Source organism: Lysobacter fragariae (assembly GCF_054779775.1).
In genome coordinates this window covers 167,208-222,388 of the sequence record NZ_BAAGXP010000012.1, presented here as the reverse complement: position 1 = coordinate 222,388, position 55,181 = coordinate 167,208, and the positions used below count along the sequence as shown (strand labels likewise).

Annotated in this window: 57 protein-coding genes (1 of these 57 only partly in view); 36 read left to right on the top strand and 21 right to left on the bottom strand. The window is 65.5% G+C overall.

What is annotated here, in order from left to right; all coding sequences use genetic code 11:
• Positions 1-340, top strand: partial view of an FKBP-type peptidyl-prolyl cis-trans isomerase gene (locus tag ACYVD7_RS13065; protein WP_460764242.1) — the 3' portion only. Its footprint begins 140 nt before the window's first position; only the last 340 of its 480 coding nucleotides appear in the window; its start codon lies beyond the left edge, outside the window; the stop codon is at positions 338-340.
• A gap of 236 nt (positions 341-576) precedes the next feature.
• Here the strand turns inward: ACYVD7_RS13065 and ACYVD7_RS13060 are convergent, their stop codons facing one another.
• Positions 577-2,172 (bottom strand): M4 family metallopeptidase, encoded by a 1,596-nt coding sequence (locus ACYVD7_RS13060; protein WP_460764240.1) that lies wholly within the window; start codon positions 2,170-2,172, stop codon positions 577-579.
• A gap of 307 nt (positions 2,173-2,479) precedes the next feature.
• On the opposite strand from ACYVD7_RS13060, the gene ACYVD7_RS13055 reads away from it, so the two are divergent.
• Both ACYVD7_RS13055 and hutG read left to right on the top strand, forming a co-directional pair.
• Entirely contained in the window at positions 2,480-3,739 is a 1,260-nt protein-coding gene (locus ACYVD7_RS13055; protein ID WP_460763987.1) for an NAD(P)/FAD-dependent oxidoreductase, read from the top strand.
• A gap of 29 nt (positions 3,740-3,768) precedes the next feature.
• Positions 3,769-4,554, top strand: a complete 786-nt coding sequence (gene hutG / locus ACYVD7_RS13050; RefSeq protein WP_460763984.1) for an N-formylglutamate deformylase — start codon at positions 3,769-3,771, stop codon at positions 4,552-4,554.
• A 170-nt stretch (positions 4,555-4,724) separates the two neighbouring features.
• Here the strand turns inward: hutG and parE are convergent, their stop codons facing one another.
• Positions 4,725-6,632: a DNA topoisomerase IV subunit B gene (gene parE, locus ACYVD7_RS13045; protein WP_460763980.1), complete on the bottom strand. Its 1,908-nt coding sequence runs from the start codon at positions 6,630-6,632 to the stop codon at positions 4,725-4,727.
• Between the two features lie 288 nt (positions 6,633-6,920).
• On the opposite strand from parE, the gene ACYVD7_RS13040 reads away from it, so the two are divergent.
• The 11 genes from ACYVD7_RS13040 to ACYVD7_RS12990 all read left to right on the top strand — a co-directional run bounded on the left by ACYVD7_RS13040 (position 6,921) and on the right by ACYVD7_RS12990 (position 15,342).
• Complete coding sequence (locus ACYVD7_RS13040; RefSeq protein WP_460763977.1) at positions 6,921-7,532, top strand: hypothetical protein; 612 nt, start codon at positions 6,921-6,923, stop codon at positions 7,530-7,532.
• A 154-nt stretch (positions 7,533-7,686) separates the two neighbouring features.
• Positions 7,687-7,944, top strand: a complete 258-nt coding sequence (locus ACYVD7_RS13035; RefSeq protein WP_460763974.1) for a hypothetical protein — start codon at positions 7,687-7,689, stop codon at positions 7,942-7,944.
• A 246-nt stretch (positions 7,945-8,190) separates the two neighbouring features.
• Positions 8,191-9,864: a CTP synthase gene (locus ACYVD7_RS13030; RefSeq protein WP_460764238.1), complete on the top strand. Its 1,674-nt coding sequence runs from the start codon at positions 8,191-8,193 to the stop codon at positions 9,862-9,864.
• Positions 9,861-10,694: a 3-deoxy-8-phosphooctulonate synthase gene (gene kdsA / locus ACYVD7_RS13025; RefSeq protein WP_460763971.1), complete on the top strand. Its 834-nt coding sequence runs from the start codon at positions 9,861-9,863 to the stop codon at positions 10,692-10,694. Before ACYVD7_RS13030 ends, kdsA begins: the two co-directional genes overlap by 4 nt.
• 82 nt (positions 10,695-10,776) lie before the next feature.
• Positions 10,777-12,063 (top strand): phosphopyruvate hydratase, encoded by a 1,287-nt coding sequence (gene eno, locus ACYVD7_RS13020; protein ID WP_460763969.1) that lies wholly within the window; start codon positions 10,777-10,779, stop codon positions 12,061-12,063.
• A 13-nt stretch (positions 12,064-12,076) separates the two neighbouring features.
• A complete protein-coding gene (ftsB, locus tag ACYVD7_RS13015; protein WP_460763966.1) occupies positions 12,077-12,445 on the top strand; it encodes a cell division protein FtsB in 369 nt (122 codons plus the stop codon).
• Positions 12,442-13,140, top strand: a complete 699-nt coding sequence (gene ispD / locus ACYVD7_RS13010) for a 2-C-methyl-D-erythritol 4-phosphate cytidylyltransferase (RefSeq protein WP_460763964.1) — start codon at positions 12,442-12,444, stop codon at positions 13,138-13,140. Before ftsB ends, ispD begins: the two co-directional genes overlap by 4 nt.
• Before the next feature lie 10 nt (positions 13,141-13,150).
• Complete coding sequence (gene ispF, locus ACYVD7_RS13005; protein WP_460763961.1) at positions 13,151-13,630, top strand: 2-C-methyl-D-erythritol 2,4-cyclodiphosphate synthase; 480 nt, start codon at positions 13,151-13,153, stop codon at positions 13,628-13,630.
• An 81-nt stretch (positions 13,631-13,711) separates the two neighbouring features.
• Positions 13,712-14,752, top strand: coding sequence for a tRNA pseudouridine(13) synthase TruD (gene truD / locus ACYVD7_RS13000; RefSeq protein WP_460763958.1), 1,041 nt, complete (start codon positions 13,712-13,714; stop codon positions 14,750-14,752).
• A 132-nt stretch (positions 14,753-14,884) separates the two neighbouring features.
• Positions 14,885-15,109 (top strand): hypothetical protein, encoded by a 225-nt coding sequence (locus ACYVD7_RS12995; RefSeq protein ID WP_460763955.1) that lies wholly within the window; start codon positions 14,885-14,887, stop codon positions 15,107-15,109.
• Positions 15,106-15,342, top strand: a complete 237-nt coding sequence (locus ACYVD7_RS12990; RefSeq protein ID WP_460763952.1) for a hypothetical protein — start codon at positions 15,106-15,108, stop codon at positions 15,340-15,342. The genes ACYVD7_RS12995 and ACYVD7_RS12990 overlap by 4 nt, the downstream gene beginning before the upstream one ends.
• Before the next feature lie 7 nt (positions 15,343-15,349).
• On the opposite strand, the gene ACYVD7_RS12985 is transcribed toward ACYVD7_RS12990, so the two are convergent.
• Positions 15,350-15,922: a Smr/MutS family protein gene (locus ACYVD7_RS12985; protein ID WP_460763950.1), complete on the bottom strand. Its 573-nt coding sequence runs from the start codon at positions 15,920-15,922 to the stop codon at positions 15,350-15,352.
• Positions 15,923-16,137: 215 nt separating this feature from the next.
• On the opposite strand from ACYVD7_RS12985, the gene surE reads away from it, so the two are divergent.
• Genes surE through ACYVD7_RS12965 form a run of 4 tightly spaced genes read left to right on the top strand, consistent with a single transcriptional unit; the run spans position 16,138 to position 19,050 of the window.
• The gene (gene surE, locus ACYVD7_RS12980) at positions 16,138-16,917 is read left to right on the top strand and encodes a 5'/3'-nucleotidase SurE (protein WP_460763948.1); all 780 of its coding nucleotides are present in this window, start codon (positions 16,138-16,140) and stop codon (positions 16,915-16,917) included.
• Positions 16,914-17,591 carry a protein-L-isoaspartate(D-aspartate) O-methyltransferase gene (locus ACYVD7_RS12975; protein WP_460763945.1) on the top strand — a complete coding sequence of 226 codons (678 nt, stop codon included), beginning with the start codon at positions 16,914-16,916 and terminating at the stop codon, positions 17,589-17,591. Before surE ends, ACYVD7_RS12975 begins: the two co-directional genes overlap by 4 nt.
• Complete coding sequence (locus tag ACYVD7_RS12970) at positions 17,588-18,205, top strand: YqaA family protein (protein WP_460763943.1); 618 nt, start codon at positions 17,588-17,590, stop codon at positions 18,203-18,205. Before ACYVD7_RS12975 ends, ACYVD7_RS12970 begins: the two co-directional genes overlap by 4 nt.
• On the top strand, positions 18,202-19,050 hold the full coding sequence (locus ACYVD7_RS12965) for a peptidoglycan DD-metalloendopeptidase family protein (RefSeq protein WP_460763940.1): 849 nt from the start codon (positions 18,202-18,204) through the stop codon (positions 19,048-19,050). Before ACYVD7_RS12970 ends, ACYVD7_RS12965 begins: the two co-directional genes overlap by 4 nt.
• A 30-nt stretch (positions 19,051-19,080) precedes the next feature.
• On the opposite strand, the gene ACYVD7_RS12960 is transcribed toward ACYVD7_RS12965, so the two are convergent.
• From ACYVD7_RS12960 to yhbY, 3 genes are all read right to left on the bottom strand, one after another.
• Positions 19,081-19,656 carry a D-Ala-D-Ala carboxypeptidase family metallohydrolase gene (locus ACYVD7_RS12960; RefSeq protein WP_460763938.1) on the bottom strand — a complete coding sequence of 192 codons (576 nt, stop codon included), beginning with the start codon at positions 19,654-19,656 and terminating at the stop codon, positions 19,081-19,083.
• A 65-nt stretch (positions 19,657-19,721) separates the two neighbouring features.
• The gene (locus ACYVD7_RS12955) at positions 19,722-20,102 is read right to left on the bottom strand and encodes an Mth938-like domain-containing protein (protein WP_460763935.1); all 381 of its coding nucleotides are present in this window, start codon (positions 20,100-20,102) and stop codon (positions 19,722-19,724) included.
• A 144-nt stretch (positions 20,103-20,246) separates the two neighbouring features.
• Positions 20,247-20,552 (bottom strand): ribosome assembly RNA-binding protein YhbY, encoded by a 306-nt coding sequence (gene yhbY, locus ACYVD7_RS12950; RefSeq protein ID WP_460763932.1) that lies wholly within the window; start codon positions 20,550-20,552, stop codon positions 20,247-20,249.
• 83 nt (positions 20,553-20,635) lie between these two features.
• Here yhbY and rlmE point away from each other — a divergent pair, with 83 nt between their 5' ends.
• The 3 genes from rlmE (at position 20,636) to folP (ending at position 24,421) form a co-directional block, all read left to right on the top strand.
• Positions 20,636-21,268, top strand: a complete 633-nt coding sequence (rlmE, locus tag ACYVD7_RS12945; RefSeq protein ID WP_460763930.1) for a 23S rRNA (uridine(2552)-2'-O)-methyltransferase RlmE — start codon at positions 20,636-20,638, stop codon at positions 21,266-21,268.
• Positions 21,269-21,337: 69 nt separating this feature from the next.
• Positions 21,338-23,257: an ATP-dependent zinc metalloprotease FtsH gene (ftsH, locus tag ACYVD7_RS12940; RefSeq protein ID WP_460763928.1), complete on the top strand. Its 1,920-nt coding sequence runs from the start codon at positions 21,338-21,340 to the stop codon at positions 23,255-23,257.
• Positions 23,258-23,521: 264 nt separating this feature from the next.
• Positions 23,522-24,421 carry a dihydropteroate synthase gene (folP, locus tag ACYVD7_RS12935; RefSeq protein WP_460764236.1) on the top strand — a complete coding sequence of 300 codons (900 nt, stop codon included), beginning with the start codon at positions 23,522-23,524 and terminating at the stop codon, positions 24,419-24,421.
• Between the two features lie 647 nt (positions 24,422-25,068).
• Here the strand turns inward: folP and ACYVD7_RS12930 are convergent.
• Both ACYVD7_RS12930 and ACYVD7_RS12925 read right to left on the bottom strand, forming a co-directional pair.
• Positions 25,069-25,539 (bottom strand): GFA family protein, encoded by a 471-nt coding sequence (locus ACYVD7_RS12930; protein WP_460763925.1) that lies wholly within the window; start codon positions 25,537-25,539, stop codon positions 25,069-25,071.
• On the bottom strand, positions 25,520-25,735 hold the full coding sequence (locus ACYVD7_RS12925; protein ID WP_460763923.1) for a hypothetical protein: 216 nt from the start codon (positions 25,733-25,735) through the stop codon (positions 25,520-25,522). Before ACYVD7_RS12925 ends, ACYVD7_RS12930 begins: the two co-directional genes overlap by 20 nt.
• Before the next feature lie 198 nt (positions 25,736-25,933).
• Here ACYVD7_RS12925 and ACYVD7_RS12920 point away from each other — a divergent pair, with 198 nt between their 5' ends.
• From ACYVD7_RS12920 to ACYVD7_RS12875, 10 genes are all read left to right on the top strand, one after another.
• Positions 25,934-27,355 carry an amino acid permease gene (locus ACYVD7_RS12920; RefSeq protein WP_460763921.1) on the top strand — a complete coding sequence of 474 codons (1,422 nt, stop codon included), beginning with the start codon at positions 25,934-25,936 and terminating at the stop codon, positions 27,353-27,355.
• Positions 27,356-27,473: 118 nt separating this feature from the next.
• A complete protein-coding gene (gene miaA / locus ACYVD7_RS12915; RefSeq protein WP_460763918.1) occupies positions 27,474-28,427 on the top strand; it encodes a tRNA (adenosine(37)-N6)-dimethylallyltransferase MiaA in 954 nt (317 codons plus the stop codon).
• A gap of 203 nt (positions 28,428-28,630) precedes the next feature.
• On the top strand, positions 28,631-28,906 hold the full coding sequence (gene hfq, locus ACYVD7_RS12910; protein ID WP_460763916.1) for an RNA chaperone Hfq: 276 nt from the start codon (positions 28,631-28,633) through the stop codon (positions 28,904-28,906).
• Positions 28,907-28,999: 93 nt separating this feature from the next.
• Positions 29,000-30,328: a ribosome rescue GTPase HflX gene (gene hflX / locus ACYVD7_RS12905; protein WP_460763913.1), complete on the top strand. Its 1,329-nt coding sequence runs from the start codon at positions 29,000-29,002 to the stop codon at positions 30,326-30,328.
• Between the two features lie 80 nt (positions 30,329-30,408).
• Positions 30,409-31,515: an FtsH protease activity modulator HflK gene (gene hflK, locus ACYVD7_RS12900; protein ID WP_460763910.1), complete on the top strand. Its 1,107-nt coding sequence runs from the start codon at positions 30,409-30,411 to the stop codon at positions 31,513-31,515.
• A complete protein-coding gene (hflC, locus tag ACYVD7_RS12895) occupies positions 31,512-32,375 on the top strand; it encodes a protease modulator HflC (RefSeq protein ID WP_460763907.1) in 864 nt (287 codons plus the stop codon). The genes hflK and hflC overlap by 4 nt, the downstream gene beginning before the upstream one ends.
• A gap of 53 nt (positions 32,376-32,428) precedes the next feature.
• Complete coding sequence (locus tag ACYVD7_RS12890; RefSeq protein ID WP_460763904.1) at positions 32,429-32,620, top strand: DUF2065 domain-containing protein; 192 nt, start codon at positions 32,429-32,431, stop codon at positions 32,618-32,620.
• A gap of 336 nt (positions 32,621-32,956) precedes the next feature.
• The gene (locus ACYVD7_RS12885) at positions 32,957-34,249 is read left to right on the top strand and encodes an adenylosuccinate synthase (protein ID WP_460763901.1); all 1,293 of its coding nucleotides are present in this window, start codon (positions 32,957-32,959) and stop codon (positions 34,247-34,249) included.
• Between the two features lie 236 nt (positions 34,250-34,485).
• Positions 34,486-35,088, top strand: a complete 603-nt coding sequence (locus ACYVD7_RS12880; RefSeq protein ID WP_460763898.1) for a hypothetical protein — start codon at positions 34,486-34,488, stop codon at positions 35,086-35,088.
• Positions 35,089-35,157: 69 nt separating this feature from the next.
• Positions 35,158-36,306 carry a peptidoglycan-binding protein gene (locus tag ACYVD7_RS12875; RefSeq protein WP_460763895.1) on the top strand — a complete coding sequence of 383 codons (1,149 nt, stop codon included), beginning with the start codon at positions 35,158-35,160 and terminating at the stop codon, positions 36,304-36,306.
• Positions 36,307-36,440: 134 nt separating this feature from the next.
• On the opposite strand, the gene ACYVD7_RS12870 is transcribed toward ACYVD7_RS12875, so the two are convergent.
• The 5 genes from ACYVD7_RS12870 to ACYVD7_RS12850 form a co-directional block, all read right to left on the bottom strand.
• Positions 36,441-37,886 carry an IgA Peptidase M64 gene (locus ACYVD7_RS12870; protein WP_460763893.1) on the bottom strand — a complete coding sequence of 482 codons (1,446 nt, stop codon included), beginning with the start codon at positions 37,884-37,886 and terminating at the stop codon, positions 36,441-36,443.
• A 62-nt stretch (positions 37,887-37,948) separates the two neighbouring features.
• A complete protein-coding gene (locus tag ACYVD7_RS12865; protein ID WP_460763890.1) occupies positions 37,949-38,416 on the bottom strand; it encodes a hypothetical protein in 468 nt (155 codons plus the stop codon).
• Between the two features lie 101 nt (positions 38,417-38,517).
• Complete coding sequence (locus ACYVD7_RS12860; RefSeq protein ID WP_460763888.1) at positions 38,518-39,303, bottom strand: type 1 glutamine amidotransferase; 786 nt, start codon at positions 39,301-39,303, stop codon at positions 38,518-38,520.
• Between the two features lie 146 nt (positions 39,304-39,449).
• Entirely contained in the window at positions 39,450-40,724 is a 1,275-nt protein-coding gene (locus tag ACYVD7_RS12855) for a sensor histidine kinase (protein WP_460764234.1), read from the bottom strand.
• Positions 40,721-41,446, bottom strand: a complete 726-nt coding sequence (locus ACYVD7_RS12850; protein ID WP_460763886.1) for a response regulator transcription factor — start codon at positions 41,444-41,446, stop codon at positions 40,721-40,723. The genes ACYVD7_RS12855 and ACYVD7_RS12850 overlap by 4 nt, the downstream gene beginning before the upstream one ends.
• A gap of 47 nt (positions 41,447-41,493) precedes the next feature.
• On the opposite strand from ACYVD7_RS12850, the gene ACYVD7_RS12845 reads away from it, so the two are divergent.
• Both ACYVD7_RS12845 and ACYVD7_RS12840 read left to right on the top strand, forming a co-directional pair.
• On the top strand, positions 41,494-42,519 hold the full coding sequence (locus ACYVD7_RS12845; RefSeq protein WP_460763883.1) for a phosphatase PAP2 family protein: 1,026 nt from the start codon (positions 41,494-41,496) through the stop codon (positions 42,517-42,519).
• Positions 42,520-42,524: 5 nt separating this feature from the next.
• Positions 42,525-44,240, top strand: coding sequence for a phosphoethanolamine transferase (locus ACYVD7_RS12840; protein ID WP_460764232.1), 1,716 nt, complete (start codon positions 42,525-42,527; stop codon positions 44,238-44,240).
• Positions 44,241-44,245: 5 nt separating this feature from the next.
• Here ACYVD7_RS12840 and ACYVD7_RS12835 read toward each other — a convergent pair whose 3' ends face one another.
• From ACYVD7_RS12835 to ligD, 3 genes are all read right to left on the bottom strand, one after another.
• Positions 44,246-45,082: a tetratricopeptide repeat protein gene (locus tag ACYVD7_RS12835; RefSeq protein ID WP_460763880.1), complete on the bottom strand. Its 837-nt coding sequence runs from the start codon at positions 45,080-45,082 to the stop codon at positions 44,246-44,248.
• A 15-nt stretch (positions 45,083-45,097) separates the two neighbouring features.
• The gene (gene ku / locus ACYVD7_RS12830) at positions 45,098-46,012 is read right to left on the bottom strand and encodes a non-homologous end joining protein Ku (RefSeq protein ID WP_460763878.1); all 915 of its coding nucleotides are present in this window, start codon (positions 46,010-46,012) and stop codon (positions 45,098-45,100) included.
• A gap of 106 nt (positions 46,013-46,118) precedes the next feature.
• Entirely contained in the window at positions 46,119-48,884 is a 2,766-nt protein-coding gene (ligD, locus tag ACYVD7_RS12825) for a DNA ligase D (protein ID WP_460763875.1), read from the bottom strand.
• A 23-nt stretch (positions 48,885-48,907) separates the two neighbouring features.
• On the opposite strand from ligD, the gene ACYVD7_RS12820 reads away from it, so the two are divergent.
• Both ACYVD7_RS12820 and ACYVD7_RS12815 read left to right on the top strand, forming a co-directional pair.
• Entirely contained in the window at positions 48,908-49,627 is a 720-nt protein-coding gene (locus ACYVD7_RS12820; RefSeq protein ID WP_460763873.1) for a DUF72 domain-containing protein, read from the top strand.
• Between the two features lie 41 nt (positions 49,628-49,668).
• Entirely contained in the window at positions 49,669-50,337 is a 669-nt protein-coding gene (locus ACYVD7_RS12815; protein WP_460763870.1) for an alpha/beta hydrolase family protein, read from the top strand.
• Positions 50,338-50,352: 15 nt separating this feature from the next.
• On the opposite strand, the gene ACYVD7_RS12810 is transcribed toward ACYVD7_RS12815, so the two are convergent.
• Complete coding sequence (locus ACYVD7_RS12810; RefSeq protein ID WP_460763867.1) at positions 50,353-50,559, bottom strand: DUF2909 domain-containing protein; 207 nt, start codon at positions 50,557-50,559, stop codon at positions 50,353-50,355.
• On the bottom strand, positions 50,556-50,897 hold the full coding sequence (locus ACYVD7_RS12805; protein ID WP_460763865.1) for a hypothetical protein: 342 nt from the start codon (positions 50,895-50,897) through the stop codon (positions 50,556-50,558). The genes ACYVD7_RS12810 and ACYVD7_RS12805 overlap by 4 nt, the downstream gene beginning before the upstream one ends.
• A 130-nt stretch (positions 50,898-51,027) precedes the next feature.
• Here ACYVD7_RS12805 and ACYVD7_RS12800 point away from each other — a divergent pair, with 130 nt between their 5' ends.
• Entirely contained in the window at positions 51,028-52,455 is a 1,428-nt protein-coding gene (locus ACYVD7_RS12800; protein ID WP_460763862.1) for an aminotransferase-like domain-containing protein, read from the top strand.
• A 52-nt stretch (positions 52,456-52,507) separates the two neighbouring features.
• On the opposite strand, the gene ACYVD7_RS12795 is transcribed toward ACYVD7_RS12800, so the two are convergent.
• The 3 genes from ACYVD7_RS12795 to ACYVD7_RS12785 form a co-directional block, all read right to left on the bottom strand.
• Positions 52,508-52,864 carry a hypothetical protein gene (locus ACYVD7_RS12795; RefSeq protein ID WP_460763860.1) on the bottom strand — a complete coding sequence of 119 codons (357 nt, stop codon included), beginning with the start codon at positions 52,862-52,864 and terminating at the stop codon, positions 52,508-52,510.
• Positions 52,865-52,947: 83 nt separating this feature from the next.
• Positions 52,948-53,727 (bottom strand): LytR/AlgR family response regulator transcription factor, encoded by a 780-nt coding sequence (locus tag ACYVD7_RS12790; RefSeq protein ID WP_460763857.1) that lies wholly within the window; start codon positions 53,725-53,727, stop codon positions 52,948-52,950.
• On the bottom strand, positions 53,720-55,069 hold the full coding sequence (locus tag ACYVD7_RS12785) for a sensor histidine kinase (RefSeq protein WP_460763855.1): 1,350 nt from the start codon (positions 55,067-55,069) through the stop codon (positions 53,720-53,722). Before ACYVD7_RS12785 ends, ACYVD7_RS12790 begins: the two co-directional genes overlap by 8 nt.
• Positions 55,070-55,181 lie beyond the last annotated feature (112 nt).

Genomic DNA, 55,181 nt, shown 5'->3' with positions numbered 1-55,181 from the left:
GGCGATGGAAGGCCGCGAGAAGGGCGATGCGTTCGAAGTCGACGTCGCCGCCGCCGACGCCTACGGCGAGAAGCGCGAAGGCCTGACCCAGCGCATCCCGAAGAAGCATTTCGAAGGCCAGCGCCTGGAGCCGGGCATGCAGGTGATCCTGCAGACCAACTTCGGCCCGCGCGCCGTGACGATCCAGAAGGTCGGCATGAGCGTGGTGGACGTGGACCTCAACCACCCGATGGCCGGCAAGAACCTGCACTTCGCGATCGAGATCGCCGACGTGCGCGAAGCCTCCGCCGAGGAAGTCGAGCACGGCCACGTGCACGGCGAGGGTGGCCACCAGCACTGATCGCTGCGTTCGCCGCAACGGTTCGAATGACGGCCCGCGCAAGCGGGCCGTTGTCGTTTCAGGGGCCAGTGGCCGGGCACGACCGGGAGGCGATGCAGGAGCGTCCGCTTGGTCGGCTGGGCCGGGGGCCCGGGAGGAGGATGGCGTGCAACGTGCGACCACCCGCCCGTTGGCGACGGACCAAAAAGAAACGGCCCGCAGTGCGGGCCGTTTCCGGATTGCAGTGACGCGATGGATCAGTTGACGCTGACAGCGCTCCACGCAGCGGCGACGGCGTTGTACTGCGCCGAGCCGTTGCCGAACAGGTCGGAAGCGGCGTTCAGCGTGGCAACGCGGGCACCGGCGTAGTTGGTGCTGGAGGTCATGTAGACCGTCAGCGCGCGGTACCAGATCTTCGAAGCGGCGTCGCGGCCGATCGCATTGAGCGCCGTGTTGCCGTTGCAGACCAGCTGGCTCGGGGTGTAGCTGAAATTAGCCGGGACCACCGCGCCTTCTGCCAGCAGGTAGAAGAAGTGGTTCGCCACGCCCGAGCTGTAATGCACGTCCTTCGAACCGATGGTGCTGATGTAGCAGTCCGGGGAAGCGCCGTCGATGCTGGGCTTGAACATGAAGCGCAGCGCCTTGGTGCCGTTCGGGTTGGACTTGTAGATCTTCTCGCCGATCAGGTAGTCGCCCGGATCGTTGGCGTTGTTGGCGTAGTACTCGACCATCGTGCCCATGATGTCCGAGGTGGCTTCGTTCAGGCCGCCGGACTCACCGGAGTAGGTCAGGTTGGCCGAACGGCTGGTGACGCCGTGCGACATCTCGTGGCCGGCCACGTCGAGGTTGACCAGCGGCCCGTAGGTCACGCCGTCGCCATCGCCGAAGGTCATGCAGAAGCAGGCATCCGACCAGAACGCGTTGACGTAGTTGCGGCTGTAGTGGACCTTGCTAAGCGCGCCCTTGCCATCGTTGGCGATGCCGTTGCGGCCATGGACGTTCTTGTAATAGTCCCAGGTCATCGCCACGCCGTAGTGTGCGTCGGAGGCGGCCGAGGCGGAATCGGTGTTGGTGTTGTTGCCCCAGATGTTGTCCGTGTCGCTGTAGATGGTGCCGCTGCCCGCAGTGCCGTTGGCCATGTTGGTGGTGTAGCCACCGCCACGCGTCTGGTCCTTCATCTGGAAGCTGGTGCCGCAATTGGTGGTGCTGATCGCGACGTTGCCTGAGTAGATGCTCTTGCCGGTGCCCGCGGCCGAGGTCGTGCTGGTGCAGGTGCCACCGCCGCCGCCGGGCTTGCCGGTTTCAACGGTGTCCCACTTGTCGATCACGCGGCCGCTCTTGGCGTCGACGATGTAGTGCATGTCGGTCGGGGTCTGGTCGGCCTTGAAGCCGGAGTACACGACTTCATGCGCGAGCACCGGGCTGGCGCCGCGTGCGTACACCACCAGGCGCGAGGTCGGCACGCCGTTGAAGCCGGTGCCGAACTTGGCGCCGGATTCGACGATGGCCTGGTCGGCGCTGATCTTCGGGTTGGTGTCCGGACGGCCGGTGGTCTTCAGGGTCAGGGTGGCCGACTTGAACTGGCCGCCCTTGGAATGCACGACCACGTCGCCGCCGAGAACCGGCAGGCCACGGTAGGTGCGGTCCATGCGCACGTGCTGGTCGCCGTTGGCGTCAATGATGGTGTCGCGGGCGACGAAGGCGTCGGCGTCGGCACGCTTCACGGCGGGACCGTGGGCGTCGACCAGGCCCAAAGCGCGCTGGGCAGCGGCAGAATTGATGTTGGCGGCAAAGGCGGGAGCAGAAGCGGAGAGCGCTGCGAGGACGGCGGCGCTGAGCAGGCGGGACTGCAGGTGCATGTCTGGAAACCCCTGGAAGTTCGAAATGGATTCCGGCGGAGGCGCCGGGCAAATACATTCCGATGCGACCCAGGCCCAGTGGGCAGCGCGGAATGACCTTGTGGCCAGTCCGGCGGCGTCCTGTCGTCGCGGATGGGGCGTTGGGGCAATCGACACTAACGTGCGGAATTTTGGCGTGTCATGCTGCAAGCGCAGCAATCATCGAAAAATGTGACGAGATGCCGGTTTGCAATCGTATCCATTGACCCTGCGTGTCACATTCCACCTGTAATGGGCCAGGTTGGCCCCAAAGATTTTTGCGATGCACAACACAAAAAATGAGGTACTGGTCGTCGGAGCGGGCGTGATCGGGCTCGCTGTGGCACTGGCTGTTCAGGAAACCGGTCGCCAGGTGTGCGTCATCGACGCCGGAAGCGTCGGTGGCGGCGCCTCCCATGGCAATTGCGGGACCATCACTCCCAGCCACGCTCCGCCGCTGGCCGCGCCGGGCATGGTAGGCGTGGCCCTGCGCTGGATGCTGACTCCCGACGCCCCGCTGTACATCAAGCCGCGCTTCGATCCGGCGCTATGGCGCTGGTTGCTGGGCTTCGCCGCGCGCTGCAATCCACGCGACTGGCACGCCAGCGCGACGGCGAAGGCGGCACTGCTCAACGATTCGCGCGCGCGCCTGGCGCACTGGGTGCGCGACTACGGCCTGCAGTGCGAGTTTGCCGAAGCTGGCGTGGATTACGTCTATCGCGACGCCGCCGCCTTCGCCCACGGGCAGGAGGAAAGCGCGGTGCTGGAGGAATTCGGCGTGCCGGTGCGGGCCGTGGACGGCGTGCGTTACGAGGCGCTGGAGCCCGCGTTGAAATCAGGCGTCGCTGGCGCGCTGTGCTTCGACGGCGACGCCGTACTGCGTCCCGACCATTACGTTGCCGAACTCGCGCGCCTGGTCCGCGAGCGCGGCGGCGAGATCATCGAGCACTGCGCGTTGCAGGCGATCGATGTCTCGCGCGACGGCGTCGACGCGCGCACGACGACAGGCGTGCTGAAGGCCGACGAGGTCGTCTTCGCGCTGGGCGCGTGGTCGCCGCAACTGGCCGACGCGATCGGCTTCCCGGCGTTGCGTCGTGCGATGCAGCCCGGCAAGGGGTATTCGATCACCTACACCGCGCCATCGCTGGTGCCGCGACGCCCCATCGTCCTGCGCGAACGTTCGGTGTGCGTCACCGCGTGGGGTAGCGGTTTCCGCCTGGGCAGCACGATGGAATTCTCCGGCTACGACGACACGCTCAACGCGCGCCGCCTCGCCGCGCTCGAACGCGGTGCTGCCGAGTACCTGCGCCGGCCCAGCGGACCGGAACTTCGCGAGAAGTGGTTCGGCTGGCGGCCGATGTGCATAGACGACGTTCCGCTGATCGGCCGCGTGCCGGGCCGCGAGCGCCTGTGGCTGGCGACCGGTCACGGCATGATGGGCGTGAGCATGAGCTGCGCGACCGGGCAGCTCCTTGCCGATCTCATGGTCGGACGCACGCCGTCGGTGGACCCGTCGCGGTACGCGCCGGACCGCTTCGCCTGAATTTACGAACCGACACCTACACTGCACGCATGAGCGACACCTTCATCCTCCATCACGGCACCGCCCCGCTGCTGATCAGCGTCCCGCACGACGGCAGCCAGATTCCCGCGCCGTTGGCGCAGCGCATGACCGATGTGGCACGTGGCGCGCCCGATACCGACTGGCATGTCTCGCGGCTGTACGCGTTTGCGCGCGAACTGGGCGCATCGATGATCGTCCCGCGTTTCTCGCGGTATGTCGTCGACCTCAACCGTCCGCCCGACGACACCTCGCTGTATCCCGGACAGAACACCACCGGCCTGTGCCCAGCCGTGCGCTTCACCGGCGATCCGGTGTACCTGGAAGGACAGGCGCCGACACCCGAGGAAATCGCCGGTCGCGTCGAAACCTACTGGCGTCCGTACCACGACGCCCTGCGCGCGGAACTGACGCGCCTGAAGCAGCTGCACGGCCGTGTGCTGCTGTGGGAAGGGCATTCGATCCGCGGCAGCGACTTGCCATTCCTGTTTCCCGGGCGGCTGCCGGACTTCAACCTGGGGACGTCGAGCGGTGCGAGTTGTTCGCCGCACGTGCAGACGCGCATTGAAGCGTCGCTGTCGGGACAATCGCGCTACGACTTCGTCGTCAACGGTCGCTTCAAGGGCGGCTACATCACCCGCCATTACGGCGATCCGGCCAATGGCATCGATGCCGTGCAGCTGGAGATCAGCCAGCGCATCTACATGGATGAGGAAACCTTCGCGTACGACGAAGCCAAGGCATCGTCGGCGCAGGCAGTGATCCGCCCGTTGCTGGAGGCGGCGCTGGCCGGTTGAACCTTCTTCTGGACGCCGCGGTCAAGGTCGCAGCGCGTAGTGCCACCAGGGCGACGCTGGTCCGCCTTCACGCTGTAGTGGTGTAGGGCGGGTCTCGACCCGCCTGTCGATAACTGCTGAGTGAATGCGGCGGGCCTGGGCCCGCCCTACGCAATTTCGTGATGCGGAAGTCAGGCTTCCAGCGTCGCCAGGTCGCCCTTGGTTTCCAGCCACGCCTTGCGGTCGCCGGAACGCTTCTTCGCCAGCAGCATGTCCATCAGGGCATGCGTCTCGACGTCGTCGTCTGACGTCAGTTGCACCAGGCGACGCGTGTCGGGATGGACGGCCGATTCCCGCAGCTGCGAGGGATTCATTTCACCCAGGCCCTTGAAGCGCATGACGTTGACCGGGCCGGAAAAGCCCTTCGTGCGTGCTTCCTTCTCGCGCTCGATCCTCTCCAGCAGGATGCGCTTTTCTTCTTCGTCCAGCGCGTAGAACACCTGCTTGCCCACGTCGACGCGGAACAACGGCGGCATCGCCACGAATACATGTCCGGCCGAGACCAGCGACGGGAAATGCTTGACGAACAACGCGCTGAGCAGCGTCGCGATGTGCAGGCCGTCGGAGTCCGCGTCGGCGAGGATGATCACCTTGCCGTAGCGAAGGCCGGAGATGTCGGCCTTGCCGGGATCGCAACCGATCGCGACGGCGAGGTCGTGCACTTCCTGCGACGCAAGCACGCTGCCCGACGCGACTTCCCAGGTGTTGAGGATCTTGCCGCGTAGCGGAAGGATCGCCTGGAAGTCCTTGTCGCGCGCCTGTTTTGCGCTGCCGCCGGCCGAATCGCCTTCGACCAGGAATAGTTCGGTGCGTGAAAGATCCTGCGAGGTGCAGTCGGCGAGTTTGCCGGGCAGGGCGGGGCCCTGCGTGACCTTCTTGCGGACGATCTGCTTCTCGGTCTTCAGGCGCGCGGCGGCGCGCTCGATCGCCAGCTGCGCGATCCGCTCGCCCAGGTCCGTGTGCTGGTTGAGCCACAGCGAGAACGCGTCGTGTGCGGCGCTTTCGACGAAGCCCGCGGCCTGGCGCGACGACAGTCGTTCCTTGGTCTGGCCGCTGAACTGCGGGTCGGTCATCTTGATCGACAGCACGAAGGCGACGCGATCCCATACGTCTTCCGGCGCCAGCTTCACGCCGCGGGGCAGCAGGTTGCGGAAGTCGCAGAACTCGCGCAGCGCGTCGGTGAAGCCGGTGCGCAGGCCGTTCACGTGCGTGCCGTGCTGCGCGGTCGGGATCAGGTTGACGTAGCTTTCCTGCACCAGCTCGCCTTCCGGCAGCCACGCGACCGCCCAGTCGACGACCTCGGTGTCCTTCTTCAACGAGCCGACGAACAGGTCCGGCGGCAGTGCTTCCAGTCCGGACAGTTCGCCCTTGAGGTAGTCGCGCAGACCGTCTTCGTACATCCACTCGTGCTTCTCGCCGGTGGCTTCGTCGAACAGCTTTACGGTCAGGCCGGGGCACAGCACGGCCTTGGCGCGCAGCAGGTGCTTCAGCGCGCGCAGGTTGAACTTCGGGGTATCGAAGTACTTCGGATCGGGCCAGAACCGCAGGCGCGTGCCGGTGTTCTTCTTGCCAACGGTGCCGACGATCTCAAGCGGCGACGCGCGGTCGCCATCCTTGAAGCTCATCCGGTACTCGTTGCCTTCGCGCTTGATGAAGACGTCGACATGCTTCGATAGCGCATTCACCACGCTCACGCCGACGCCATGCAAGCCACCGGAGAACGTGTAGTTCTTGTTGCTGAACTTGCCGCCCGCATGCAGTCGCGTGAGGATCAGCTCGATGCCGGGAATCTTTTCTTCCGGGTGGATGTCCACCGGCATGCCGCGGCCATCGTCCGACACCTCGCAGCTGCCGTCGCCGTGGAGCGTGACCTCGATGCTGCGCGCATGGCCGGCCAGCGCCTCGTCGACGGCGTTGTCGATCACTTCCTGGGCGAGGTGGTTCGGTCGCGTCGTGTCCGTGTACATGCCGGGACGGCGCTTGACGGGGTCCAGGCCGGAAAGGACTTCGATATCGGCGGCGTTATAGCGGGAGCTCATGCGTTGTCTGCTGTCGTGTCCGGCGTGATGCGCGGGGCGCCATTAAGCCGCTCCGGCGTCGCAAACGGCGCGACATGTAGGTGAACAGTGACGGAGTGCGCAGGATAGCGTGAACGCAGGCCCTCACGCGGCGTCGCGTGGGTGATTTTCCCTATACGTGAATTCAGGTGGGAGTCGGTGCGCGCTGCCTACGGTCGCCGTGTCGCGAAGAAATGGCGACATCCACGTTCATGCCGCGTCTCGCGCAGCACGCCGTGGAATCCCCCGAAGACCTGCAGGAGATAGGACATGCGCAAGATTCTTTTCACCGCGACGATCGCTGGCGCCCTGATGGCGCCCGTCGCCAACGCCCAGGTGGGCGTCAACCTTGGTGGCGCCGGCAACGTCGGCGTCGGCGTGGGAAGTGGTGCCGGTGGCATCAATGTCGGTGCTGGCGGCAGTGGTAGCGGCCTGATCAACACCGGAGCGGTCTCCCGTTCCGCGACCCGTGCCCGCGAACGTGCACAGGCGCGTGCGGAAGCCGCCAGGCAGGCGGCCGCGGAAACGCGCGGCAGCGTGGTCAGTGGCGTCGCGCAGGACGCGAACGGCGCTGCAAGCGGCGGCGCCCAGGCGGCCGGCCAGGTAGGTGCGGACGGGAGCGCCGTGGCCCGTTCGGGCGCCCAGGCGACCAGCAATGCCGCGCCGCAGGCGGTCGAGTCGGTCGATGGCAACGCGAATGCGGCCAGCCACTCGATGCTGGGTGCGTCCGTGGACGCGGATTCGGGCACGGTCGGGGTCCAGGCTTCGAACGCTACCGCCACGAACGCCAGCACCCACGCAGGCCGGAAGCACCATAAGGCGCCGGCCGGAAAGGCCAAGCCCAAGCCCGAAACCGCGGAGAACGGTGGCGATATCCGCTGATCAGCGGGTTGCACCGATGACGCAAACGCAGGCGCCCGGTTTACCGGGCGTTTGCTTTGCGGTGACCCGGTTCAGGCTGGGCTGCAATGTTTCCGGCTAAGTTGGCGCGTGTCGCACGGCCCCTTGGCCGCGCAGCGGATACTCGGAGGACCTGATGGCCATGCGCAAAGCACTGCTTCCCACCCTGATTGCGGCCCTGCTCGCCGCGCCGCTGGCGTTTGCACAGGCAGCTAATCCGCCTTCGAAGCAGGACAAGGACGCGAAAGCCTCGACCACCACGACCCAGAAGGCCGCATCTGGAAAGGACCAGAAGGCGCAGGACCAGAAGGCCGACCAGAAGGCGCCCGCCCGCAAGCCCTCCCAGCCTGCCCCGGAAGAACAGCCGGACGAGCCCGAGGAAGACGGTCGCTAGGCCTACGCAGACGCCGTCTGCTCCAGAAAAACGCCCCGCCCGCCGGGGCGTTCTGCTATCCGGGCTCTGAAGGCTGCCCGGCAAACTGCAGTGAACGCGGTCCGATAGGCGTCAAACCACGGCGATTGCCGATCTACCTCGCTCCGGACCAGCCACTTCGCCTCCCGTCAAGCTCGCCCCGGCGGTCGCCAATCTGTAAACTGTGGCTTTCCGGGAGCCCGCTTCCCCATGACCCCCCAAAATTCCATAACGCCGCTCGTCTTCGTCACAGGCGGTGTGGTGTCTTCGCTTGGCAAAGGCATCGCCGCTGCCTCACTGGCCGCCATCCTCGAAGCGCGCGGTCTGCGCGTGACGATGATGAAGCTCGACCCCTACATCAACGTCGATCCGGGCACGATGAGCCCGTTCCAGCACGGTGAGGTCTACGTCACCGACGACGGCGCCGAAACCGACCTGGACCTGGGCCACTACGAACGCTTCCTGCGCACGCGCCTGTCCGGCAAGAACTCGATCACCACCGGCAAGATCTACGAGTCGGTGATCCGCAAGGAGCGCCGCGGCGACTACCTCGGCGGCACCGTGCAGGTGATCCCGCACATCACCGACGAGATCAAGCGTCGCATCGACGAGGCCACCGCCGGATACGACGTCGGTCTGGTCGAGATCGGCGGCACCGTCGGCGACATCGAGTCGCTGCCGTTCCTCGAGGCGATCCGCCAGATCCGCACCGAACGCGGCCAGGACAAGGCGCTGTTCATGCACCTCACCCTGGTGCCGTTCATTGCTGCCGCCGGCGAGCTCAAGACCAAGCCGACCCAGCATTCGGTGAAGGAACTGCGCTCGATCGGTATCCAGCCGGACGTGCTGCTGTGCCGCAGCGAACAGCCGCTGCCCGATGGCGAGCGCCGCAAGATCGCGCTGTTCACCAACGTCTCGGAAAAAGCGGTGATTTCCGCGGTCGACCTGGACAACATCTACAAGATCCCGGAATGGCTGCACCAGCAGCAGCTCGACCAGATCGTGGTGGAGCGTCTTCGCCTGGACGGCAAGGCCAAGGCCGAAGCCGACCTGTCGGAATGGAACGCCGTCGTCGATGCCGCCGAGCATCCGGTCGACGAGGTGACGATCGCCGTGGTCGGCAAGTACATCGACCACCAGGACGCCTACAAGTCGCTGGCCGAAGCGCTCAAGCACGGCGGTCTGCGCCAGCGCACCAAGGTCAAGCTGAAGTGGCTGGAATCCACCGAGATCGAGCAGGACGGCGCGAAGGCGCTGGAAGGCGTCGATGGCATCCTCGTGCCGGGCGGCTTCGGTGACCGCGGTTTCGAAGGCAAGGTGCGGACCGCGCAGTACGCACGCGAAAGCGGCATGCCGTATTTCGGCATCTGCTACGGCATGCAGGCGGCGGTGGTCGATTACGCCCGCAACGTGCTCGGCCTGGCCGACGCCAACAGCACGGAAAACAACAAGCAGTCGCAGCATCCGGTGATCGGCCTGATCACCGAGTGGCGCACTGCCACCGGCGATGTCGAGCGCCGCAGCGAAGAAAGCGACCTTGGCGGTACCATGCGCCTGGGCCTGCAGGACCAGCGCATCAAGCCCGGCACGCTCGCCCGCGAGCTGTATGGCAAGGATGTCGTCGGCGAGCGTCATCGCCATCGCTACGAGTTCAACAACCGCTACCTCAACCAGCTCGAGAACGCCGGTCTCGTCATCAGCGCGAAGTCGATGGACGAGACGCTGGTGGAAATGGTCGAGCTGCCGCGTGCGAAGCACCCGTGGTTCCTGGCCTGCCAGGCGCACCCGGAATTCCTGTCCACGCCGCGCGATGGCCATCCGTTGTTCATCGGATTCATCCGCGCAGCGCGTGAGCACAAGGCACAAGCGGGTGGCCGCCTGCTGAAGGAAGCGAACGCATGAAGCTGTGTGGATTCGAGGTCGGCCTCGACAAGCCGTTCTTCCTGATTGCCGGCCCGTGCGTGATCGAGTCGATGCAGCTGCAGCTCGACACCGCCGGCACGCTGAAGGAAATCACCAGCGAGCTCGGCATCCCCTTCATCTTCAAGTCCAGCTTCGACAAGGCCAACCGCACCTCGGGTTCTGCGTTCCGCGGGCCTGGGTTGGAGGAAGGATTGAAGGTGCTGGGCGAGGTGAAGCGCCAGCTCGACCTGCCGGTGCTCACCGACGTGCACGAATACACGCCGATGAATGAAGTCGCGAGCGTGGTCGACGTGCTGCAGACGCCGGCGTTCCTGTGTCGCCAGACCGACTTCATCCAGAATGTGGCCCGCGCCGGCAAACCGGTGAACATCAAGAAGGGCCAGTTCCTGTCGCCGTGGGAAATGAAGCACGTCGCCGAGAAGGCGCTGGCGACCGGCAACACCGACATCATGGTCTGCGAGCGCGGCGCGAGCTTCGGCTACAACAATCTTGTCAGCGACATGCGCTCGCTGAGCGTGATGCGCGATACCGGCTGCCCGGTCGTGTTCGATGCGACGCATTCGGTGCAGCTGCCCGGCGGCGCCGGCGGCAAGAGCGGTGGCCAGCGCGAGTTCGTGCCGGTGTTGTCGCGTGCCGCGATGGCGGTGGGCATCAGCGGCATCTTCATGGAAACGCATCCGCGTCCCGAAGAAGCGCTGAGCGACGGCCCGAACGCGTGGCCGCTGCCGAAAATGCGCGCGCTGCTGGAAACGCTGCTCGAGATCGACCGCATCACCAAGAAGAACGGCTTCCTCGAATCGGCAACGTAGGGCGGGTCTTGACCCGCCACTGCCGGATAGAAAACGGCGGGTTGAAACCCGTCCTACAACTTCAACCAGACTCCCCAAACCGATGACCACGATCGCCAAGATCCACGCCCGCGAAATCCTCGACAGCCGCGGCAATCCGACCCTTGAGGCCGAAGTCACCCTGAGTGACGGTAGCTTTGGCCGCGCGATGGTGCCGTCGGGCGCCTCCACCGGTACCAAGGAAGCCGTCGAACTGCGCGATGGCGACAAGACGCGCTACCTCGGCAAGGGCGTGCGCAAGGCGGTCGACAACGTCAACACGACGATTGCTTCGGCGCTCACCGGCTTTGATGCCGCCGACCAGACCGGCTTCGACAAGCGGCTGATCGACCTCGACGGTACCGAGAACAAGGGCCGCCTGGGCGCCAACGCGCTGCTCGGCGTTTCGCTGGCCAACGCGCATGCCGTCGCCGCGTCGAAGAAGATGCCGCTGTGGCAGCACCTGGCCAACGGTCGCGAGGCCGTGCTGCCGGTGCCGATGATGAACATCATCAACGGCGGCGCGCACGCCGATAACAACGTCGACCTGCAGGAATTCATGATCCTGCCGGTGGGCGTGAACAATTTCGCCGAAGCGCTGCGCGCCGGCACCGAGGTGTTCCACGCGCTGAAGTCGGTGCTCAAGGGCCGCGGCCTGAGCACGTCGGTGGGCGACGAAGGCGGCTTTGCGCCGGACCTGCGCTCGAACGAAGAGGCGCTGGAAACGATCCTGGAAGCGATAGGCAAGGCTGGCTACAAGGCCGGCGAAGACATCCTGCTCGGCCTCGACGTCGCTTCCAGCGAGTTCTTCGAGAACGGCAAGTACAACCTCACCGGCGAAGGCAAGCGCCTGACGTCGGAGCAGTTCGTCGACTTCCTTGCCAACTGGTGCACGCAGTACCCGATCATCACCATCGAGGACGGCATGTCCGAGCACGACTGGGTCGGCTGGAAGCTGCTGACCGACCGCATCGGCAGCAAGGTGCAGCTGGTAGGCGACGATCTGTTCGTCACCAACCCGAAGATCTTCCAGGAAGGCATCGACCAGGGCGTCGCCAACGCGATCCTGATCAAGGTCAACCAGATCGGCACGCTGACCGAGACGCTGGAGGCCATCGCGATGGCCGACGCCAACCGCTACGCGGCGATCGTCTCGCACCGCTCCGGCGAAACCGAAGACACCACCATCGCCGACATCGCCGTCGCCACCACGGCGACGCAGATCAAGACCGGCTCGCTTTGCCGCAGCGACCGCGTGGCCAAGTACAACCAGCTGCTGCGCATCGAGGAAGCCCTCGGTGCCGCCGCGAAGTACGCCGGTCGCGATGCTTTCGTCTCGCTGAAGCGCTGAGGCGAGCCCGGGAATGCGTTGGCTGCCGCTCCAAGTTGGCCGACTCCTGCTGGTGGTGCTGCTCGCGCTACTCGCATTCCTGCAGTACCGCCTGTGGTGGGGCGAGGGTGGCCGCCGGTCGGTGGCCGCCCTGGACCAGCAGGTGCAGCAGCAGAAGCACCAGAACGAAGGCCTGCAGCAGCGCAACGCTGCGCTGGCTGCGGAAGTCGAGGACCTCAAGTCCGGCGAGGCCGCCGTCGAGGAGCGCGCGCGCAGCGAGCTGGGCATGATCAAGCCGGGCGAGACGTTCTACCGCGTCGTTGAACCCGAAGGCGCAGTCAATACGCAGACCGATGCGAAGCCCGCGGAGGGCACGTCGCCTGAAAGCGGGCAAGCGCAATGAATGACTCGGGAATCTGGGCGGTGATCCCGGCGGCGGGACGCGGCACCCGGTTCGGTGGTGATGTTCCCAAGCAGTACCTGCACGCCGCGGGGAAGCCGCTGATCCAGCACGCGTTGGAGGCGCTGCTCGCCCACCCGCGAGTGGCCGGCGCGATGGTCGCACTCGCCGTCGATGACGCGCATTGGCCGGGGTGGGATCGACTGCATTCCAAACCGGTCCTGCGTTGCGAGGGCGGCGGCGAGCGCGCCGACTCGGTCCTGGCCGCGTTGCGCGCCCTGCCGCACGACGTCGGCGACGATGCCCTGGTGCTGGTGCATGACGCCGCGCGACCCAACCTGCGTGGCGCGGACATCGAGCGCCTTGTAGCGGCTGCGCAGGCGAACGCGGACGGCGCCATCCTGGCCGCACCGGTACGCGACACCCTCAAGCGGGCCGACGCGGCAACACGGATCGTCGCGACGCAATCGCGCGATGGTTTGTGGCGCGCGCTGACGCCGCAGGCATTCCGTCGGGGTGCGTTGACGGCTGCACTGGAAAACGCGCGCACTGCAGGCGTCGTCGTCACCGACGAAGCCATGGCGATGGAGCGCATGGGTGCCAGTCCGCAACTCGTCGAAGGCCGCGAGGACAACATCAAGGTCACCACGCCCGCCGACCTGATGTTGGTAGAGTTCCTGCTGTCAGGCAACAGGTAGCGACGAAGGAATGAATATCCGCATCGGCCAGGGTTTCGACGTTCACGCGTTTGGCGACGGCGACCACGTCGTCCTGGGCGGGGTGCGTGTCGCCCATGACCGTGGCGTGGTGGCGCATTCCGATGGCGACGTGGTGCTCCATGCGCTGTGCGACGCGATGCTCGGCGCGCTGGCGCTGGGCGACATCGGTCAGCATTTCCCGCCTTCCGATCCGCAGTGGAAGGGCGCCGACAGCCGGGCTTTCCTGCGTCATTGCAATGCGCTGGTCGCCGATCGCGGCTGGCGCGTCGGCAACTGCGACGTCACCGTGGTCTGCGAGCGGCCGAAGGTCGGGCCCCACGCGGAGGCGATGCGCGAAACCATCGCAACCGATCTTGGAGTCGCCGTGGACGCGGTGAGCATCAAGGCCACCACCAGCGAGAAGCTCGGCTTCACCGGCCGTGGCGAAGGCATTGCCGCGCAGGCGATCGTGCTACTGCTCGCACCGTAAGCGCGGCCGCGCCGTGCGCGCCGCGAATCACCCAGGGCGCCGCGCCGGATGCATTGGCCCCGGTCCCTCAGGAATCCAACCTTGAACGACACCCAGACTTTGCCCCGCGCCCATGGCGACGCCGTGCTCGCCGCGCAGATGCGCGCCACGCCGGAGGACTTCCTCGTCGAGGAAATTCCCGCGTTCGAGGCCAGCGGCAGCGGCGAACACCTGCTACTGACCATCGAGAAGCGCGGCATGAACACTGCCTACGCCGCGAAGCTGCTGGCGCAGTGGGCGCGCATCCCGGAAATGGGCGTCAGCTACGCCGGCCTGAAGGACCGGCACGCGGTCACGCGTCAGCGCTTCACCGTGCATCTGCCAAAGAAGGTCGCCCCCGACCTCGCAGCGCTCGAATCGCCCGAGTTGAAGGTGCTGGAACACGCCTGGCATTCGCGCAAGCTGCCGCGCGGCGCGCTGGCCGGCAACCGCTTCGAGCTCGCGTTGCGCGACGCGCGCGGCGACCGGGACGCCATCGAGAACCGCCTCCAGGCCATCGCCGAACGCGGCGTCCCCAACTATTTCGGCGAGCAGCGCTTTGGTCGCGACGGCGACAACGTCGCCAATGCGCTGGCGATGTTCGCCGGCCGTCGTGTGCGCCGCGAGCAGCGCACGATTTTCCTGTCGGCGGCGCGGTCCGAGCTGTTCAACCGCGCGCTGGCACAGCGCGTCCGCGACCGGAACTGGGACCAGGCGCTGGAAGGCGAGGTCTGGGCGCTCGACGGCAGCCGCAGCGTATTCGGCCCCGAGCCATTCAATGACGAACTGGCGAAGCGCCTGGTCGACTTCGACATCCATCCCACCGGCCCGCTGTGGGGGCGCGGCGAGCTGCGCACTCGCGCGCAGGTGGCCGACATCGAAAACGCGGCCGCCGCCGATGATGATGCGGTTGCGTTGCGCAATGGGCTCGCCGCGGCCGGGCTGGAGCAGGAGCGTCGCGCGCTGCGGCTGCGTCCGCAGGACCTGGCCTGGAGCTGGTTGGACGACACTTCACTGCAGCTGCGATTCGCGCTTCCCCCGGGGGCCTATGCGACGGTAGTGCTGATGGAACTTGGCGAAATCGGCGCGTCCAGCAGGCAATGACACGCCGTTCGTCGGAAATGCACTAGAGGCACTGGCTGCCCGAATCGGCGGGCGTATACCGGAATTGCACTCGACGCGTGCCGGGTGTCGATAGCGCGGCGCACCGCGCCGAGTTTGCCGTCGAGGTGCCACATGAACGCACCAATCACTGCGGCAGTGCTGTTGTCGACCCTGATGTTGTCTGCGTGCGCAAGCATGGAAGAGAAATCGGCGAACGTTCAACCGCGCAAGGTTTCGTCCGTCCTGGACGACAACTACGTGACGCGGGTGGAAACCATTGCGCGCCGGCGCGGTATCCAGGTCGTCTGGGTCAATCCGCCCCAAAAGTCCGTCAACGAATCGGAGGAACCGAAATGAAGACCGTGATCCGGCTTTCTGTCCTCTCGCTTGTCGTCGCCATGCTCGGCGCATGCGCGACCAGCGGCGAGGCCACCACCTACCAGCCCACCAAGTTCCCGAAGTACCGCTACGTCCAGGACACCGAGTACATCAAGTACTACGAGAGGACGGCACAACGCCGTAATTTCGTGCACGTGAACTGGGTCAATCCGCCGATGAAGCGGGTCGCCGTCCAGGAGGGTGACGAGTAATACCTGCTCAGCGCCGTCGCGACGGCGGCGCGAGCAGCACCAGCACCGCTCCGGTGCCGCCCTGTGCGGGCGGCGCGGAGTGGAAGGCCAGCACGTCCGCCCGCTGCCGCAGCAGGCGGTCGACGAGGTTCTTCAGCACCGGCATGTCGCGACTGGCGATGCCGCCCGGTGCGTGCAGGCCTTTCCCGTGCAGTCCCTTCCCATGGATCACCCGCACGCAGCCCAGGCCGTGGTCGCGGGCATCGTGGATGAACGCGCGCAGCAGGGCTTCTGCTTGTCGCGCATCCGCGCCATGCAGGTCCAGCTCCTCCTGCGCTGATATCTCGCCACGCCGCAGTCGCTGGAAAGCGCGCGGCGGGATCGAGTCCTGCCGATAAGACAGCGCATCGCCGGATTCGAGCAGTTGCGCGTCCAGAGCGTGCCTGAATTCCTCACGCGCAGCGGCTTCGTCGCGCTCGGCCATCCCGGCCCGCGGACGGGGCTTGGGCGACGAAGGCGGCGGTGCGGCTTCGGGCAGGCGCCGTACTGGCCCGATGGCCGCGCGGAACAGTTCGGAATCGTCGTCTTTGCCGGACTTCATCGGTCCAGCGTAGCGCGGCGTCTGCGCTTTGTAGAGCGGACTTTGTAGAGACTCGTGGAGCGCGGCGACGTCGCCGCCGCCCTCTTTGCAAGCCGTCGCAGGGTTGCCATCAGCCAGCGCATTCAGGCGCTGCCCGCGCGGAATCGCTTTTGGCGGGCGGTGTGGAGGCATCGGCTATCATGGGGCTCGTTCCTTGGGTCCCCACTGCATCCTCAATGCGCGTTCTGGTCAGTAACGACGACGGCGTAGACGCCCCCGGCATCCGGATCCTCGCCGCAGGCCTGCGTGATGCCGGTCACGACGTCGTGCTGGTCGCGCCTGACCGCGACCGCTCCGGCGCCAGCAATTCGCTCACCCTCGACATGCCCGTGCGCGTGGTCCAGGTGGATGAACGGACCTGGCGCGTACACGGCACGCCCACCGACTGCGTCCACGTGGCCATCACCGGCATGCTGGAGTCCGAGCCCGACATCGTCGTGTCCGGCATCAACAACACCGCCAACCTGGGCGACGACGTGATCTATTCGGGCACCGTGGCCGCCGCGATGGAGGGTCGTTTCCTCGGCTTGCCGGCCGTGGCCATGTCGCTGGTGACGTCCGACCACGTCGGTCGCCATTACGAAACCGCCGCGCGTGCCGCCGCCGAGATCATCGCGCGGCTCAAGGCCGATCCCCTGCCTGCCGACACCATCCTCAACGTCAACGTTCCCGACCTGCCGTGGGACGACCTGGCCGGCTTCGAAGTCACCCGCCTGGGCAACCGGCACCGCGCCGAACCCTGCGTGCCCCAGCGCGATCCGCGCGGCCGCCAATGGTGGTGGATCGGTCCGGCCGGTCCCGAGGCCGATTCCGGCGCCGGCACTGATTTCAACGCGGTACGCCGGGGCTTCATTTCCGTCACCCCGATCCACGTCGACCTGACCCGCTACCAGGCGTTGGAACAGGTCGCCAGCTGGGTGGGTGGCCTGGCCGCTTCGACCGGGAAGGCATCGTGATGATGCGGATGCGACTTCAACCTGAAGCGATCGGGCAGGGCATGACCTCGCAGCGCGTGCGCGACCGCCTGGTCGAGCGGCTGCGCGAGAACGGCATCCGCGACGAACGCGTGCTCAATGCCATCCGGACCGTGCCGCGCCACCTGTTCGTCGACGAGGCGCTCGCCACGCGCGCCTACGAGGACACCGCGCTGCCGATCGGCCAGGGCCAGACCATTTCGCAGCCGTGGGTGGTCGCGAAGATGACCGAAGCCGTGCTGGAAGGCGCGCCGAAGAAGGTGCTCGAAATCGGCACCGGTTCCGGCTACCAGGCCGCGGTGCTGGCGGCGCTCGGACTGGAAGTCCACACGGTGGAACGCATTGGCGAACTGTTGCGCACCGCGCGCAAGCGTTTCCGCACGCTGGGCATGAACATCCGCAGCAAGCACGACGATGGGCGCATCGGTTGGCCGGAGAACGGGCCGTTCGACGCGATCATCGTCACCGCTGCCGCGCCGGCGCTGGTGGACGCACTCACCGCGCAGCTGGCGCCGGGCGGTAACCTGGTCGCACCGGTAGGTGGTGCGTCTTCGCAATCGCTGATGAAACTGCACAAGGACGCCGACGGTCAGGTCACCCAGGAGGTGATGGCGCCGGTGGTGTTCGTGCCGCTCCTTTCCGGGATGGTCGATTGAAGATCTTTGGTCCGCTCTACGAACGCGCCATTGGCTGGGCGCGCCACCGCCATGCACCGGCCTACCTCACCGGGTTGAGTTTCGTCGAGGCGATCATCTTTCCGGTGATGCCCGAGGTCATGCTCGCGCCGATGTGCGTGGGCAAGCCGAAAAGCGGATTCTGGTTCGCGACCCTCAGCCTGGCGGGCTCCATGGCCGGCGCGCTCGTGGGATACGCGCTGGGTCACTACGCCTTCGAGGCGATCAAGCCGCTGTTCGCCGCGCTGGGCATGCTGCATGGCATCGAATCGGGCATCGCGATCGTGCAGGCGAAGATGGCCGAATCGCCCTGGGCTGTATTCACCTTCCTGGTGGTCGGCGGATTCATGCCGATTCCGATGAAGGTGTTCACCTGGGCGTCGGGCATCGTCGGCGTACCCTTGCTGCAATATTTCCTCAGCATGTTGATTGGGCGTGGCAAGCGCGTCTACCTGCTCGCGGCCGCGATCCGCATTGGCGGTCCACGCGCGGAGGAAACGCTTCGCCGTTACATCGAACCCATCGGCTGGGCCGCGATCGCCCTGCTTGCAGCGGCGGTGATCTGGTTGGTCTGGCACACACAGCAAAGCGCATGACGAAGACGACAAACTGGGCGTACATCGCAATCCCGATGCTGGCCAGCCTTGCATTGGCGGCGTGCAGCAGCACGACCGTGGTCCGCAAGTCCGGCGTTTCGCCCGCGCAACCGCGCGTGTCGACGCCGAAATACGGCGCGAACACGGTCGTCCAGCGCGGCGACACGCTCTATGGCATCGCCTTCCGCAACGGCGTGGACGTGCGCGACCTGGCGCAATGGAACGGCATCAGCGCGCCGTACACGATCTATCCCGGCCAGCGGCTTCGCCTGTATCCGGGCAAGGCAGCTGCGCCGGTTGCGACGCGGCCTGCGGCTGCGCCTACACGCGTGCCCGCGACGACAACTTCGCCGCCGCATGCGACCGCGACGGGCCCGGCCAGCACAGGCCCGGCCGCAACCGGCGCCGCCACTGCATCGCCATCAAGCACGCCTGCGCCGCCCGCGCCGGTGCCGTCGACGCCAGTCGCCAGCGGCCTGGATTGGCGTTGGCCGGTCGACGGTCAGCTGATCTCGCGCTTTGTCGCGGGTGAGCCGACGAAGCAGGGCATCGACGTCGCCGGCGAGAGCGGTACCGCAGTGAAGGCCGCAGCTGATGGCGTCGTCGTGTACTCGGGTTCCGGCCTGGTGGGCTACGGCGAGCTCGTCATCGTCAAGCACAACGACGCGTGGCTGTCCGCCTACGGCCACAACCGCGCGCGCATGGTCAACGAAGGCGCGATCGTGAAGGCTGGCCAGCAGATCGCGGTGATGGGTCGCACCGGCGCGCCGCGCGAGATGCTGCACTTCGAGATCCGCTACAACGGCAAGCCGGTGGATCCGCTGGTCTATCTGCCCAAGCGTTGATCGGGCATCAACGCGACGCGCGTCGGTGTTTCAAGGCGCGCCGCCCTTCTCAAGCGTGATGCAAAGCGAACTGCCGCGACGATGGTCGCCGCCCCAGGTGCGGAAACCTGACGTGTCGACGTGGATCCGCGTCGCGGAATAGAACCCGAGCCCGAATCCCACGCGGGCACCGTATCGACGCCAGTAGTCGCACAAACGTGCCACGCCGCCAGCGTCGCCGGCGATGTCGAAATCCAGCGCGTTGTTGCGAAGGTGTCGGCTCTGCGGGCTTCCACCGTTGCAGCGATTGACGTGCTCGTTGCGCCATCCGGAAGCGACGATCGGTTGCCGGATCGCTCCCGCCGCCATGAGATCACGGACCAGTGCCAGCGTCGGCACGATGGACGACCAGTCCTTGCGTGGGGGGAGGCTGAATTCGTCCATGTCACAACGTTGCCAGCGGCGTCCGCTTCGCAGCAGCTGTTCCATCGGAACCACGTCGCCGGCACCTCGATTGCGCAGGTAGCCGTTGTAGGCCGCGACCGGTTCGCGATGCCCGGCGGAAAGCCAGCGTTCGTAGCGTTCGTGTGGCGTCGGCGCGCGGGCGCATGTGCAGACGGCAGTCATGGCGCCAATGGCGAGGACTGCACGGATGACGCCTCGAGCGGCAATTGGGAAGATCGGGCGCGCGATCACGCCGCCGCGTTGAGGATGAAACCTGCAACCACGCGGCGCGCCTCACTCGCAAGCACGTTGAACGTGCGCGCGGCCGCCGCATTGCTCATTACTTCGATCCCTATGCCGCGCCCCAGGCAGGCTGCCATCACGTCGGCGCCGGGAAACACCTGTGTGGCGCCGGTGCCGAGGAGGATCACTTCCGGGTCCAGTGCCAGCAGCGGAGCGAAGTCCTCAGCGGTCAGCGAACGCGCGTCGCTGGGTGCCCAGTGCTCGACCAGCGTGTCCGGTGAGAGGATGAAACTGGCGAACAGCTGGCGATCGTTGACCACCGCGATGCGGCCGTCGGCGCCGCGCAGCAGGAATTCGTGGTCGGGGTGTTCAAGATTCAGCTGCATCGGGAAAAGTGGACTGGAGACCTGAAGAAGCTGTCATCCCGAGGGTAGCGAGGAACCTGTCGTCGGAGCGGGAATGCGGGTTGCTCGCTTCCCTGCGGACGAAGGAGTGCCGCTTTCGTTCCGATCCCGGGTTTCGTACGCCAGTCAGGCGCGCGGCAGGACGATGTGCCGCTTGTCCTTGCTGGGCCGGTACAGCACCGCCGTGTGGCCGATGCGCTGCACCAGGGCAGCCTCGGCGCGCTCGGCGATCTGGTCGATCATGGCGTCGCGGGCCTCGCGATCCTCGGCGGCCACCTTGATCTTGATCAGCTCGTGGTGCTCGAGCGCCAGGTCGACTTCGGCAACGAGCGCATCGGTGATGCCCTTGCCACCCACCTGCAGCATCGCCTTGAGGTCATGCGCCTGTCCACGCAGGAAGCGGGTCTGGGCGGAGGTCAGGACGGTCGGCATGCGGATCACGGGCAGGGTGGAACGGGCGTGCAGGGTATCATGGCGTCCCCCGCATCCAGTCCGGCCAGAGGCCGACAGACCCCTTGGCCACCCGCAGCAAAAGCAGCCAACGCTGGCTCAAGGAGCATTTCTCCGACCCCTTCGTGAAGAAGGCGCAGGCCGAAGGCCTGCGTTCGCGTGCGGCCTACAAGCTGGAAGAGCTGGTCGAGCGCGATCGCCTGCTCAAGCCGGGCATGGTCGTGGTCGACCTGGGCGCCGCCCCCGGCGGCTGGTCCCAATGGGTCCGGCAGGCGCTGGGGAGCAAGGGGCGGGTGATCGCGCTGGACATCCTGGACATGCCGGGACTGGCCGGGGTCGAGTTCCTTCATGGGGATTTCAGGGAGGATGCGGTCCTATCCCAGCTGGAAGCCACATTGGATGGCCAGCTTGTGGACCTTGTCCTGTCCGACATGGCCCCCAATATGAGTGGCGTGGACGGGGTCGACCTGCCGCGGGCCATGCATCTGGCGGAACTGGCGATGGACTTCGCCGACAACCACCTGCGCCCCGGCGGTACGTTCCTGATCAAGCTGTTCCAGGGCGTTGGCTTTGACGAATACGTGCGCGATCTGCGCCGTCGTTATGCCAAGGTCGTGATCCGCAAGCCGGCAGCCTCGCGCAAGCGGTCGCCGGAGGTGTACGCGCTGGCGCAGGGCAAGCTGGCGCAGATGAAGTAGAAGAAGTTAGTTCTGGACAACCTCGCGCACGATGCGCAGCAACATCCACGAAGGCGATCGAAGCAACGCATGAACGACCTGGCCAAAAATCTGCTGCTCTGGGTGATCGTCGCCGTCGTGCTGATGGTCGTTTTCAATGCGTTCGGGCCGCACGCCGGCCTTGGCAGCGTCGCGTCGGGCGAGATCACCTACTCGCAGTTCCTCAAGGACGTCGACGGCAACCGCATCAAGTCCGTCGAATACACCGACGACACCAACCTGTCCGTCAACGTGCTGCACTTCAAGCGCGGCGACGGTTCCGAGGGCGTGACCAACGGTCCGTCGGACGCGTACCTGATCAAGGAACTGCTCGACCACAACGTCGAGATCGTGCGCAAGCCGCCGGAAACCGGTCCGTCGCTGCTGTCCATCATCTTCAACCTGCTGCCGATCCTGCTGATCGTCGGGTTCTGGATCTTCGTCATGCGGCAGATGCAGCAGGGCGGGAGCAAGGGCGCGATGAGCTTTGGCAAGTCGCGCGCCAAGATGCAGGGCGAAGACCAGGTCAAGGTCACCTTCGCCGACGTCGCCGGTTGCGATGAAGCGAAGGAAGAGGTGCAGGAGCTGGTCGAGTTCCTGCGCGATCCCGGCAAGTTCCAGAAGCTGGGCGGCAAGATTCCGCGCGGCGTGCTGATGGTCGGCCCGCCGGGTACCGGCAAGACGCTGCTCGCGCGTGCCATCGCCGGCGAAGCCAAGGTGCCGTTCTTCTCGATCTCCGGTTCGGACTTCGTCGAGATGTTCGTCGGCGTCGGCGCCAGCCGCGTGCGCGACATGTTCGAGCAGGCCAAGAAGCACGCGCCGTGCATCATCTTCATCGACGAAATCGACGCGGTCGGCCGCCATCGCGGTGCGGGCCTGGGCGGCGGCCATGACGAACGCGAACAGACGCTCAACCAGCTGCTGGTCGAGATGGACGGTTTCGAAGGTGGCGAAGGCGTGATCGTGATTGCCGCGACCAACCGCCCGGACGTGCTGGATCCGGCGCTGCTGCGTCCGGGCCGCTTCGACCGCCAGGTCGTGGTCGGACTGCCTGACGTGAAGGGTCGCGAGCAGATCCTGCGCGTGCACATGCGCAAGCTGCCGCTGGCCGATGACGTGGTGCCGATGACCATCGCGCGCGGCACGCCGGGCTTCAGTGGTGCCGACCTGGCCAACCTCTGCAACGAGGCCGCGCTGTTTGCTGCGCGCGACAACGGCAAGGAAGTGCGCATGGATCACTTCGACCGCGCGCGCGACAAGATCATGATGGGCACCGAGAACCGCTCGATGGCCATGAGCGAGGAAGAGAAGCGCAATACCGCCTTCCACGAAGCTGGCCACGCCATCGTCGGACGCCTGGTGCCGGACCACGACCCGGTTTACAAGGTCACCATCATTCCGCGTGGCCGCGCGCTCGGCGTGACCATGTACCTGCCGGAAGGCGACCGCTACAGCTACAACAAGATCAACATCGAGAGCCGCCTGTGCTCGCTGTATGGCGGGCGCGTGGCCGAGGAGCTGATCTTCGGCGCCGACATGGTCACCACCGGTGCCAGCAATGACATCGAACGCGCCACCAAGATGGCGCGCAACATGGTCACCAAGTGGGGGCTGTCCGAACTGGGTCCGATCACCTACGGCGAAGAAGAGGACGAAGTGTTCCTCGGTCGTTCGATCACCCAGCACAAGAACGTCTCCGACGAGACCGCGCGCAGGATCGACGAAGTCGTGCGCGGCATTCTCGACAACGCCTACGCGCGCAGCACGAAGATTCTCAAGGACAACCTCGACAAGCTGCATGCGATGGCCGAAGCGCTGCTGCTGTACGAGACCATCGACGCCAAGCAGATCGACGCGATCATGGAAGGCCGCGAACCGCCGCCGCCGGAAGGCTGGACCAAGACCGGCAACGGCAAGCCGGCTATCGCGCCGACGCTGCCGCCCATTGGTGGAGCTGCGGCACAGACGTAGGGGACGCTGGGAGCTTCGTCCGTTCGCCAAAAAAAAGAGAGGCCGAGGGGTGATTCCTTCGGCCTTTTGCTTTGTCTGGCGTCCGCCTTTGCTTCCTGTCATCCCGAGCGAAGCGAGGGACCTGCTTGTTGGTCGCTGTCGGGGGGCATTGGCCTGACATTGTCGGCCGCCGGCGCGGCATCATCAGTCAAGCATCCTGGTTGGACCGCGGGCCGGCCGGCACGGGATGACACAATGCGTCGGAGCCACCGACGGACTGCCCCGATGTTCGACACCACGACCACCCTCGATTGCAACGGCCGCATCCTCGTCCTGGATCGCGTGCGGGTCATGGGAATCGTCAACGTCACGCCGGACTCGTTTTCCGACGGTGGCGAGCATGCTTCGTTCGACGCCGCGGTCGCGCACGGGCTGCGGCTGGCGGAAGAGGGGGCTGACGTCCTCGACATCGGCGGCGAATCCACGCGCCCGGGCGCGGAAGATGTCGGCGTGGATGATGAGCTGCGCCGGGTGATCCCGGTGATCGAGCGGCTCGCGCGCGAGACAACGCTGTCCATCAGCGTCGATACCTCCAAGCCCGAGGTGATGCGCGCCGCTGTGCAGGCGGGCGCGGGCATGATCAACGACGTCCATGCCCTGCGCCGCGAAGGTGCCCTCGACGCCGCCGCGGCGCTGGGCGTTCCCGTAGTGCTGATGCACATGCAGGGCGAGCCGCGGTCGATGCAGGCCGATCCGCAGTACGACGACGTGGTGGCCGAGGTGCATCGCTTCCTCGCCGAGCGGATCTTCGCGGCCGAGATGGCCGGCATCGCCAAGAAGAAGATCCTGGTCGATCCGGGCTTTGGCTTCGGCAAGGCGCTTGCACACAACCTGGCGTTGCTGGCCCAACTGGAGCGCTTCACCGAGCTGGGTGTGCCGGTGCTGGCGGGACTTTCGCGCAAGAAGTCCATTGGTGAGCTCACTGGACGCCAGGACCCGCAGCTGCGCATCCATGGTTCGGTCGCGGCGCATCTGATCGCCGCGCAGCGCGGGGCACGCATCGTGCGCGTGCACGACGTGGCGGCCACGGTCGATGCGTTGAAGGTGTGGAGCGCCGTGGCCGAGGTTCCAATGCCGCGAGCGAAGGCGGGCGCTGCGACCATACGCTGGCCGGACGAGGATTGAAGTCCGGCGCTGTGGTCATTTCCTCGCCAATCCGGCTGTGGGCCGCATGAGGCGGGGCCTGCAGCGATCTGTCCACAGGTTTCCGACGGCGATTGTTCACAGGCGATGTGGATAACACGCTCGCAATCGCTGTCGAGGGTGCTGACTTGCGATCGGATTGCGATCCACGCGTCAGTGACGAGGTTTCACGCGATGCAACTTCCGTGGAACTTCGTGTGGTCAAATTTTGACCACTCTATCCCTGGTCTAGTGTTTTCGGGGCCTGCAGCAAAGTATCCACAGCTTTGTGCGGTCAGTTGTTCACAGCGGCTGTGAACAAGTGCGTGCCAAGCGTTCGTGGCGAGACATATCGATCTGTCGGGTGCTGGTCAAATTTTCACCACTCCGCCGGGAGTCCTGATTTCATGCGGCCTGCAGCAAAGTATCCACAGCTTTGTGCGGCCAGTTGTTCACAGCCGCTGTGAACAACGTATCTGCAGGCACGCCCGATGCGGTATTGAGTGCTTTCCGACGATCGTCGGCGTTGGACAATTTTTAGCCAGCACGTGGCGGCCCTTGATTCCACGCGGCCTGCAGCGTTCTGTCCACAGGGTTTTCCAGGCTCTCTCCACAGCGGCTGTGCACAACCGCGACTGCCGCGGGATCGGTCAAGTGTCCGAAGCTGCTTCGACTAGTTCCGTCGGCATCCATAGCCGGCTCCAGCGTTCGCGTTTTTCGGTGGGGCCAAGTAGTTGTGGCGACGCCGGCGTTGCCAAGCCCAGCTGATCGCGGGCGTCGAAGGCATTGCGGTTGACCGCGCCGCGCATTTCATCTGCACCGGTCGTCAGCGTCACCGCGACCAGCACGCCGCATTGGCGGCACAGCAGGAATTCGGCCTGCCCGGAGCCCTGGCGGTAGCGCCCCAGCGCATCGATGCTGGCGCTGATCTTAAGTTTCCCTTCCGGGTCGGACACCCAGGCGGCGCGGTGCCGGGTGCAGAAATCACAGTCGCAGGCGCGAGGCGCGAAGACTTCCAGCGAATGCCGGGTCGCGAACGTCCAGCGCAAGCGGCCGCAATGGCAGCCACCGGCATGTTCAAGGACGGTCGTCATCCCCGGCTCAGTCGCCGCCACCGCCATCGCAACTGCCGCCGTCGCTGGAGGAATCGCTGCAGTCGGAGGTGGAATCCGAAGTGAAGCCCGAACCGCCATCGCCAAAGAACAGGCCGGCGTCGCCGCCATCCGAACCGCCTCGGCGGTTGGTGCTGGCGTGGAACGACTTCCACACCACGATGACGAGCGCGACGACACCGGCAAGGATCAGCAGGGTCGACATGAGCAGGGCTCCACGGGTCGCGGTGGGCCTAGGCTAACCGGCCGAGGGACGTTTCTGCATTTCGATCGACGGCGGGCCGGCGATACGGCCCCATTGCAGTGATTGGCCGGATGGCGGTCCTCCACCCAAGGCACGTCGCATTGGCGCGGTCGATGGCTCACTATGTGCGCCTCTTCGCCCGTTCGACACGAGGGTTGTATGCAGACATGGCTCCGCCGCAAGGACATTGACCGGGTCACCGTGCACGAGGAGGGGCGGCGCCTGGTGCCTACCCTCAGCTGGCCGCACCTGATCGCTCTGGGCATTGGTGCGATCGTCGGTACCGGCATCTACACGCTGATCGGCGTTGGCGCCAACCTGGCGGGCCCGGCGGTGCTGCTGTCGTTCGCGGTGGCGGGCGTGGTCTGCGCCTGTGCGGCGCTGGCGTATGCCGAAATGGCGACGATGATGCCCGCCGCCGGCAGCGCCTACACCTACAGCTACGTCGTGTTGGGCGAGAGCATCGCCTGGGTGGTGGGCTGGAGCCTGATCCTGGAGTACTCGCTGGTGGTCAGCGCGGTGGCGGTGGGGTGGTCCGGCTCGGTGCTGGAGTTCCTCAACGGACTGGGCATCCACCTGCCGCAGGCATTGGCGGCGGGGCCGCACGCGGGCGGCATCATCAATCTGCCTGCGGTGCTGATCACCTTCGTGGTGGCCGGAATGCTGATCGTTGGCACGAAGGAGAGCGCCACGCTCAACGCGGTGCTGGTGACTATCAAGATCATCGCATTGGCGGTGTTCGTGGCCATCGCGATGCCGCATTTCAATCCGGACAACCTGCATCCGTTCATGCCGTTCGGCTTCGCCAAGTCGATGGGCGCCGACGGTGTCGAGCGCGGCGCGATGGCGGCAGCGGCGATCATCTTCTTCGCGTTCTATGGCTTCGATGCGATCTCCACCGCGGCGGAGGAGACGAAGAACCCGGGCCGCGACCTGTCGATCGGCATCGTTGGTTCGATGGTCGGCTGCACGCTGATCTACATGATCGTGGCGCTGGCCGCGGTGGGTGCGATGAGCTACACGGTGTTCGGTCACAGCCCGGCGCCACTGGCGCTGATCATGCGGGAGCTCGGCCAGGGCACGGCAGCCAAGCTCGTCGCCGGCGCCGCGGTCGTCGCCCTGCCGACGGTGCTGCTGGCATTCTTCTACGGCCAGAGCCGCATCTTCTTCGTCATGTCGCGCGACGGCCTGCTGCCGCGCAGCCTGTCCAAGGTCAATCCGCGCACCGGCACGCCCGTGGCGATCACCGCCTTCACCGCGGTGCTGGTGGCGGCGCTGGCGGGTGTGGCGCGTCTGGATGAGATCGCTGCACTGGCCAATGCGGGCACGCTGGCGGCCTTCACCGCGGTGGCCGTGTGTCTGCTGGTGCTGCGCAAGCGCGATCCGTCGCGCAAGCGCGTGTTCCGCACGCCGATGGCCTGGGTGGTGGGACCGGTTGCGATCCTGGGTTGCCTGTACCTGTTCTGGAGCCTGCCGCAACGCACGCAGCTGTGGTTCCTGGTGTGGAATCTGATCGGCGTGGTGGCGTACCTCACATTCGGGCGCCGCGGCAGCGTGTTGGCGCGTGGCCAGGACGCGTGATCAGAACGTGTGATCAGGGCGGGGAATCCCGTTTGGGAAGCGTTTGCGGGGCCTGCAATGCAGGACCCGCGTCGCCGTTCCTCACGTCTGACGAAGGTGGATTGGAACCGGCCCATCGATGATTGCTGACCGGCGCCCGCTCGCCATCGCATTGATGGGTCCGACCGCTTCGGGCAAGACCGCGCTCGCGCTGGAATGGGCGCAGCGGCTGGGCGGCGAGATCGTCAGCGTCGATTCGGCGCTGGTGTATCGCGGTCTGGATATCGGTGCAGCCAAGCCGACCGCGCAGGAACAAGCCGCGGTGCCGCACCATCTGATCGACCTGCGCGATCCGTGGCAGCCGTATTCGGCGGCGGAATTCGCAATCGACGCGCGTCGCGCGCTGGATGACATCGCCGCGCGCGGCAAGCTCCCGATCCTGGCCGGCGGCACGGGCCTGTACTTCCACGCATTGCTGCACGGCCTGTCTGACATGCCCGAAGCCGACCCCGCCACGCGCGCGACCATCGAAGCCGAGGCTGCGGCGCGCGGCTGGGACGCATTGCATGCGGACCTTGCGCGCATCGATCCCGATGCCGCCGCGCGCATCCACGCCACCGATGCGCAGCGCATCCAGCGGGCGCTGGAGGTCTATCGCCTGTCCGGCCGCACGATCACCCACTGGCGACGCCACGCGCAACAGCTGCCGCGGCTGCCGTATCGCGTGTTGAAGCTCGTGTTGGCGCCCGCGGATCGCGCGGTGTTGCACGTACGCATCGAGCGTCGCTTCGACGCCATGCTCCAGGCCGGATTTCTGGATGAAGTCCGACAGCTACGCGCCATCCCCGATCTGCAGTTCCATCCGCGCCCGCTCGACCTGCCGGCCCTGCGCGCGGTCGGCTATCGCCAGGCATGGGAACACCTGGACGGCGCAACCGACGCCGCGCAGTTCCGCGACCAGGGCATTTTCGCCACGCGCCAGCTGGCGAAGCGGCAGCTGACATGGCTGCGCGGCGAGCTGGATGCGCGCTGGTTCGATCCCATGATCGATCGCGCCCCGCTGGAAGATGCGCTGCGGATGTTCCTTCCGTAGCGGCGCCGGGTAGGGCGGGGCAGGGCGATCCGGACATGGAGGCCGCACCTGCCTGTTCACCAGGGCGGCAGAGTGACCTTCGTCGCGCTTGCCCTGGCCGGCTTGCGGTACCATCGGGCCATCGTCGGTGCCGGGGACAGCACGACGACGCCGGCCGCCACGCAGCCGACGCACCTATAACTAGAACAAGAGTGGGGAGCACGATGTCTAAGGGGCAGTCTTTGCAGGATCCTTTCCTGAACGCATTGCGGCGCGAACGCGTGCCGGTTTCGGTTTACCTCGTCAACGGCATCAAGCTGCAGGGCACGATCGAGTCGTTCGACCAGTTCGTTGTGCTCCTGCGCAACACCGTCAGCCAGATGGTCTACAAGCACGCCATTTCCACCGTGGTGCCGGCGCGCAACGTGCGCGTGGGACCGGGTGGAGGCCACGTGCAGTCCGGCGAGGGCGACGAGGAAGGCAGCGACGAGGCCGAATAAGGGCTCGGACGAGCGGGTCCGGCTTGAAGCCGGGCGCCTGCACCCCCATCCCAACCTTCCCCCGTGCCGCGGGGGAAGGAGTACAACCCCCTGATGTTTGAAAGATCCCGCAAGGGCGAACACGCGCTGCTGATCCAGCCCCATGCCGGTGGACCACCGGATGAAGGGCTGATGGAAGAGTTTGCCGACCTTGCGCGTTCGGCCGGGGCGACCGTCGCCGCGCTGCTCACCGCGCGCATCGACCGGCCCAATCCCGCGACCCTCGTGGGCAGCGGCAAGCTCGAGGAAATGCAGGCGGCCGCCGAGGCCAGTGGCGCCGACCTGATCCTGATCAACTACCCGCTGTCGCCCGGCCAGGAGCGCAACCTGGAAAAGGTGCTGCAACGGCGCGTGGTCGATCGCACCGGCCTGATCCTGGACATCTTTTCGCAACGTGCCCAGAGCGCCGAAGGCAAGCTGCAGGTTGAGCTCGCCCAGCTCAAGCACATGGCCACGCGCCTGGTGCGCGGCTGGACCCACCTTGAGCGCCAGCGCGGCGGCTCCATCGGCCTGCGCGGCCCGGGTGAAACCCAGCTGGAAACCGACCGTCGCCTGCTGCAGAAGCGCGTCGAACAGTTGCAGAAACGCCTGGACAAGGTCGAAGTCCAACGCACGCAGATGCGTCGCGCGCGCATGCGCAGCGAGCTGCCACGCATCGCGCTGGTCGGCTACACCAATGCCGGCAAGTCGACCCTGTTCAATGCGCTGACGGGTGCGTCGGCCTACGCCGCGGACCAGTTGTTCGCCACGCTAGATCCCACCGTGCGCCGCATCGCGTTGCCCGGTGGTGGTGCCGTATTGGCCGATACGGTCGGTTTCGTCCGCGACCTTCCTCACGAACTGGTCGCGGCATTCCGTTCGACCTTGTCGGAAGCGCGCGAAGCCGATCTGCTGCTGCATGTCGTCGACGCCGCCGATCCGCTGCGCAACGACCGCATCGCGCAGGTCGATGAAGTGCTGGCGGAAATCGGCGCCGGCGACCTGCCACAGGTGCTGGTCTACAACAAGATCGACCGCCTCGAACGCGAGGACGGCGCGGCACCGCAGCCGCGCCACGACCAACCGGGCGAAGGCCGCCAGCGCGTGTGGGTATCGGCGCAGGTCGGCCTCGGTCTGGACCTGGTGCGCAAGGCGCTGGCCGAGGTGCTGGAGCTTCGCCACCTCACCGGCGAGCTGCGGCTGCCTTCGCAGGCCGCGCGCCTGCATGCGCGATTGCACGCACTGGGCGCAATCCGCGAGGAATCCCACGACGAACACGGCTGGGTACTGCAGGTGGATATCGCGATTGCCGATGCCCTCAAATTGTTCGCGCAGGCGCATGGCGAGACACTGCGGCCCCTGTTGGAAGAGGCCGGTGCGCTGGGCGTAGCGGACGAGTGGTGAAGCGCCTTGTTTGAGGCTGCGCGAGCCCTCACCTAGAATCAGTGCACGCCCACGGCGTGAATGTCCCCATTGGAGCAGGCATGGCCTGGAACACCCCTGGTAGCGGTTCTGGCAACGAATCCGGTCCCCAACGGCCGCGCAAGGTCGGCGGCGGCGCGTTCGACTCCCTTCTCGATTCCGTGCGTGGCCTGTTTGGTGGCGGCAATGGCGGCGGCGTCTGGCGCTGGGTCGCGATCGTCTTCGGCCTGTGGCTGGTGTTCAGCACCTTCGTCCTGGTGACCGAGCAGGAGCGCGGCGTGGTCCTGCGCTTTGGCCACTTCGCCCGTGTGCTGCAGCCCGGCCCGCACTTCAAGGCGCCGTGGCCGATCGAGACCGCGCAGAAGGTCAATGCGACCCAGAGCAATGCCTACAGCGAGAACGTTCCGGTGTTCACCCGCGACGGCAACATGGTGAACGTCGAGATCAACGTTCAGTACCGCATCGGCGATCCGGAAACCTATCTGTTCGGTTCCCGCGATGCTGCCAGCGTGCTCGAACAGGCTGCGCAGAGCGCCGTGCGCGAGCAGGTGGGCCGTTCCGACCTGGACACCGTGCTCAACGCGCGTGGCGAACTCACCGTCGCCGTGCGCGACAACCTGCAGAAAGCGCTGCAGGTCTATCGCACCGGCCTGGTCGTCACCGAGTTCAAGCTGCCCAACGCGCGGCCGCCGGACGACGTGAAGGACGCCTTCGACGAAGTGCAGCGCGCGCGTGCCGACAAGAACACCGCGATCAACCAGGCCCAGGCCTACGCCAAGAAGATCGTGCCCGAGGCACGTGGTGAAGCCGCCCGCACCCGCACCGTGTCCGAAGGCTACAAGACCGCCTCGATCGCGCGCGCATCGGGCGACGCGACCCGCTTCTCGCTGTTGGTCGATCAGTACAAGGCCGCGCCCGACGTCACCCGCAAGCGCCTGTGGCTGGAAACCGTGCAGGACGTGCTGGTGCAGAACCGCAAGATCGTCGGCGGCGATTCGCGCCAGCTGATCTACGTGCCGATGGGGGGCAAGGGTTCGCAGCCGGCCGCATCCAGTGCGGGCGCACCGTTGCTCACGCCTGATGTGCTCGCTCCGACCATGGCCACGCCACCCAACGAATCCCGTCCGTCGCGCCCGTCGCGTCCTGACCGCGAGGAAGCCACCCGATGAGAGCGCCGATCTGGATTGCCGTTGCCGTCAGCGCACTGCTGGCGTTCCTGGGCTCGGTCTTTGTCGTGACCGAAGGCCATAGCGCCATCGTGTTCCGCCTGGGCACCATCGTGCGTACCGACATCGGTCCGGGCCTGCATTTCAAGTGGCCGCTGATCGAGAACGCCAGCATCTTCGACCGCCGCCTCACCGTGTTGCCCGCCGAAGCCGAGCGCTACCTCACCGACGACAAGCAGGACGTGAGCGTGGACTTCTTCGCGCTGGGCCGCATCGAGAACGTGCGCGCGTTCTACCGTGCCACCGGCGGCAGCGAGGAAGTTGCGGTGCAGCGTCTGGCACCGATCATCAAGGACTCGCTGCGCAACGAGATCAATTCGCGCAGCCTGCAGGAAGTCGTCTCCGGCGATCGCACCACCGTGATTGGCAAGCAGCTGGAAGCCATCAACCAGGGCGCGGCCACGCTGGGCGTGAAGATCTTCGACATCCGCATCAAGCGCATCGAACTGCCGCAGGACAGCAACGTCGTCGGTTCGGTGTATGAGCAGATGCGTTCGCAGCGCCAGCAGGTCGCCAGCCAGCTGCGCGCCGAAGGCGTCGAGCAGTCGCAGGTGATCCGTGCACAGGCCGATCGCGAACGCGCGGTGATCCTGGCCGAAGCCGAACGCGACGCGCAGAAGCTGCGCGGCGAAGGCGATGCTGAAGCCACGCGCCTGTATGCGCAGGCAGCGAACAAGGATCCGGCGTTCTATGCGTTCCAGCGCAGCCTGGATGCGTACCGCGCCTCGTTCGCCGACGGCGAGAGCGTGATCGTGCTGGATCGCGACGATCCGTTCCTGCAGTACATGAAGAGCGATCGCTGATCCGTCCGCCTGCCTTCCCTTTGGAAGGCAGGCGCACAACCCGCTGCTACGCGATGACCACCGACCTGCTTTCAGCGCTCTGCCTCGTGGCGGTCCTCGAAGGACTGGCGCTTTTCATCGCCCCGCGCGGCTGGAAGCAGGTCGCCGAGCAGCTGTTGCAGATGCCCAGCGCCCGCCTGCGGCTGTTGGGCGCCGCCTTCGTCATTGCGGGGCTGGTGTCCCTTTATCTGGTTCGCGGGACCTAGCCGCTCCCCGCCAGCTCGCGGCCGCGAGCGGGGCGGCGGCGCCGGTGAGGATTTCGGGGCGTGTTTGAACCGGTTTCCGGGCGTGTGGCACCTCCCGGGCAGGGCGGCTGCCCCTTTCCTCGGCCTGCTGAGCCGTCCCGGTGGCGTTTGGGGTAGCCCCCACCCCCCAAAACCCGGATAATTCCCGAAAGCCGGATGGGCCCGCCTGAAGCGGGTACCCCTCTGGCTTTTTCCATGTCGCGCCACGACGACAGTCGGCTTGCGCGTGACTACCAACGCGCCGCAGCGCGCCCGTTGAACCCGCTTGCGGGAAACCAGTTTTGGAGTGCTAAGGCTATGGGTCAGTCAGTCGTGGTGTTGGGCGCCCAGTGGGGCGACGAAGGCAAGGGCAAGATCGTCGACCTGCTGACGCAGGACATCGGCGCGGTCGTGCGCTTCCAGGGCGGCCATAACGCCGGCCACACCCTCGTCATCGGCGGCAAGAAGACAGTCCTGCACCTGATTCCCTCGGGCATCCTGCGCGACGACGCGCTGTGCCTGATCGGCAACGGCGTCGTGCTGCATCCGGGCGCCCTGCAGAAGGAAATCGCCGAGCTCGAAGCCAACGGCGTCGAAGTGCGTTCGCGCCTCAAGATCAGCCCGGCCACGCCGCTGATCATGCCGTACCACATCGCCCTCGATCAGGCCCGCGAGAAGGCCGCCGGCAAGAGTGCCATCGGCACCACCGGCCGCGGCATCGGCCCGGCGTATGAAGACAAGGTCGCGCGTCGTGGCATCCGCGTCGCCGACCTGCGCTATCCCAACGAGCTCGCCGAGAAGCTGCGCGGCACGATGGACTACCACAACTTCGTGCTGACGAAGTATCTCGGCGTCGAAGCCGTCGATTTCCAGAAGACGCTCGACGAAGCGCTCGCCTTCGGCGAATACGTCGAGCCGATGAAGTCCGACGTCGCCGGCATCCTTCACGACCTGCGCAAGCAGGGCAAGCGCGTGCTGTTCGAAGGCGCGCAGGGTTCGCTGCTCGACATCGACCACGGCACCTATCCGTACGTCACCTCGTCGAACACCACGGTGGGTGGTGCGTATGCCGGTTCCGGTGTCGGCGCCGATGCGATCGACTACGTGCTGGGCATCGCCAAGGCCTACGCCACGCGCGTGGGCGGCGGCCCGTTCCCGACCGAACTCGATGACGCCATCGGCCAGGGCATCCGCGACCGCGGCCAGGAATACGGCGCGACCACCGGCCGCCCGCGCCGCTGCGGCTGGATGGACATCGTCGCGCTCAAGCGCGCCGTGGCCATCAACGGCATCACTGGCCTGTGCATCACCAAGCTCGACATCCTCGACGGGATGGAGACGCTGAAGATCTGCATCGCGTACGAGTACCACGGCAAGCGCAGCGAGTACGCTCCGCTCGATGCGGCTGGCTGGGACGAGTGCAAGCCTGTGTACCTGGAGTTCCCCGGCTGGAGCGAATCCACCGCCGGCATCACCGAATGGGACAAGTTGCCGCCGGCCGCGCGCGCCTACCTTCGCGCGCTGGAAGAGCTCGCCGGCAGCCCGCTTGCGATCGTTTCGACCGGTCCGGATCGCGATGCGAATATCGTGCTGCGGGATCCATGGGCGTAATGGTGCCTATCGAGGATTGATTCCAGCAAAGCCCCGAAAGGGGCTTTGCTTTTGCGCGCGATCTGGGTAGGTGCTTCCTTGCGCCAATATGCTTCGAAAGGTAGCCTGTGGCGGGCCATGGATGGGCTTGACTGGGGACACGGAGTAGGTCCCGTTCTCCCTGTCCGTGTTCTAGCAGCGTTGTTCATTCGCGCGGTTTTTGCGCGCCGGCTCGAGGGAGAAATCAAATGCGGGGCATGTGCTGGAAGATTGGAGCGTTCGCGGTGTTTCTGGCCGCGTGTCAGGCGGCCCCCGTGAGTCAAGAAGCGGAAAATAGTGCTTCCGAAAGCGCAACGCATCGGACGCAGTCGTCCATTGAGGGTTCACCATTGCCAGCAACGGTGAGCAACTTGGATCGTTTGAAGCTAAAAGTTGGCGCTGTCTGCTATGGCACGGGTCCGAAGGAACACTGCGAAGCTGGCGACTATGACCTCGAATTTCGACTGAGTTGTGGGCGTGCAGCATTGCTTGGTGGGGTCAGTAACGAAAAAGGTGCGCGGCTGGTCGACAAGGCGCCTCCGGATGACTCGATCAAGATTGCTACTCTGTCCAGGGGACAGATCGTCTGCATTCAAGCGGTTGCCTTGGCAGGGAGCACTCCTGCCTGGTACTACGTTGTAGCAATGTCAGAGGGTGACGTGGTGCGCTGTGCTGCCGACGCTCCGTGCAAAGGCTATGGGGACAGGCCTGTCGAATGGCACACGCAACGTCCACAGGTGAGCTGTCGATCGAACGGGGTTGGTGATTTTGAAGGTTGCGCGGAAGGATGGACGGACGCAGCCGACTTGGACGCGTTTTGATGCAGGTGAAGATTGACCGCTTCGCGGTGTCCGGCGGTTAGTGGAGATTTTTCAACAAGGAGCGTTGCAATGGACGACGAGAAGATAGAGCGCCTAGTTAGTTCTGAAGGAAAGGTTCGTGTATTCGAGATGGCTGATGGGGGCATCGTGGAGCGGACGGATGGCAGTGTTTCATGGAGGAACAACAACCCCGGAAACCTTAAGTTTGAATACGCGAATAGTGCTGACGCCACCGTAACGACGATCCGGACCAAGGAGCAGGCGCTGACGGCAGCGAGTGCGCGCTATCAGGGGGTCGTTGGGCTGGATCAGTGGGGAAACGCAGTATTCGAGAGCTATGAGGCTGGCAGGGCCGCAAAGATCCAGCTGCTGGAGCGGAAGTTCTCTGAGAAAAACGTAGTGGGAATGTTGCAGAGCTATTCAACGGCAGACTATTCAGGGAATACGAACCATCGCGCCCAGGCTGATTTCATTTATGCGGAAGGGGACCGCAGCGGAGTAGATCTGCGAACCAAGAAGATAGGCGCCATGACTGGTGCTGAACTCGCAGCGCTCGCAGATGGCATCAAGGGCTTCGAAGGATGGAATGTGGGCACGGCCCGAGAAGTCCAGCTCGCTACTGGGCCGCATATCACGAAATTGCAGGCTCGACTGACAATGCTGGGCTATACCGATGCCCACGGAGTCGAGTTAAAGCTGGACGGAAAATTCGATCATCCAACGCAAGAGGCCCTGAAGGAGTTTCAGAGGTTCCATGGGCTTCCCGTTGATGGCATTGCCTCACAGAGAACCAGAAAGGAAATGAGCGAGGCGCTCAGTAGTCCCTTGGTTTCAGAAAGGCTTCATTCGAACAACGACCAGTACATCCAGGCTCATGATTGCCTGGCGCACCTTCCCTTTGGGACATTCCGAAACGAGTCGGACTTGAGTAACGCGGCGGCGACGCTTGTCCTCAAGTCCAGGCAGGCAGGAATCCCCCAGATCGATTACGTCATGATGAATATCCGAGGTGACGGCATCATTGTCGGGCAGGGCAATCCGCGTGACCCGGCATCCAGTTGGGTGATTGTGGATAAGGTGCAGGCCGTTTCCCAGTCGGTGCAGGTCAGCACCGCGGAGATTGCCAAAGGTCCTTACAGCGGCCAGGTGGCGCAGGTGAATGTGCAGGATCAGCATGCTGAGCATCGCATGGGGCTTCGTATGAGCGTGAGGCCTTGATGCGATTCGGTCTATAGAGAGTGGTTGCCAGTCCACGTGACGGCTTTTGAAAAGGACACAAGGCCCCGTTTCTGGGGTCTTGTTGCGTCAGGGGGATTCGCGGATTCTCGTTGGTACTCAATCACTGCGCAGCATCAATGTGTTGGCAGCGAATAGAGGTCGATTATTTCCGCGATCGCATCTGCGCACACCTGGCAGAACTCCTCGCTGCGATCGAACATCAGGCACTGCAGTCGCGGCCGGTAGTAACCGGTCGACTCATAGTTGGCGCCTTCGAAGGCGCCGATGCGCTTCGGGTTTGGCACGGTCGAGAACAGTTTCGACGCATACGCCTTCTCGGTCCGGAACAGGTCTTCCATCTCCGCTTCGGGGCGGTTGTCGGCGCGCAGCTTCGCGCGGACCTTCTGGTACTCGCGTGATCGCGCATCGTATTCCGCCTTTGGCCATGGCGTTGGTAGCGCAGTTCCCTTCGCCACGCGCCGCCGCCATTTCAGTTGCGACGGGTCGTGCAGCGCGGTGACGTTGGGCTCCCAAGGCTCGATGCGCGAAGGGCTGGATTGGTACGCCACCGGCGAGGTGTAGTACTCGTCGCCCAGCCCGGCGAAATGGTGGCCGAACTCGTGCACGAACAAATAGTCGGCCCATGCGTTGTCCGCCGCCGCGGTGCTGAACTGACCGAAGATGCCGCCGCCGCCGTAAGTACGGTTGTTGACCAGGATCTCGATGAACTCGTACGGCGCGTTCTGGGCGATTTCGCGCAGGGCGCGGTTGTCGGTGGCGAGCACGTACCGTTCGCTGCCGAAGATGTCGTAGCGCGCGCCGAGCATCGATGCATGGTGCGTGCCCGTCGAAGGTCGCGACACGCCCGACACTGGCGTTGGCACCATCATCGCCCAGACATTGAAATCGCCTGCGTGCTCCTTGAAGGGCGACACGGTGAAGAGGTGGTCAGTCATCCGCCGGGTGTCGGCGATGAACTTGTCGCGTTCGGCCGCTGTGTAGCCGTCGCCGAGCACCAGCAGGTCGACCTTGTCGCTGGACGGGCCGTTTTCGCGGATCGCGATGGGCGTCGCGGGCGCGGGCATCGCCACGCGCTGCACGTCCTGTGCAGCGGGGTCGATGTCGATGCTCCACGCCGGCACGAAGGCGTTGGCGGAGTCGCGTTCGTACAGCTTTATCGTTACTGGCGCGTCAGGCATCGGGAATCGCAGCGATTCCTGGAATCCGCGCTGCAGGTGCGCGGCTTCGTCGGTAGTGCGCCATTCACCGAAGACCGTGCTGAAGCCGCGCGAGTAAAGCACGCGGCCTGACTTTCGATCGACGACTTCGAATTTGTTGATGCCGCGGTTCGTGTCATCGAGCGGTCGTGCGGGGTTGCCGGGCCACGGGAGCGGTTCGACGACTACGCGATCGATGGCGTAGTGCTGTGAGGTGGCATCGCCCGTATGCAGGTAGTCCACGCGCAGGGTCGATGGCGGTGCGGCTGCGCCGGCGGACGGCGCGCATACCACTGACGCAATGGCGAGCATGGCAGCGCCTGCGAGGCGGGCCAGATCGCGCTGCGGAACTGGATGGTCCATGACAACCCCCGGGTCTGCGAAAGCCCGAGTCTATCGCCGTACCTGGTCGCGATGCGCGGGGTTCAGGCCCGCAGCGCCCAGCGGGTGCCGGGGTGCAATGCCTTGAGTGACGGGGCCGAAAACGATTCCACCACCGGTTCCGCGCCAAGCGAGAACCACGCGCGCTGCAGGTTGGCGAGGATATCCGCGATGGGCATACCGAACGTCACCGCCTGCCTTGCGTCGGGCGCGCACTGCAAAGCCGCGTCGTCGTGGAGGTCCGGCATCGGTACGGCGTCCTGTATCAACTCCGTCACGCTCGCATCGAGTGCGGCGCGCGACAGGCGCAGGTGCGGGAGTCCGGTCAATACGCCCGAGGGCAGGAAAGGGCTGTGCAGGCGGGTGCCCGCAAGCGAGACGTGAAAGATTTCGCCACCGAACGGATGGGTGTCCACGCGATGGATCAGCAGCAGCGGCTGCTCCTGCTCATGGCGTCCGAGGCAACGCCAGCGCTGGCCGGCGGCGTAGTCGGGACGGGTCGTGGCCGACATCAAGGCATCCTGCAATGGTCAACGATCTGCAGAATGATCGCGCGCCTCACGTGCTGGCGCTTTGCCGGATCAGGCTGGTTTTTTGTCGCTTCCGGCGGCGTTCAATCCCATTCCTTCGATGGCAGCGTGAATCGCCGCTGCGGCCGGCCGATCAGGTCGAGGAAGCGATTGAACACAGCGTCCGCTTGTGTCTGCATCGTGACGATGTGGCGTTGCGTGTCCGCGATGATCGTGTTCGCGCGTGCGACGCTGGTTGTCGCACAGGCATCGCCGACAGACATGCCGGGTGATTCCAGATCGCTGCGGTATGCGGGATTGGCCAGCCAGCGTTCGATCAGGCGCTGGTCCATCTCCATGTGAAACTGGAAGCCATAGGCGTTGTCGCCATAGCGGAATGCTTGCGGCGCACAGGCATCCGTACTTGCGAGGTGTTCCGCGCCGTCGGGAATGTCAAAACGGTAGTTGTGCCACTGGAACACCGGGGTGCCGTCACCGATCGGGGCGAGCACCGGATCCTGGCGGCCCGCATCGGTGGCGTGGAGCCGATGCCAGCCGATTTCCGGTATGGGGTTGCGCCGGATGGGCGCGCCCAGGACGTGCGCCAGCAGCTGTGCGCCCAGGCAGATGCCGAGTACCGGCTTGCCTTGCTGCAGCATGCGCTCGATCGCGCGCATCTCGGCCAGCAGGTGCGGGTGCCGATCCTGGTCCTCGACGTTCATCGGTCCGCCCAGCACGATCAGGCCGCGATAGCGGTCGACGTTGGGTTCGTGATCCGGATGCCGCTCGAAATTCGTGTAGCGGATGCGATGCCCGCGACGGCGGATCAGTGGGTCCAGCGTTCCCAGCGGCTCGGCGGCGACATGTTGGAAGACGAGCAGGCGGGGCATGGGACGGGGCAATGGGTGCGGTTTTGAACACTATGCCAGCAGCGACACCCGCGTCATGAGGCGTGGTGCCGTTGTCATTCCCGACCGTAATCAAAGCCACGCCGGGAACGCTGCATGGGCATCGCTCCCGCCCGCGTCGTGCCGGATCACGCGGTACGCAGGGTCAGCACCGTGCGCGTCCCTTCCTGCGGCCGGGAGATGATTTCCAGCGACCACCCCAGGTGATCGCAGAGCCGTGCGATCAGGTCCAGGCCGATCCCGCCGCCGGCACGGTCGCTGTCGCTGCGCGCCAGCTTCGCGTAGATCGCGCTGATTTCTTCCGGCGTCATGCCGTGGCCGGGGTCGTCGATGATGACGGTGCCCGGCGCCTGGAGCTGGATGACGATGCGGCCGCGATCGCTGTTCTCGATGGCGTTGCGCAGCAGATTGCCAATGGCCGCCTGCACGATGGGCAATGGCGCGATGATGTCGCAGCGTTGCAATGGGCCGACGACGAACGCGAGGTCCTTGTCGCGGGCCAGGTGGCGATGGTCATCGACGATCTCTGGCAGCAGCTCGTCCAGCGCGAAGCGTTCGCTTGCGCCGGTCAGCCGTGCGGGGTCCTTGGCCAGCACCAGCAGCAGTGAAATGAGTTGTTCGACGTCGCGTGCGGTGCGCTGGATGCGCACCAGCTGGTGGCGCGCGACATCGGATGCGTCGGCCCGGGACAATGCGAGTTCGGCGGCACCAGCGATCACCGCCACGGGTGTGCGCAACTCGTGGCTGGTACTGTCGATGAAGGCGCGCTCGCGTTCGACGAATTGCCGGTTCCGCTCCACGTAGGCATTCAGCGCATCGGCGATCACCAGCACTTCCGTGCTCGCGTCATCGGGAACGTCCACGCCCCGGCTCGCCTGGTCGGGGCCAAGGCGGCCGATCTGTTCGGCCACGTGGCTGAGTGGCCGCATGATGCGATTGACGCTCCACGCTACCGCCAGTGCCAGCAGTACCATCAGGGTAATCGCCGATCCGGCGATGGTGAGCGTCATGTCGACCTCGCGCTCTTCCATCGCGCTGATGTCGAGTGAAACGACGAGTGGCTTGCCATCGAATTCGCGAACCAGCACCGCGCGGATCGAGCCGTCCATTTCGATGTCGTCGTGCAGGCCGGGGCCCAGCGCCTGCAAAGCGGGCGGGATCGGATGCCCGGCGCTGCCATCGAGGATCGCGATGGCCCTGCTGTCGATCCAGCGGTAGTCCGGATCGCTGCGACGCCGTTCCAGGAAGTGTTCCAGTTCCGCATTCAGCAGCTGTCGCCACACCATGTGTTCGGCGAATTCGTTGATCACCTGGCCGTGGATGCCAACGGCGATCGTGAGCAGCAGCAGGTAGCCGAACATGCCCAGCAGCATCCGGGTGCGCAGGCTGTAACGACGCATCAGGCGTCCTCCCCGTCGGCAGGAGTGTCGTTCGAGGCGGCATCATCGTTCGAGACTTCCGCCAGCCGGTAGCCCACGCGTGGCAGCGTGTGGATCAGTTTCACCGGGAAGGCGCCGTCCACGCTGCGGCGCAGTTCGTACACGTGCGAACGCAGCATGTCCTTGTCCGGCGGGTCGTCGCCCCACAGCGCCTGTTCCAGCCGATCGCGCGTCACCGTGGCGGGGCTCGCCTGCATCAGCACCTCCAGCAACTTGCGGCACGCCGGATACAGGTGCAGCGGTTGCCCGGCGCGGGTGACTTCCAGCGTGGTCAGGTCATAGCGCAGGTCGCCCACCTGCAGCACGCGCTGGCGGCCGCGGCCACGCGAGCGTGCAAGCACGGCTTCGATGCGCACTTCCAGCTCCGGCAACGCGAACGGCTTGGTCAGGTAGTCGTCGGCGCCAGCGCGGAAGCCGGTGATCTTGTCGGGCAGTTCGTCGCGGGCAGTGAGCATCAGCACCGGCACGTCGCTGTGCGCTTCCTGGCGCAGGCGACGAAGCACCTCCGGGCCTTCCAGTCGCGGCAGCATCCAATCCAGCAGCACCACGTCATAGGCATGGGCCGCAGCCAGGGCCAGGCCGGTCACGCCATCGGGCGCGGCATCGAGCGTGTAACCGCGCGACTCGAAATAGTCGAACAGGTTGGCCACCAGGTTGCGGTTGTCCTCGATGACCAGCACCCGCATTCGTGGAGCCCTCGTGATCTCGCGATGCCGTCAGATGGTGCCGGCGAATGACCGTGCCGGCGAGCGATGGTGGCCGGCCGCGTCGGAATTCGTCAAACCGTGACGACGATACCGCAGTACACGGCTTTTTAACGAAAGCCGAATCCGGCTCCGACCGCTCTCCGACATCGCGGCGCCGAGCATGGCGCAGCCATTCCCGGCGGTGCGTCCCCAAGGATCCTCACATGTCGAGTTCCACCGAAACCGGTGGTGGATTGCCGCTGGCTTCGGGAAACCGGCTCGTCCACGCGGTTGAGCACGTCGCCGCGGATGTGCATCACGTCCTTCCGCGTGCGTTCGATCGCCGCTTTGCGCTGACGCATTTCTGGATTCCGGTGCTGGTACTCGCGGTGGCCACGTGGGTGCTGATGCTGAACCACGCGGACCTGTGGCTGGCGGACCGCATCTACGCTTGGGAAGGTCACAGCTGGCTGCTCAAGCACTCGGTGTTTGCCGATCGCATAATGCATGGGCTGGGGCACGACCTGAGCATTGCGGCATGGCTGGGCGTGTTGGTCGCATGGATCGCCGCGCGCCGGAAAGCTTCGTTGAAGCAATGGCGCAGGCCGCTGCTCTACCTGTTGCTGGCGGTGCTCGTGGCCACCACGACGGTGGCCTGGATCAAGGCGTGGTCGAACATGGATTGCCCGTGGGACCTGACCCGGTACGGTGGTAGCAAGCCGTACGTGGATCTCATCTCCCTGCGGCCGCTGGGCCTGTCGCGCGGGCGCTGCTTTCCGGCCGGGCATGCCAGCGCCGGGTATGCGTGGATGTCGCTCTACTTCTGCTTCCTGCTGGCAAAACCGCAGTGGCGGTTCAGGGGGCTGGCGCTCGGCGTCGGCATGGGGCTACTGTTCGGCCTTGATCAGCAGCTGCGCGGCGCCCATTTCGCCTCGCACGATATCTGGGCCGCGGGAATCTGCTGGATGGCGTCGCTCGGCCTGTACCGATTGTTCCGCACGGATGCACCAGTCCCCGCGCCGGCAGAGACGGACGCCAGCCAGGTTCCGGTCGCGGTGGGAGAAACGAATTGAATGATGTGACTCGGGCGCAGCCGCGCCTGCCGGATCGTCTGGGTCGCCTGCTCGGGTTCCGTCCGCAACTGACCGTCGAAGCGCTGTGCATCATTGCTGGCGTTTTCTTTGCGCTGACCGCGTCCAGTGCGTTCTGGCGCGAAGTCGTGGCAACCGGCGACCTGCACGGTGTCTCCGGTGCGTGGATGGGGGCCATGCTGTTCGTCGCGATTGCGGCAGTGAACACGCTGCTGATGTCGATGCTGCTGTACGGCCGCATGGCGCGTCCCGCGCTGACGGTGCTGCTGCTGGTCACCGCGGTCGCCGCGCATTTCACGGCCAAGTACATGGTGTACCTGGACGACGACATGCTGCGCAACATCCTGCATACCGACGTCAAGGAGTCGCGTGAGCTGATCACGTTGGGCTTCGTGCCGGACCTGCTGCTGTTTGGCGTACTGCCGGTCATCGTGCTGTGGCGCGCGCGCGTGCAGCCACGGCGGACGTGGATGCGCGCCGTGCTGGCGCGTGTCGCCTGCGCGGCGGGGGCGTTGCTAGTGGGCGTAGTGGCGATCGCGGCATCTTTCCAGGGCATCGCCGGGTTCATGCACGGGCATCGCGATGCTCGCCACCTGCTCGCGCCTGGCAACTACCTCGTTTCGCTGGCACGCGTGATCACGCACGACAACAAGCCCGCCGCCAGTCGCCCGCGTACGCCGGTGGGTGCCGATGCCCGCGTGAGCGGAAAGCCCGCCGGCGCGAAGCCGCGCCTGCTGGTGCTGGTCGTGGGTGAAACCGTCCGCGCGCAGAACTGGGGGCTCAACGGGTACGTGCGCCAGACCACGCCGCAGTTGAAGGCGATCGATCCGATCAACTTCATCGACGTCACCGCGTGCGGCTCGGCGACGGAAATCTCGCTGCCATGCATGTTCGCGCCGGTTGGTCGTCGCGATTACGACAAGGAACGCATCAAGCATTCACAGTCGCTGCTGCATGCGCTGGAACACGCCGGCATCACGACGTTGTGGCGCGACAATCAGACCGGCTGCAAGGGCGTCTGCGAGGGGTTGGCGTTCGACGACTTCGAGCACGGCACCGTGCCCGGCGTATGCACGTCCGAAGGCTGCCACGACGACGTGCTGTTGAGCGGCCTGCAGGAAAAGCTCGACAAGCAGCCGGGCGACATGGTCGTGGTGCTGCACCAGCTGGGTAATCACGGGCCGGCCTACTTCAAGCGCTACCCGCCGACCCTGCGTCGCTTCCTGCCGGATTGCCAGACCTCCGAGCTGGGCGAATGCACATCGCAGCAGGTCGTCAACTCGTACGACAACGCGATCCTGGCCACCGACGCCTTCGTCGCCAAAACGATCGGATTCCTTGCCGCGCAGGAAGGCAAGCGAGATACCGCAATGATCTTTGTCTCCGACCACGGCGAATCGCTGGGCGAGAACGGCCTGTTCCTGCATGGCGTTCCTTACGCCATCGCGCCGGAGACGCAGACCAAGGTGCCGATGGTGATGTGGCTGTCGCCCGGAATGAAGGCTGCCCGTGGCATCGATGAATCCTGCCTGCGCGGGGAGGCTCGCAAGCCGGCCACGCACGACAATCTGTTCCATTCGGTACTCGGGCTGCTGCAGGTCTCCACGCGCGACTACGCGCCGGCGCTGGATCTGTTTGCACGCTGCGAAAGGCCGGTAACGGCGGCAGTGCCGACGCCGACACCAGGGCCGCTGACCCGGTAAGCGCGTCAGCTGCGCGCGTTTCCGGTCAGGCGCCGGTATTGCGACATGTGGCGCAGCGCCTTGCGCGGCTGATCGACTTCCTCGAAGAGCAGCGCCAGGTTGTAGTGGGCGTCGGCAAGCGCCGCGTCCAATGCCAGGGCGGCTTCGTAGGCGGCGATGGCTTCGTCCCTGCGCTCCATGTCGTCCAGCAGGACGCCCAGGTTGAACAGCAGCAATGCATCGCGGATGTCGGCGGCGAGCGCCTCCCGATACACCTGCAGGGCGTCATCGAAACGTTGCAGCTCGTGCAGCAACCGGCCCAGGTTGATTCGCGCGTCAAGGCGGGCGGGGTCGGCAGCAATCGCTTTTCGATAGGCCTGAACGGCGCTGTCGGCATTGCTGCGCTCCAGGGCGATGCCGTGGGCGTGCCAGTCCGCTTCGTCTTGTGTCGTGGCGTCTTCTTTTGCCAGTGCAGCAACGGGCTCGATCACCCGCAACGAACCTCGCGCCGGATCGCCTTCGAACGCCAGCAGGTACTGCCCCGATTCCGCCTGCCAGCGACTGCCGCCTTCGCGCACGACCACCTGGTCGGCAAACGCACCGATGCTCAATCCGGACAACGGCATTTCGTCGGGAAGGCGTGCTCGCAGCTCCTTCAGTGACCGCAGGATGCGTCTATGCGACACATTCGCCTTCGAAAGCGCTTGTGCGGTGCGCAGCACGATCAGGTCCTGGAAGGAGAACAGGAATGCGTTGCGCGGCCCGCGCGCCGGCGAGACGAAGCCCGCCGCAATCAGCGAACGGATGGCGCTGCGTGGCAGCCGAAGCAGTTTTTCGACATCGCGCACACCGTATTGATGCATGGGTGCGTGCGGTTCCTACTTCGTGCGCTTGGCGGCCTTGCGGCGCGGGGCGGCATCGGCGTCCTTGCTTGCATCGGATGCGGCCTGGCGTGCCGGCTTGCGTGCTGGCTTCGCCTTTTCCGCAGTGGTCGCCTTGCCAGCAGCAGGGACTGCGCCTTTCTTCTCCAGGCTCGCGCGCAATGCTTCCATCAGGTCGATGATCTGCGCGCCGCCGCGCTCGGGTGCCTCGGCCAGGGTGATCTGGTGGCCTTCCACCTTCTTCTGCACCGCGGCCTCGATTCGCTCGGCGACGTCGTCCTTGTAGGCGGAGGGGTCGAAGGTGCTGGAACTCTGCGAGTCGATCAGCTGCTGCGCCAGTTTCAGTTCGGCGGCCTTCACTTCGGTGCGGGGAATGTCGATCTCGCTGATCGCGCGGACTTCGTTGGCGTACAGCAGTTGCTGCATCACCAGTCCATCTTCCACCGGCCGGATCATCACGATGTAGCTCTTGCCGCGCGTGGCCCAGTGACCGATCGCGCAGCGCTCGGATTCCCGCAACGCCTTGGCGAACAATGCATAGGGTTTGGCGCCGCCCTTGTCGGGCGCGATGTAGTACGCCTTGTCGAAGTACACCGGGTCGATGGCACTTATCGGCACGAACTCCACGATGTCCGCGCTATGCGTTCCGACTTCTTCCATCGTCTTGAGCTCGTCCGGCGTGAACATCACGTACTGGTCCTTGGCGAACTCGTAGCCCTTGACCATGTCGTCGCGACCGATCGGGACATCTTCCTTCGCGCAGAAGTACTGCTGCCTGACACGCGAGCCGCAGGTCTTGTGCAGCAGGTTGAAGGAGATGCCGCCCCTGGACTCGGTCGCCGAGTACAGCTTGACCGGGATGGCGACGAGACCGAAGGAAACGGTGAGCGATGCGATCGAACGTGCAGCCATGACGGCTTCTCCGATGTTGTCGTCATGACCACCGTGTCGCGCAGGTCTGCGGTGGGGATGCAGGCTGCTCACTTCGCCGGTATGACGGCAGACGATTGTCCAGACCTTACTGCTTTCCGAGGATCTTCAGGATGTCCTGTTTGCGGGTGAGGGCGTCTTTCCAGCGATCGCCTGCGCGCGAGAGGTGCTTTATAGCATTGGTCATGCGGAAATCCAGTGGATGTGCGTTGGCCAGTTCGTCCCATGTCAGTGGCATGGAGACGGGTGCGCCGGCCTCTCCGCGGGGGGAATACGCCACGTTCAAGGTCTTGCCACGAACGTTCATGTTGTGGTCCATGAAAATCTTTCCACTACGTTTAGGGACGCTCCACTCCATCGTGATGTCCTTGGGGTGCTTGCGCATCAGGTGCCGGCTGACCAGTTCGGACACTTCGCGGGCGGCGTCGAAATCGATGGCCCGCCTGATCGGAACGAAGACGTGCAGTCCGGTCTTGCCCGAGGTCTTCACGATCGCGTCCAACCCCATCTCCTGCAACAGGCCACGCAGGGCGAAGGCGATCTCCTTGCCCTTCTCGAAGGCGACCGTGTTGAGTTCAGGCTCCGCGCCCTTGGCCTCCTTGCCGGAATAGATGTACGGGTCGATGTCGAAGACCACGTAATCGGGATAGTTGAGCACCGAGGCTTCCAGCGACTCGAGCGAACTGGCGTAGTCGGTGGATGTCGACACCGCATCCGCGGCGAGCTTCGCGCGCGAATGCCACACGTGGAATTCCAGTGTTCCCGATTGAGCCAGCCACAGCAGCGTGGGCAGGTTGTTGCACAGCAGGTAGTCGTGTTCCTCGTCCTTGTGTCCGGAGAACACCGTGATGGTCTGGGTGAACGTTGGACGTTCCTGCGGCCAGTGCTTCTGGAAGAAACGCTGCCCGGTGATCCCGTCTGGCATGCGGATCATCGTCAGCGGGCGATCGGCAAGATGCGGCAGCATCAGCGGCGATACCTGCGCGAGATAGCGCAGAAGGTCGCGTTTTGTCAGTGGAGGCTGCTGCAGGGATTCGTTCGCTGGCCAATACACGCGATCGAGGTGGGTGAGGCGGATCCTGTGTGCTCCGATGACGAGGTCGAAGCTGCTCTTCGCGGTGTCGAGCTGCTCGATGACCTGCGTGATGTCGTCGTGCGACGCAGTGTCGGGGCGGTCTCGTCCGACCGCCGAAAGATCTTTTGCATCTTCCGCCTTCGCCCGCGAGCGCTTGGCGACTTTTACGGGAACATCGGAGTCCGGCGTTGCCGCCGTCAATCGCGCGACCTTCGTCGCATCGACATCGTCACGCAGCCGCAGGAACACCGGCGAACGCAGGTGTTCATCGTCCGTCCATTGCTGGAAGCTGACTTCCGCGACCAGTTCCGGACGGACCCATGTGATCGCGCCGCTGACGCCGGGCGCCTCGGTGAATGGGCGCGTCTTCGTGCGTAGCGGTTCGAGCCGTTCCTGCAGCTGCGCCAGGATGCGGTCGTCCAATCCCGAGCCCACGCCCGAAGCAAATCGCAGCGCGCCATCCTGCCAATAGCCCACCAGCAGTGCCCCCAGCGCGGCACGCGAACCCTTTCCGCGTGTGTAACCGCCGATCACGAATTCCGCGCTCTGCAGCGGTTTCACCTTCAGCCAGGTCGACGATCGCTTGCCTGCCTCGTAACGGCTGTCCAGGCGTTTGCCGATCACTCCCTCGAAGCCGCTGGCCAGCGCCGCATCGAACATCGCCTTGCCGTCGCGCTCACCATGCACGAGTTGCACGAGCGGGGAGGGCAGCAGGCACTGCGACAGATAGCGACGCCGGTCGCGATACGGCCGCGACCGCAGGTCGACGCCTTCGAAATGCAGCAGGTCGAATGCGAAGAACACTGTCGGTACCGTGCGATCCGCATTGGCGATATCGACGGCTGATTTCAGCTGGAAACGGTTCTGAAGTGCATTGAACGACGGTCTGCCTGCCGAGTCGAACGCCACGATCTCGCCGTCCAGGATCATTCCACCCGCGGCCTGTTCGCCCAGCTCGGCGGTCAGTTTCGGAAAAGTGCCTGCCAGTTCCAGGCCACGTCGTGAGCGCAGCTTCACACCGCCCGCGTCGACGAAGGCAAGCACACGATAGCCATCCAGCTTGGGTTCCCACATCCAGTCGACATGGTTGAATGGTGCATCGGCGATATCGGCCAGCATCGGCGACAGGCGCGATGGCATCGGACTCGCGTCTCCCGTCGGTGCCAGTACCGACGCCGGCATGCGATGCGCTGGTACGGACTTGAGATCCTTCACCAGCAGTCCGGACAGTACCGAGCGATTGCGCGATGTGACGTCCGACTGACTCACGAACCGGTCGCGATGCTTGATCAGCAGCCACTGTTTGGCTTCCTTCGTGCGTACCAGCGCGAACGAACCCTTCAGCTTTTCGCCCCGCAGCTGCAGGCTCAGCTTGCCGTTGGCCAGGCCGTCGCGCACGCGCTGCTGCGCCTGCTCGCGATCGTGAAACCAGGTTCCGTCCTCGTCCGGGCTGTAGACGCCGCAGTCCCAGACGATCACTTCGCCGGCGCCGTACTGCTTCGGCGGGATCACGCCCTCGAATGACGCGTAGTCGTAGGGATGGTTCTCCACGAACACCGCCATCCGCTTGTCCGCGGGATCCAGCGAGGGCCCCTTCGGCACGGCCCACGAGAACAGCACGCCGTCGCATTCGATCCGGAAGTCATAGTGAAGTTGCCGTGCCGCGTGCTGCTGCACGACGAACAGCAAGGGCCCGGCGCCCGGCACCGGCTCGATGGGCGCCGGCTCGGGGGTGGCTTCGAAGCGACGCTTGGCGGAATATTCGCTGAGCTTGGCCATCTCACTACCACCAGGGCGGACCAATGACAGCACCACGGTTGCTGGCGGGCGCTAGCGGTTACGCGTTCAAGGAATGGAAGGGTACCTTCTACCCCGACGCCATCAAGCCCGACGCGATGCTCGCGTTCTACGCGCAGCACCTGCCTGCCGTCGAGATCAACAATACCTTCTACCAGATGCCGCGTGCGTCGGTGCTGGAGAACTGGGCCGCGGCCACGCCCGCGGGCTTCCGGTTCGCGATCAAGGCGTCGCGCCGCATTACCCATGATGCGCGGCTGAAGGCCGACACCGCGGCCGATTCGGTCGACTACCTCTATCGCGTCCTGGCCACGTTGGGCGACAAGCGCGGGCCGGTGCTGTTCCAGTTGCCGCCATTTCTGAAGAAGGATCTCGTGCGGCTTGGGGAATTCCTGCGCATCCTGCCCGCAGATCATCGCGCGGCCTTCGAGTTCCGCCACGCCAGCTGGTTCGATGACGACGTCTACGCCGCCCTGAAGGACGCGGGTGCCGCGCTGTGCCTTTCCGAACGCGAGGACGATCAGCCACCACCGCTCGTCGAAACCGCATCCTGGGGCTACGTCCGCCTGCGGCTGGAGGAATACTCCGACGCGGATCTCGCGAAGTGGGCGCAGCGCCTGGCGGCCACGTCTTGGGACACAGTCCACGTCTACTTCATGCACGAACCCACCGCGCCAGGATATGCCCGCGCGTTGCTCGGGCATGCGGCACCACCGCAATCCTGAGGCCGCTCGTCATCGCGACGCCCTCGCAAGGAACCTGACAGATGGCCGCAACACCGATCACCATTGCAATCGATGCCGCCGAGTCGGTGTCCGGCCTGCTGCTGCTTCCAGCGCAGGCGCGTGCCTGCTACGTGTTCGCGCATGGTGCGGGCGCAGGCATGGCGCATGCGTTCATGGAGGCCGCCGCGCAAGGGCTGGCGGCACGCGACATCGCCACGCTGCGTTACCAGTTCCCCTACATGGAACGGGGTTCGAAACGCCCCGATGCCCCACGCGTTGCGCATGCCGCCGTGCGCGCCGCGGTCGCGGAAGCCGCGCGCGTCATGCCCGGATTACCGTTGTTCGCGGGTGGCAAGTCATTTGGCGGGCGGATGACGTCGCAAGCACAGGCCGAGATCCCGTTGCCTGGAGTGCTCGGTCTGGTGTTCTTCGGATTTCCGCTGCATCCCGCGGGCAAGTCATCGGACGAACGCGCCGCGCACCTGTCCGATGTCGCCGCCCCGATGCTGTTCCTGCAGGGCACGCGCGACGAACTTGCGGACCTCGCGCTGCTGCAGCCCGTGGTCGCGGGCCTGGGCAAGCGGGCGACGCTGGAACTGTTCGAAGACGCGGATCACTCCTTCCACGTGCCCGCACGGTCTGGAAAGAAGGATGCGCAGGTGCTCGACGCGCTGCTCGACGCGATGAGTCGTTGGATCGCGGCGCATTGAACCGCGGCGCTTCGATCATCTGCCCAGGCCGTGCGGCTCGATGTATCCCGTGGCGATCCCGACGACGACGAGCAGGATCAGCGCGATCGACAGCGCGATGCGACGCGTGAGCGCGTTCACCGTGCGTCGCGTCGTGCCCATGTCGACCAGCATGTAGTACAGGCCGGCACCGAGGTTGTAGAAGATCAGGCCGAGGAAGCCGAGGACGATCAGCGTTTTCATGGTGTCGCTGCCTTGAGCGGTTGGGACGGCGCGCGACCGGCCAGCCAGCGCCAGCGCACGAGCAGGGCCACGGTCATCACCAGCAGGAACAGGCCGTAGGCGACCGAGGTGGCGAGGATCTGCTTCCACATGGCGCCGAACCGCGTGTCGGCATTGACCATGCTCCAGTGCATGCCCGCGAACGCGGCGACGGTTGCGAGAACCAGGCTGCCGGTGTCGAAGGCCGTCCGCGCCGGCCCGCGGGGTGCTCGTGGATAAACCCAGAACAGCACGGCAAGGATGGAAAACCAGGGTAGGAACAGGATCAGGGCAAGGTTGAATTCGACCTGGGGGTTCACGGATGGCCTGCAGCGTCTATTGGGGTGGCGTCAATGCTAGGTCGACCGGATCAGTTGTCATAGAATCAATTTGCGGAAGAAAAACCATATCAGTTGCACCCGGGGCGACCCGGACGGACGGGGAGACGGCATGAAGCGCTACCAGGCCCTGGCCGAGGACATCGCCGCGTCCATCCGCACTGGCGTGCTCAAGCCAGGCGAGCGCCTGCCGTCCGTGCGCCAGGCCAGCGCTGCGCGCCAGCTCAGTCCGGCCACCGTGTTCGAGGCCTACTACCTGCTGGAGGCGCGCGGACTGGTGCAGTCGAAGCCGCGCTCCGGCTACTACGTCGCCCGTTCCCTGCCGCGCCTGCCGCCGGAGCCGGAGGCCGCTTCACAGCCCGATGGACAATCGCGCGATGTCGATGTCAGCGAGCTGGTGTTCGAAGTCCTGCAATCGGCGATGGCGCGCGACGTCGTTCCGCTGGGATCCGCGTTCGCCAGTCCGCTGCTGTTTCCGCTGGACCGCATTGGCCGCGCGATGGCGACTGCGGCGCTGCACCTGGACCCGTGGAGCACCGTCGACGACCTCACGCCGGGCCTGGCCGCGTTGCGGCGCCAGATCGCGCTGCGCTACCTGATCGACGGCATGCAGGTAGGTGTCGACGAGATCGTGATTACCAACGGCGCGATGGAAGCGCTGAACCTGTGCGTGTCGGCGGTGACGAAACCCGGTGACGCGGTGGTGGTGGAATCGCCGTGTTTCTACGCCGCGTTGCAGGCGCTGGAGCGCAACGGGCTGCGCGCGGTGGAAGTGCCCACGCACCCGCGCGAAGGAATCGATCTCGACGCGCTCGAACTGGCGATCACGCGGCACACACCGCGCGCATGCTGGTTGATGCCGACGTTCCAGAATCCGCTGGGCGCGACGATGCCGGAAGAACGCAAGCACGCGCTGGTGGCGCTGCTGGCCCGGCACGACATCCCGCTGATCGAGGACGATGTCTACGCCGAGCTGCATTACGCAGACAAGCGCGCGTTACCGGCCAAGGCCTTCGATCGCGACGGGCGGGTGATGCATTGCTCGTCGTTCTCCAAGAGCCTCGCGCCGGGCTATCGCATCGGCTGGGTCGCGGCGGGACGGTACGCGCAGGACATCGCGCGGCGAAAACTGACCACTACGTTGAACACCAATGTGCCGGCGCAGATCGCATTGGCAAAGTACCTGGAAAGCGGCGGATTCGACCGCCACCTGCGGCGCCTGCGCAGGACGCTCGCCGGGCAGCAGGAGCAATACATCGCCGCGATCGCGCGCACCTTCCCCAAGGGAACACGGGTGACGCGACCGGCAGGCGGCTATTTCCTCTGGCTGGAGCTGGCCGACGGCACCAATGCGCTGCAGCTGCATCGCGAGGCATTGAAGTTGGGCATCAGCATCGCGCCCGGGCCGATCTTTTCAGCGAGTCGCGGCTTCGGCCACTGCCTGCGACTCAATTGCGGGCATCCGCTGGATGCGCGCGTCGAAGCTGCACTGTCGACGCTGGGACGGCTGGTCGCGCACGGTGCTGCAACGGTGGACTGAGTTCTGCGACATCGTGTCGCAACATCACGTCACGCAGCAGGCGCGTTTCCGGTCACGGCCGCGCGCAGTCCGGTTTTACAAACTCCGCGTCCGGGCTCACGCACAGGTCGAAACGCTTCGGCAATCCGACCACTTCGCGGGTATCGCCTGGCGCCATCGCGAACTGCTCGATCGGATGCGCCCTGCACCCGCCATCGCGCGTCGCGCACTGCGTCGGGAACAGCGCGTAGTGGCATTCGCCGCTGCGACTGCTGACGCACTGGAACCGTGCGACACCCAGTCGGACGCGCGTCTGGGTGAGGAGTTGGTCGACACCATCGACGCTGGAGCGGGTGATGACGGTGGTGCCGCCATCGTCGCACCCGAACAGGGAGAGTGCGAAATACAGAGCTGTCATGAGGTTGCGCATCGGACACTTCCTGGTTGCGCGGCGTGCAGCCGCGGGCCGGCGAACTTGCGTGGAGCCGCTTTCGCGGAGATGTTCGCGAGGAACTACATGTGGCGGAACAGCGTCATGAAGGGCTGACTGACGGTGAGGGTTTCGGGGCGGTCCTTCAGCCGGACCGTGCCCTTGCCGCTGTCGTCGCGCACGATCAACGCGATTGCCTTCAGGTTGACGATGGTCGAGCGGTGGATCTGCTTGAACACGCTGGCATCGAGTACCGCCAGCAGTTCGCGGATGGGTGTACGCAACAGCGCTTCGCCCTGCGCGGTGACGACGGTGGTGTACTTGTTGTCGGCGCGGAAATAGGCGACGTCGTCGATCAGGATCAGGCGCGTCTCGCGGCCGGCACTGGCGGTGAGCCAGGTGAGCGGCGGTGCCTGTGTCTGTGCGCGTGGCAGTGACTTGCCCAGCTGTTCCAGCAATTGCGCCAGCGCGCCGGCGTCGTGGTTGCTACTCGCCATCCGCGCCTGCAGGCGCTGCACGGTGGCGGCCAGGCGCTCGGGTGCGATCGGCTTGAGCAGGTAGTCGATCGCGCCACGATCGAAGGCGTCGATGGCGTACTGGTCGTAGGCGGTGACAAAGACGATCTGCGTGCGCGGGCTGGCTTCCGTGGTGGCGGCCGCAACTTCAAGCCCACTCAGGCCCGGCATGCGGATGTCGAGGAAGGCGACGTCGGGTTGGTGCTGCGCGATGGCTTCCAGCGCACTGGCGCCATCCTCGCACTCGGCCAGCAGGTCCAGTTGCGGCCATGCCTTGGCCAGCTGTTCGACCAGCGACTGGCGCAGCAGTGCTTCGTCTTCGGCCACGATGACGGTGGGATCAGACATGGTTGCGGTCCGGGGTAAACGGGGCGACGGTGGAAGCGGCGGCTGTTGGAGCGGCTGCTGCTGAAGTAGGTGCGGTCGAAGCAGCCGCTGCACTGGTCGGCGCCGTTGCCGGCACGACCGCAGGCACCGTGATCGTCGCAGCGACGCCGCTGGGGAAATTGGCGACCACGGCCAGCGACGCCTGCATTCCGTACACCAGCCGCAGCCGCTCGCGCACATTCGCCAGGCCGATGCCGGTACCGCTGCCGGTGCTGTTGAAGCCCTCGCCGTCGTCGGCGACCGTGATCGACACTGCACCCGCGTCTTCGCGCGCCAGGATCCACACGTTGCCGCCGGCGGTGCGCGGCTCAAGGCCGTGCTTGATCGCGTTCTCCACGAGGGTCTGCAGCATCATCGGCGGCAGTTTTGTCGCGCGCAGCGATTCGGGCACGTCGATCTTCAACGCCAGGCGCGGGCCCATGCGGATCTTGAGGATTTCCAGGTACGCCTGGGCGCGCTCGAGCTCCTCGCCCAGAGACGACAACTCGTCCTGCGTGCGCGGCAACGAATGGCGCAGGTACTGGATCAGGTGGCCGAGCATCTCGTCGGCACGGGGCGGATCAGTGCGCGCGAGATACTGCGCGCTGGCCAGCGTGTTGTAGAGGAAGTGCGGTTCGACCTGCGCATGCAACAGGTTGAGGCGGGCCACCGTGAGTTCCTTCTCCGTCGCGGTCTGCTCGGCGGCGTCGCGTTCATTGCGGCGGCGCTCGGCGACACGGCGGGTGATGGCGCGGGTGATCGCGTTGGCGTTCTCGAGGTTGGTGCCATCGTCGACACGGAACCAGTCGCTCCACGCGCCGCTTTCCGGTTCGCAGATCAGGGTGACGCTGCCGGTGCCGTTCACGGGAGTAACCGTGGCGAGGATCTGGTTGCGCGTGCTGCCGAACCAGTACATCGGGTGGAAGCGTCCGAATGGCTGCTCGCCGCCGTAAGTGACAGGGCGCTGCACTTTCGTGCGCACCTGCAGGCTGTCGCGCGCGCTTTCTATCTCCTGCGTGCGCGGAAGTTCGCGGATCGCTGCGTCCAGCAGGTCGAAGGCCTCGCCGGCTTCGAACGGAATCTCGATCTGTCGGCGCTGGCGGTTGCCGAGCGCCTCCTGCTCGGAGCCCGCGATCAGTCGCACCCGGCGCAGGTGCGAGAACGCGCTGGTGACGACCAGGCCGAGGGTGAGGAAGGTGAACAGCACGATCGGCAGCTCGAACTGACCGAGAAAGGGGATCTCGGAATAGAACGAGGTCAGCAGGATGAGCGCGAGCCCCCAGGCGATTGCAATCCGGGCGACGAAGAAGATGTTTCGGAGCATGGTCGGTCCCGGTCGTCGTGGTTGCGGCGAAGAATAGCGGGCGGTGATCGGGTGGGAAGCGGGCTTGCGACGGAACACGGGGTCCGGGTGACGAAACAGCCGTAGCCGCGAC

Bases quoted from the DNA above. Each gene is read 5' to 3' on its own strand.
- ACYVD7_RS12800 (WP_460763862.1), top strand. From the start codon at position 51,028: ATGAAGCGCTACCAGGCCCTGGCCGAGGACATCGCCGCGTCCATCCGC.
- ACYVD7_RS12960 (WP_460763938.1), bottom strand. From the start codon at position 19,656: ATGACTGCCGTCTGCACATGCGCCCGCGCGCCGACGCCACACGAACGC.
- ispF (WP_460763961.1), top strand. From the start codon at position 13,151: ATGAATATCCGCATCGGCCAGGGTTTCGACGTTCACGCGTTTGGCGAC.
- ACYVD7_RS12880 (WP_460763898.1), top strand. From the start codon at position 34,486: ATGTGCTGGAAGATTGGAGCGTTCGCGGTGTTTCTGGCCGCGTGTCAG.
- ACYVD7_RS12995 (WP_460763955.1), top strand. From the start codon at position 14,885: ATGAACGCACCAATCACTGCGGCAGTGCTGTTGTCGACCCTGATGTTG.
- ku (WP_460763878.1), bottom strand. From the start codon at position 46,012: ATGGCTGCACGTTCGATCGCATCGCTCACCGTTTCCTTCGGTCTCGTC.
- hflX (WP_460763913.1), top strand. From the start codon at position 29,000: ATGTTTGAAAGATCCCGCAAGGGCGAACACGCGCTGCTGATCCAGCCC.
- ACYVD7_RS12875 (WP_460763895.1), top strand. From the start codon at position 35,158: ATGGACGACGAGAAGATAGAGCGCCTAGTTAGTTCTGAAGGAAAGGTT.
- ACYVD7_RS12785 (WP_460763855.1), bottom strand. From the start codon at position 55,069: ATGCTCCGAAACATCTTCTTCGTCGCCCGGATTGCAATCGCCTGGGGG.
- yhbY (WP_460763932.1), bottom strand. From the start codon at position 20,552: ATGCCGACCGTCCTGACCTCCGCCCAGACCCGCTTCCTGCGTGGACAG.
- ACYVD7_RS12920 (WP_460763921.1), top strand. From the start codon at position 25,934: ATGCAGACATGGCTCCGCCGCAAGGACATTGACCGGGTCACCGTGCAC.
- miaA (WP_460763918.1), top strand. From the start codon at position 27,474: ATGATTGCTGACCGGCGCCCGCTCGCCATCGCATTGATGGGTCCGACC.
- ACYVD7_RS12850 (WP_460763886.1), bottom strand. From the start codon at position 41,446: ATGCGGGTGCTGGTCATCGAGGACAACCGCAACCTGGTGGCCAACCTG.
- ACYVD7_RS13035 (WP_460763974.1), top strand. From the start codon at position 7,687: ATGGCCATGCGCAAAGCACTGCTTCCCACCCTGATTGCGGCCCTGCTC.
- ACYVD7_RS12790 (WP_460763857.1), bottom strand. From the start codon at position 53,727: ATGTCTGATCCCACCGTCATCGTGGCCGAAGACGAAGCACTGCTGCGC.
- ACYVD7_RS12890 (WP_460763904.1), top strand. From the start codon at position 32,429: ATGACCACCGACCTGCTTTCAGCGCTCTGCCTCGTGGCGGTCCTCGAA.
- ACYVD7_RS12820 (WP_460763873.1), top strand. From the start codon at position 48,908: ATGACAGCACCACGGTTGCTGGCGGGCGCTAGCGGTTACGCGTTCAAG.
- ftsH (WP_460763928.1), top strand. From the start codon at position 21,338: ATGAACGACCTGGCCAAAAATCTGCTGCTCTGGGTGATCGTCGCCGTC.
- folP (WP_460764236.1), top strand. From the start codon at position 23,522: ATGTTCGACACCACGACCACCCTCGATTGCAACGGCCGCATCCTCGTC.
- eno (WP_460763969.1), top strand. From the start codon at position 10,777: ATGACCACGATCGCCAAGATCCACGCCCGCGAAATCCTCGACAGCCGC.
- surE (WP_460763948.1), top strand. From the start codon at position 16,138: ATGCGCGTTCTGGTCAGTAACGACGACGGCGTAGACGCCCCCGGCATC.
- hfq (WP_460763916.1), top strand. From the start codon at position 28,631: ATGTCTAAGGGGCAGTCTTTGCAGGATCCTTTCCTGAACGCATTGCGG.
- ftsB (WP_460763966.1), top strand. From the start codon at position 12,077: ATGCGTTGGCTGCCGCTCCAAGTTGGCCGACTCCTGCTGGTGGTGCTG.
- kdsA (WP_460763971.1), top strand. From the start codon at position 9,861: ATGAAGCTGTGTGGATTCGAGGTCGGCCTCGACAAGCCGTTCTTCCTG.
- ACYVD7_RS12845 (WP_460763883.1), top strand. From the start codon at position 41,494: ATGACCGTGCCGGCGAGCGATGGTGGCCGGCCGCGTCGGAATTCGTCA.
- ispD (WP_460763964.1), top strand. From the start codon at position 12,442: ATGAATGACTCGGGAATCTGGGCGGTGATCCCGGCGGCGGGACGCGGC.
- ACYVD7_RS12815 (WP_460763870.1), top strand. From the start codon at position 49,669: ATGGCCGCAACACCGATCACCATTGCAATCGATGCCGCCGAGTCGGTG.
- ACYVD7_RS12930 (WP_460763925.1), bottom strand. From the start codon at position 25,539: ATGGCGGTGGCGGCGACTGAGCCGGGGATGACGACCGTCCTTGAACAT.
- hutG (WP_460763984.1), top strand. From the start codon at position 3,769: ATGAGCGACACCTTCATCCTCCATCACGGCACCGCCCCGCTGCTGATC.
- ACYVD7_RS12955 (WP_460763935.1), bottom strand. From the start codon at position 20,102: ATGCAGCTGAATCTTGAACACCCCGACCACGAATTCCTGCTGCGCGGC.
- ACYVD7_RS12985 (WP_460763950.1), bottom strand. From the start codon at position 15,922: ATGAAGTCCGGCAAAGACGACGATTCCGAACTGTTCCGCGCGGCCATC.
- hflC (WP_460763907.1), top strand. From the start codon at position 31,512: ATGAGAGCGCCGATCTGGATTGCCGTTGCCGTCAGCGCACTGCTGGCG.
- ACYVD7_RS12925 (WP_460763923.1), bottom strand. From the start codon at position 25,735: ATGTCGACCCTGCTGATCCTTGCCGGTGTCGTCGCGCTCGTCATCGTG.
- ACYVD7_RS12990 (WP_460763952.1), top strand. From the start codon at position 15,106: ATGAAGACCGTGATCCGGCTTTCTGTCCTCTCGCTTGTCGTCGCCATG.
- ligD (WP_460763875.1), bottom strand. From the start codon at position 48,884: ATGGCCAAGCTCAGCGAATATTCCGCCAAGCGTCGCTTCGAAGCCACC.
- ACYVD7_RS12885 (WP_460763901.1), top strand. From the start codon at position 32,957: ATGGGTCAGTCAGTCGTGGTGTTGGGCGCCCAGTGGGGCGACGAAGGC.
- ACYVD7_RS12965 (WP_460763940.1), top strand. From the start codon at position 18,202: ATGACGAAGACGACAAACTGGGCGTACATCGCAATCCCGATGCTGGCC.
- ACYVD7_RS12860 (WP_460763888.1), bottom strand. From the start codon at position 39,303: ATGCCCCGCCTGCTCGTCTTCCAACATGTCGCCGCCGAGCCGCTGGGA.
- ACYVD7_RS12835 (WP_460763880.1), bottom strand. From the start codon at position 45,082: ATGCATCAATACGGTGTGCGCGATGTCGAAAAACTGCTTCGGCTGCCA.
- ACYVD7_RS12810 (WP_460763867.1), bottom strand. From the start codon at position 50,559: ATGAAAACGCTGATCGTCCTCGGCTTCCTCGGCCTGATCTTCTACAAC.
- hflK (WP_460763910.1), top strand. From the start codon at position 30,409: ATGGCCTGGAACACCCCTGGTAGCGGTTCTGGCAACGAATCCGGTCCC.
- ACYVD7_RS12865 (WP_460763890.1), bottom strand. From the start codon at position 38,416: ATGTCGGCCACGACCCGTCCCGACTACGCCGCCGGCCAGCGCTGGCGT.
- ACYVD7_RS12870 (WP_460763893.1), bottom strand. From the start codon at position 37,886: ATGGACCATCCAGTTCCGCAGCGCGATCTGGCCCGCCTCGCAGGCGCT.
- ACYVD7_RS12795 (WP_460763860.1), bottom strand. From the start codon at position 52,864: ATGCGCAACCTCATGACAGCTCTGTATTTCGCACTCTCCCTGTTCGGG.
- parE (WP_460763980.1), bottom strand. From the start codon at position 6,632: ATGAGCTCCCGCTATAACGCCGCCGATATCGAAGTCCTTTCCGGCCTG.
- ACYVD7_RS13055 (WP_460763987.1), top strand. From the start codon at position 2,480: ATGCACAACACAAAAAATGAGGTACTGGTCGTCGGAGCGGGCGTGATC.
- ACYVD7_RS13040 (WP_460763977.1), top strand. From the start codon at position 6,921: ATGCGCAAGATTCTTTTCACCGCGACGATCGCTGGCGCCCTGATGGCG.